We start from the raw sequence: 56749 nt of genomic DNA, 5'->3' as shown, positions 1-56749 counted from the left end.
GGGCATTGCGCTAACATAGCGCCAGTTTTGCGGCGCGTGACGCACCGGCACGACCGGCGCTCCCGCCGCATGGCAATCCGAAACCATCAACCGCCCCCCGACGGGCCATTGCCCAGACGCATGTCGACCCAGCACGCCTTGTTGATTTCCCTGCTCGAGAAGCCGTCGTCCGGCTATGATCTGGCGCGCCGCTTCGACCGCTCCATCGGCTACTTCTGGCATGCCACCCACCAGCAGATCTACCGCGAGCTGGGGCGCATGGCCGATAGCGGCTGGATCGCCGCCGACGAGAACGAGGCGGCGGAAAGCGAGGGCGGGGCCGCCGATCGCAAGAACCGCAAGAAGGTCTACCGGGTGCTGCCGGCCGGGCGCGACGAACTGGTGCGCTGGGTGCTGGCGCCCGGCGCCGGACTGGACCAGCGCGAGGAAATCCTGGTCAAGCTGCGCGCCGATGCCGCGATCGGGCCGCTTGGCCTGGGCGATGAAATGCGCCGGCTGATCGCGTTGCACCAGGCACGGCTCGAAACCTACCTGGCGATCGAGCGCAAGGATTTCTCCGCGCCCGACATGGACCGTGGGCAGCAACTGCGCTATGCGCTGCTGCGCCGTGGCATCCGCTTCGAGCAGGACTGGGTCGCCTGGGGCGAAGACCTGCTGCCGCTGCTGGAGCGGCCGGCGGCGTAGCGCGCCGCGCTCCAAAGCAAAACGCCGGCCTTGGCGACTGCCAGGCCGGCGTTTTTTGTTGCACTCTGTCAGGCTCAGGCCACGTCAACCGCGCGCGCACTGGCCTGGCTGGCTTCGCCCAGCCCCAGGCGGCGACGCGCCAGCGCATACTCCTCGGCAAAGCGCCGCACCAGCTCGGCCGCCGGCACCACGCGCTTGATCGCGCCCACGCCCTGGCCGGCGCCCCAGATATCTTTCCACGCCTTCACGCTGGTCGAGCCGAAGTTCATCTTGGACGGGTCGGACTGCGGCAGCGCCGCCGGGTCCAGGCCCGCGCGCTCGATGCTGCCGCGCAGGTAGTTGCCGTGCACGCCGGTAAAGAGGTTGGAGTAGACGATATCGCCGGCGCTGCTGTCGACGATCATCTGCTTGTAGCCTTCCTGTGCGTTGGCTTCCTGCGTGGCGATGAAGGCCGAGCCGATGTAGGCCAGGTCGGCGCCAGCGGCCTGCGCGGCCAGGATCGCGTCTCCGCTGGAGATCGCACCCGACAGCAGCAGCGGGCCGTCGAACCATTCACGGATCTCGTGCAGCAGCGCGAACGGCGACAGTGTGCCGGCATGGCCGCCGGCGCCGGCAGCCACCGCCACCAGCCCGTCGGCGCCTTTCTCGATGGCCTTGCGCGCGAACGTGTTGTTGATCACGTCGTGCAGCACGATGCCGCCGTACGAATGCACCGCGTCGTTGACTTCCTTGCGCGCGCCCAGCGAGGTGATCACGACCGGCACCTTGTAGCGCACGCACAGTTCCAGGTCATGGTCGAGGCGGTCGTTGGACTTGTGCACGATCTGGTTGACCGCAAACGGCGCCGCCGGGCGGTCCGGATGCCTGTCGTTGTGCTCGGCCAGCTCGGTGGTGATGCGGTCCAGCCATTCTTCCAGCTTGGGCGCCGGGCGTGCGTTCAGCGCCGGGAACGAGCCCACCACGCCGGCCTTGCACTGGGCAATCACCAGGTCGGGGTTGGAAATGATGAACAGCGGCGAGCAGACCACCGGCAGCGACAGCCGGTTCTGCAGCGAGGCGGGGAGGGCCATGGGTGAAGTCTCCTGGGTAGTACGGTGAGGCAAAGAATCTGGCAGGCGCGGGCGGCGGACTGGCCGCTTACGCGGCGCCGGTCAGCACGTCCTTCTGGCTGGCGAGGCGCGCGCCCATGGCGGCGGCCAGCGCCTCCAGGCCCGAGCGCGGACGCACCATCACTTCGAATTCGGCAATATGGCCGGCGTCATTGAAGCGGATCATGTCGATGCCCTTGAGCGCCTTGCCATCGACCGTGGCACTGAACTCGAGCACCACGCTGTGGCCGTCCTCGCTGACAAAGCTGCGGTGGTAGCGGAAATCGCGGAATACCTGGTTCACCGTGGTCAGTACCAGCGCGATCGCCGCGCGGCCGGGGTAGGCCGTATGCGCGACCGGCGAGCGGAACACGACGTCGTCGGCGACGATGGCGTCGAGCCCGGCCATCGAATTGGTGGCAATCAACTGGTGCCAGGTGTCGAGCGAGGCCTGCGCCGCGGGAATCAGCTGGGTGGTGGTCACTACGGTCTCCTTGGACGGTCGCGGTTGCGCCGGCTATGTCTTGTTCTCGTTTGTGTTCACGTCTTATGCAACCAGTTGCATAGTGAGATGAAAGGTAGCACGCGTTGCGGCGCTGCGCAAGCCGGTATCGGGCTGGCATGAGCGCGTGCCGCGCCGAGGGCACCCTCGTAGTGACGGGTTGACTACAATAGGCGGCATCGCCCGGCGGAATCCCACCCGCGCGCCCGCAAGCCACCGGCAGGAGAAGTCAGTGACCACTAAGTCGACCACCAAGTCGACCGCCAAGTCGACCGCCAAGCCGACCGCCAAGCCGACCGCGCACCAACCCGGCCAGGCCGCGCTGTTCGATGCCGATCTCGCCGCCTGGCGCGCCCATCCCGAGCGCGCCTTCGACGGCTGGCTGGCGCGGCACGGCTTTCGCCACGGCACCAGCGTGGTGTACCGCGCCATGTGGGGCAAGCTGCTGCGCTGGTCGGCGGAGCGCGGCCTGCCGCCGCTGAGCTGGTCGGCGGAGCAGCTCGGCGAATTCCTGGATGCCCAGCAATTGCACAAGTTGCACCGCTACCGCTATGCGCGGCTGATCGAACGGGTGTTCCACCATCTCGCCCAGTTGCGCGAGGGCATGCACAACCCCGGCAGCCAGGCGGTGCGCGCCCATCTCGCCGAGGGCGAAAACGATCCCACTGCCTTCCTGCTGCCGGGCGAGTGCGATCTGCTGGTGGCCCGCATCCTTGGTCCGGCAGGGCTGCCACCGACGGCGGACGAGTGCCGCGCGGCCTCGCCGACCCAATGGAAGCGCGCGCGCGATGCCGCCTTGCTGGCGGTCTTGCTGGGTGGCGGGCTGAAGGTGGGCGAAGCCCGCGCATTGCGCCTGGAGGCCATCGACGATGGCGCGCCGGGCCGAATGGCGCTGCGCATGGTGCGTCCCGACAATGGCCGCGCCTATACCGCGCCGCTGTTCGCGCTGGCCCATGCGCCGCTGCGGGCCTGGCTGGCGCTGCGCGAGGCGTCGGGCACGCTTGGCAGCCTGGTGTTCCCGGCCATGCCGGCGGGCCGGCCGATGCACGCGGCTTCGGTCTACCGGCGCGTGGAAATCCTGCTCGACGAGGCCGGCGTGCTCGCCGGCCGCCATGAGCGGGCCTCGCCGCAGACCTTGCGCAATACCTGCGCCGCCATGCATTTCGAGGCCGGCACGGCGCCGGCCGAGGTGGCGCAATGCCTGGGCATGCGCGACCTGGAATCGGGCTGGCGCCTGCGCGGCGCTTACGAGGCCTGGCAGGCGCGGGCAGGACTGGTCGCCGGGGCCAGCGACAAGCCGTCTTAAGTCCTGCGCCGCCATAGTCCCGGCTGCGCATGCCAGCCGACCGGGGCGGTCTCGCGCATCGTGGATAATAGGCGACACTACCGCCAGCGCGGCTCGGATGTGGTGCCTGAGGCGTTTGCCGGGCCCGCCAGGCAAGCGCTTGCGGCCTCACGGCCCTGAATCGAAATCCGACGCTTATTTCCCATGCCCGAAACTCTGCTTCTTACCGGTGCCACCGGCTATATCGCCTCGCATACCTGGGTCGCGCTGCTCAATGCCGGCTACCACGTGATTGGACTGGATAATCTGTGCAACAGCAGCCCGGTGGTGATCGAGCGGCTGGCCACCATTACCGGCAAGACCCCGCATTTTGTCGAGGGCGACGTGCGCGACCGTGCCTTGCTGGACCGGCTTTTTGCCGAACACCGCATCAGCGGGGTGATTCATTTTGCCGCGCTCAAGGCGGTGGGAGAATCGGTGAGCCAGCCGCTGGAGTATTACAGCAACAACCTCGACGGCCTGCTGACGGTCTGCGCCGCCATGGGGGCGGCCGGGGTGAAACAACTGGTGTTCAGCTCCTCGGCGACGGTTTATGGCAATCCCCATGCGGTGCCGATCCTGGAGGATTTCCCGCTGTCCTCGACCAATCCCTACGGCCAGACCAAGCTCATGGGCGAGCAAATCCTGCGCGATCTTGAAAAATCGGATCCGGCATGGCGCATTGCCTACCTGCGTTATTTCAATCCGGTCGGCGCGCATGAAAGCGGCCTGATCGGCGAGGATCCGCGCGGGATCCCGAATAACCTGATGCCATATGTGGCACAGGTGGCCGGCGGGCGCCGCGAGAAACTGATGGTATTCGGCGGCGACTACCCCACGCCGGACGGAACTGGCGTGCGCGACTATATCCACGTGTGCGACCTTGCCGACGGCCATTTGGCGGCGCTGGTCTACCTGCGCGACCAGGGACGTGGCCTGACCGTGAACCTGGGCACCGGCCGCGGCTACAGCGTGCTGGAGGTGGTCGATGCCTACCAGCGGGCCAGCGGCCAGCCGGTGCCATATGAGATCGTGGCGCGCCGCCCGGGCGATATTGCTTCTTGCTATGCCGATCCCGCGCTGGCCAACCAGCTGCTGGGCTGGCGCGCGCAATATGGTATCGAGCGCATGTGCCAGGACTCGTGGCGCTGGCAGTCAATGAACCCGCGCGGGTTCGACGCCTGAGCCTGAAAACAAAAACGCCACGGCATGCAACCGTGGCGTTTTGCCATAGACCGGGTCGCGCTTCAGCGGATCAGGAAGTCCTCGACCGTCTTGCCCTGGGCCAGGGCCTGGGTCAGCCAGCCCGGGCGCTTGCCGCGGCCGGTCCAGGTATTGCCGGCACTGTCGCGATAGCGCACCGGCACCTTGCGGTTGACTACCTTCTTGCCTGCCTGCGCTTTCGTGCCAAAACCCAGGTCTTCAGCGGTCAGGCCATATTGCTCGATTTTCTCGCGAATATCCGAGATCACCGAAGCTTGTTCACGCGCCTTGATTTCCTCAGCTTGCTTCTGCAGTTCACTGATTTTCTGAACGATTTCCTGATAAGTCGCCATTGCGTCCTCGGTTTCCGGTGGGGTGATATGCGTGGGTGTCGATACTGCGGGGGTGTCGCGCAGTTGCGCTGTAGGTGTGCTGAAATGCTGAAAAGAATTATAACGGCGTAACGGGCGGCTGCAAATGCCGGGCTGCTATTCAGGCATGGTTTTTACGAAAATTCTTGCTGCCGATATTGCAGTGAACTTTCGTGAACCATTCCGGTCGCCCCTCCGATTTGCGCCGATGCCCACGGCGTAACGCCGCTACACTCCGCCGCCTGCACATAGCATCTGCACATAGCACCTGCACACAGCGCTTGCACATAAATGGTGTCGCCGACCTCGACGCGCGCCAACCGGGGCCGGCCGGCATGCGCCGACGCGCGTGGAAATCAAATGGCCATAATCGCCGGCGCTTCGGTGAATAAAGCGTTTGCTTACATGCCATGGCACGCGGCGTGCCGTATATCCGACATTCCGGTTAATTGCCGCCCATTTGCCGGCGCGGCCGCGCGTGGCTGCTCAAGGTCCGGATGGGCCACGCCGTTATCCGGGCAGGGCGGATCAAGGGGGTGACAGATCCTGCCGTAACGAGGCCAGGGGTGTGCCTCGCGGATTGCTTACGTTTTCCTTTCAACAATGTCTTTGCACAACAATATCCAGATCAAGACCCTGTTACGGGGCGCCATGGGAATGCTGTCGGTGTTGCTGTTGCTGGTCGGCGGTGCCGGGCTGCACGGTATTTCCTCCAGCAATGACTCGCTCAAGGATACGTATGCCAACCAGCTGGCTTCGACCATCGCGCTGAGCGACGCCATGCTGGCCACCACCCGCATGCGCCTGGCGCTGGACCGCAGCGTGATGCTGGGCGAGCCGGACGATCCCAAGGTCAACGTGGACCGCTCCAAGGTGTTCGTCGATGCTTCCGAAGCGGCCTGGAAACGCTACAACAGCCTGCCGCAGAACGACCAGGAAAAGGCGCTGGCCGCCGAACTCGGCCGCCTGCGCCAGGCGTTCTTCGAGCAGGGCGTCTTGCCGCTGCAGCAGGCGACGCTGGCCGGCAACCAGGACGAGGCGGTGCGCCTGGCCAGGAAGGTACTGCCCGACCTGCAACGCAGCATGTCCACCGCGCATGAAGCGCTGCAGAAATTCCAGATGAGCGCCGGCCAGGCCAATTTCGACGCCGCGCAGGCCAGCTTCGACAACACTCGCACGCTGTCGGTTGCGCTGATCGTGCTGGGCCTGGTGGTGGCGGTGCTATGCACGGTGACGTTGAACCGCGCCATCGTCACGCCGGTGCAGGAAGCGCTGGCCGTGTTCGAGCGCATCGCGCGCGGCGACCTGACCTCGCGCATCACCAGCATCTCGAAGAACGAGATCGGCCGCATGATGCAGGCGCTGGCCGCGATGCAGGCCAGCCTGTCGGGCATCGTGGCCGAAGTGCGTACCGGCGCCGACTCGATGGCGTCGGCCACGCAGCAGATTTCCACCGGCAACCAGGACCTGTCGCAGCGGACCGAGGAGCAGGCCTCCTCGCTCGAGCAGACCGCCGCCAGCATGGAAGAGCTGACCACGGTGGTGCGCCAGAACGCGGACAATGCCCGCCAGGCCGGCGTGCTGGCCAGCGAAGCCTCGCAGATTGCGCTCAAGGGCGGCGACGTGGTCGGCCGCGTGGTCGACACCATGAACGAGATCAACGGCGCGTCGCGCAAGGTGGTCGAGATCATCAGCGTGATCGAGGGCATTGCCTTCCAGACCAATATCCTGGCGCTGAACGCCGCGGTGGAAGCCGCGCGTGCCGGCGAGCAGGGCCGCGGCTTTGCCGTGGTGGCGGGCGAGGTGCGCAGCCTGGCGCAGCGCTCGGCCTCGGCGGCCAAGGAGATCGAGGCGCTGATCGGCGAGTCTGGCGAGCGCGTGGAGAGCGGCACCCGGCTGGTGGCGGAAGCCGGCCAGACCATGGGCGAGATCGTGCAGGCGGTGCGCCGCGTGACGGACATCATGAACGAGATCGGCGCGGCTTCGCTGGAGCAGACCACCGGCATCGAGCAGGTCAACCAGGCCGTCACGCAGATGGACGAGGTCACGCAGCAGAACGCCGCGCTGGTGGAAGAGGCCGCGGCCGCGGCCGGGGCGCTGGAAGAGCAGGCGCAGAAGTTGAAAAACGTGGTTTCGGTCTTTACCCTCGCCGGCGGTGCCGTGGCTTCGGCACAGCGTCCCGCACCGGTGCGCTCCGCGCCGGCCGCCGCGCCGGCCGCTGCACCGGCCACGCCGCGCGTTGCCGTGGCCCGTGCGGCCGACGCCTCCCGTCCGGTGGCGCGCCCCGCGGCGGTCGCTGCCGGCAGCGAGGATGACTGGAGTGCGTTCTAAACAGGTGTCCCCGGCAGGGGACCCCCGTATTGTGTTGTTCACACGGCGACCGCAAGATGCCATGATGCGAGGTTTGTCCCGCGTCGGGTCCGTCTTCGCGCATTTTCTTTATCACCGCGCAGCCCAATGATTGCCCTGAGTACCGTCCTGTTGCTGCTCGCCGCCCTGCTGGGCGTGGCCGCCGCCCTTGGCGTCCGCGCCGGGCGTGCGGACGAGGGCGCCGGAAGCCGGTCGCTGCGCACGCTGACCTGGTCGGCGGCGCTGTTATCGCAGTTGGCCGTGAGCCTGCCCGTGGTCGTGGTGGTGCTGTCGGGCAGCGTGCCGGCGGCCAATGACTCCGCCCAGATGGCAGCCAGCTTCGCCGCCGCCGCGGCCGCCACCACCGCCGCCAAGCTGCTGCTGCAGTGGCTGCGCCAGGGCGCGCGCCTGTGGCGCGGCGCGGCGTTGCTGGCGGTGGTCGCCGGCGCCGGCATGGTGGCCGCGGCCGGCACCCACCTGGGCCGGGCCTGCGGCGCCGGCGCGCCCTCGGCACGCGCCTGCATCGACGCGGCCGGGCTGCCGCACCCGGCCTGGCTCGCAGGCGGGCTGACCGCGCTGTGCGCGCTGATGTTCGTGCTGCACCGGGCGCAGTCGCGCGGCTGGCTGCCGGTGTCGCGCACCGAGGCCAGCCTTGCCGAAGACCTGGCCGACGACGGCACCACGAGCCTGCCGCGCGGTGCCGAACCGCGCCTGGTGCGGCGCGGCGCGCGCATTCCCGGCCGGCTCACGGTGCGCGCCACCGCGCGCGGGCAGGGCACGGTGGGCGAGTACAGCGTTGCCACCGTGATGCCCGACCGCGTCGCGTTCGGCCGCTGGCTGGACCAGGCCATCGCCCAGGCGCGGCTCGCCGATACCGCCTGCGCCGTGCTGCTGATCCATATTGCCGACTACCGCGAGGTCGACGAAGTCTTCGAGATCCGCGCCGACGATATCCTGGCGCAGGACGCCGGCGCGCTCGCGCAGGCCGTGCTGGAGCCGCACGATTTCCTTGCCCGGCTGGCGCGCGACGAGTTCGCCGTCGGCGTGCCCGAGCTGGTGCACCACGGCCGCGCGCAGGAGCTGGGCTCGCGCATGCTGGGCTCGCTGGCCGAGTTCATCGCCGCGCGCGGGCTGCAGATGCAGATCGGCGTCAATATCGGCATTGCCATCTACCCGCGTGACGCGCAGACCTCCGAGGCGCTGATGCAGGCCGCGCGCGTGAGCCTGGCCGAGGCGCGCGAAAGTGGCTCGAACCAGGTGCGCCTGTTCAACAGCGCCGCCGGCGAGCGCGCCCGCCGCACCCGCGTGATCCGCCGCGACCTGTGGCTGGCGATCGAGGACGATGCGCTGTCGCTGCAGTTCCAGCCCAAGTACGACGCCCGCCGCGGCACGCTGGTGGGCGCCGAGGCGCTGTGCCGCTGGCGCCATCCCGCGCTGGGCCAGGTCAGCCCGGCCGAGTTCATCGCCGTGGCCGAGCAGTCCGGCCAGATCGACAAGCTCGACGACTGGGTGCTGACCAGCGTCTGCCGCCAGCTGCGCCAGTGGCAGGACGCCGGCCTGCCGACCGTGCCGGTGGCGATCAACGTGTCAGGGCTGCGCTTTGCCAGCCGCAATTTCCCGCAGTACCTGCTCGAGCAGATCCACCAGCACGACATCCCGCCGTCGGCGATCACGCTGGAGATTACCGAGACCGCGGCCATGAAGGACATCGGCAAGTCGCTGGAGACGCTGGCCGAGCTGCAGTCGCTCGGGATCCAGGTGGCGCTGGACGACTTCGGCAGCGGCTATTCGAGCCTGGGCTACCTCAAGCGCCTGCGCGTGGGCACGCTCAAGATCGACCGCACGCTGATCGGCGGCCTCGACACCGATGCGCAAGGGCGCGCCATCGTCGGCTCCATGGTCGCGCTGGCGCACGAGCTGCGCATGAAGGTGGTGGCTGAAGGCGTCGAGTCGGCCTCGCAGCTGGAAATCCTCAACGAGATGGGCTGCGACGAGGTGCAGGGCTTCCTGCTGTCGCTGCCGCTCGATGCGGCGGGGTTTGCCGACGCGTTGCGCGGCCAGCAGCAGGCCTGAGCGCCGCGCCGCACGCAGGAACACCAAGCCGAAAAAACGCCAGAAACGCTAAAGCGTCGCGCCTGCCATGCCGATATCCACGCTGGCAGGGCGCACGCGCTTGCAGCGCGGCCCTGCACCGGCCCGTCCGTCGCCGGCCGCGCCACCCGGCGCCAAGCACCTGCTTCAGCATTCGGCGGATCAACCGAGCCTTGCCAACGGAGGCGCCAATGTCATTGCCCAGCATCCTCGTCGTCGATGATTCTCCCTCGCTACGCCGCATGATCGGCGCATGCCTGCGCGCCGGCGGGTTCGACGTCACCGAGGCCGCCGACGGCGAGCAGGCGCACGCGCTGGCCGATGCCGCTGCGGCGGACGATGCCGCCTTCGGCATGCTGGTCACCGACCAGGTCATGCCCGGCATGGACGGCCTGACCCTGATCCGCCGACTGCGCGCCAGCGCGCGCTACGCCGCCATCCCGATCCTGATGCTGACCACCGAGCATGACAGCAGCATCCGCGAGCAGGCCCGCGCCGCCGGCGCCTCGGGCTTCCTGCCCAAGCCCTTCGATCCCGATGCGCTGATGCAGGCCGTGGCGGCGCTGCTCGCGCCCACCCACCCCTCGTCGGAAGGGTAAGGAAGGCGCCGCGTCGCCCTTCAGTCACCCCGTTTGCTGCCGTAAACACTGGTGGGCGAAATCACGCCCCGGCGCCATGCGCCAGGAAACCGGCATGACCAGATTGGGGGGCTGACGATGAAGCATATCGGCAAGGCAAGCGGCGCGGCAGGCGTGAACGAAGGCGCGGGCGAGGAATTCCTGGCCTTCACGCTGGGCCGCGAAGAGTACGGCATCGATATCCTGAAGGTCCAGGAAATCCGCGGCTATGAGTCGGTCACCCAGCTTGCCAATGCGCCCGACTACATCAAGGGCGTGATCAACCTGCGCGGCATCATCGTGCCGATCGTCGACCTGCGCATCAAGTTCCGCCAGCCGGACGTGACCTATGACCAGTACACCGTGGTCATCATCGTCGACCTCAACGAGCGCACCACCGGCATCGTCGTCGACGGCGTTTCCGACGTGCTGACGCTGACACCCGCACAGATCAAGCCCACGCCGCATTTTTCCGGCGAGCTGGCCACCGACTACATCCGCGGCCTCGGCTCGGTCGAGCAGCGCATGCTGATCCTGGTCGATATCGAGAAGCTGCTCAATATCGAAGAACTGGCCGCGCTCGACGCCGTGGCCTGATTCCTGCCACACCTGCCTGTTTGCCCCCGCCGTCCGGCCGGCGTACCGCGCCTGCCGGATCGTATTGCCCGGAATTGCGCCATGCCTGGCAGCCATGGTTTCTTCGGGTCAAGCAGTATCGATGTCATCCATGCGAAACAACCAACCCGTTACGCAGCGCGAATACCAGCTCTCAGCCTCGGACTACCTGATCTCGCGCACGGACCTCAAGGGCCGTATTACCTTCGCCAACCGCACCTTTATCGAGGCCAGCGGCTATGCGCCGGAAGAACTGATGGGCGCGCCGCACAACCTGGTGCGCCACCCCGACATGCCGCCCGAGGCATTCGCCGACCTGTGGCAGAACCTGGAAGCCGGCCGCACCTGGATGGGCGTGGTCAAGAACCGCCGCAAGAACGGCGACTTCTACTGGGTCAATGCCACCGTCACGCCGACGCGCGTCGACGGGCGCGTGGTCGGCTATACCTCGGTGCGTTCGATGGCCTCGCGCGAGCAGATCGAAGGCGCCGGCGCGCTGTATGCGCGCTTTCGCGCAGGGCGCGCCGCGGGGCTGGCGATCCGTAACGGCGCCGTGGTGCGCACCGGGCTGGCTGGCCTGGCGCAGCGCGCGCTGCGCATGAACCTGAAACGCCGCATCCTGTGGGCGCAGGCGGGCGGGCTGGTGTGGTTCCTGGCCGCGCTGGCGGCGGTCGAGATCCTGGACCCGGCGGGCGCCGCGACGCTGCGCCCGTGGCTGTGGGGCGGCTTCGCGCTGGCGCTGGCGACCTCGTTCGCGGCCGGCACCATGCTGCTGGCGCGCGTGCACCGGCCGGTGGGCGACATGCTGGACTTTGCGCTGCGCCTGGGTGCGGGCGACCTGACCACGCGCTACGAACATCGCAGCGACGACGAGATCGGCGCGCTGGCGCAGGCGATGCAGACCATGCAGCGCAGCCTGCTGTCGGTGGTGCATGAAATCCAGGAAGGCATGGCCAGCATTTCCACTGCGACGCACCAGGTGGCGGCTGGCAACAACGACCTGTCGCAACGCACCGAGCAGCAGGCCGCGTCGCTGGAGCAGACCGCGTCCAGCATGGAGGAACTGACCAGCACCGTGCGCCAGAACGCCGACAACGCGCGCCAGGCCAGCGGGCTGGCAGCCAATGCGTCGGAGACCGCGCTGCGTGGCGGCGAAGTGGTGGGCCGCGTGGTGATGACCATGGACGAGATCAACGATGCGTCAAAGAAGATCGTCGACATCATCGGCGTGATCGAAGGCATTGCCTTCCAGACCAACATCCTGGCGCTGAACGCGGCGGTGGAAGCCGCGCGTGCCGGCGAGCAGGGCCGCGGCTTTGCCGTGGTGGCGGGCGAGGTGCGCAGCCTGGCGCAGCGCAGCGCCAACGCGGCCAAGGAGATCAAGGGCCTGATCGGCGATACCGTCGAGCGCGTCGACAACGGCTCGGCACTGGTGGGCCAGGCTGGCAAGACCATGGACGAGATCGTGCAGGCGGTGAAGTCCGTCACCGACATCATGGGCGAGATCACAGCGGCGTCGGCCGAGCAGAGCGCCGGCATCGAGCAGGTCAACCGGGCGGTGGCGCAGATGGACGAAGGCACGCAGCAGAACGCAGCGCTGGTGGAACAGGCGGCAGCGGCGGCAGGCTCGCTGGAAGAGCAGGCACTGCGGCTGCGCGATGCCGTCGCCACCTTCCGCGTCAGCATGCAGGCCGAAGTGCGCCCGCAACGCCTGCCGGCCGCGCAGCGCGAAGCGGCGGCCCGCTCCAGGGCACAGGCTTAGTACGAAGCTATCAGTAACAAGGGGGAGTTGCTATGCAGTGGTTCAATCAATTGCGCGTCACGACCAGGCTGGTTGCCGGATTCCTGGTCGTCGCGGTGATCGGCGCCGTCATGGGGCTGTTGGGCGTCATCAACATGGGGCGCATGGCGGAGTGGACCGGCAAGATCTATCACGGCGACCTGCAGGCGCTCAAGGCCGTGCAGGACGCCAACATCAACCTGGTCTACGCCAGCCGTGCGCAGATCGGCCTGCTGTCGGCGTCGACCATGGGCGAGCGCGCCACCGAGAAGGAGCAGATCGCCAGGTCGCTGGGCGTGATGGACGAACGCATCCGGCAGGTCGCCAAGGCCTTCGAGCAGCCTGAAGGCAAGGCGCTGGTCAAGCAATACCACGAGCTGTCGCCCGCGTTCCGCGCACGCATGGAAAAGTACGTCGAGCTGGTCAGCAAGCAGCCGCTGGATACCTCGCAGTTCGAGAGCCAGGTGTTCTCCGAGAGCGCCGACCTGCTCAAGGACAGCCATGCGCTGGAAGAAGTGATGGCGAAGATGGTGAAGCGCCGCGATGACCGTGCCCGCAGCAACAATGAAGAGGCGCGCAGCGTCTATGACGCCACGCGGGTGTGGATGCTGGCGCTGGTGCTGGGCGGGGTTGCGTTGTCGGTGCTGCTGGGCGTGTTCCTGGCGCGCGGGCTGTCGCGCCAGCTCGGCGGCGAACCGGGCTATGCGGCCGAGATCGCGAAGCGCATCGCCGATGGCGACTTCTCCGCCCCGGTGGCCACGCGCGCCGGCGACAAGAGCAGCCTGGTCTATGCCATGCAGCAGATGCAGCAGCAGCTGTCGCACATGGTCCGCGACTTCAAGGAGTCGGCGGAATCGATCGGCACGGCCTCGCGTGAAATTGCCGCGGGCAACAACGACCTGTCGCAGCGCACCGAGCAGCAGGCCGCGTCGCTGGAAGAGACCGCGTCCAGCATGGAGGAACTGACCAGCACCGTGCGCCAGAACGCCGACAATGCGCGCCAGGCCAGCGGGCTGGCGGCCAATGCGTCGGAGACCGCGCTGCGCGGCGGCGAAGTGGTGGGCCGCGTGGTGCAGACCATGGACGAGATCAACGATGCGTCCAAGAAGATCGTCGACATCATCGGCGTGATCGAGGGCATTGCCTTCCAGACCAACATCCTGGCGCTGAACGCCGCGGTGGAAGCCGCGCGCGCCGGCGAGCAGGGCCGCGGCTTTGCGGTGGTGGCGGGCGAGGTGCGCAGCCTGGCGCAGCGCAGCGCCAACGCGGCCAAGGAGATCAAGGGCCTGATCGGCGATACCGTCGAGCGCGTCGACAACGGCTCGGCGCTGGTGGGCCAGGCTGGCAAGACCATGGACGAGATCGTGCAGGCGGTGAAGCGCGTGACTGACATCATGGGCGAGATCAGCGCGGCCTCGGCCGAGCAGAGCTCGGGTATCGAGCAAGTCAACCTGGCCGTGGCGCAGATGGACGAGGTGACGCAGCAGAACGCGGCACTGGTCGAGCAGGCCGCGGCCGCCGCTGGTGCGCTGGAAGAGCAGGCCGGCCGACTGCAGGGCGCGGTGGCAATGTTCAGGCTGGCGGCGGAGGACGCGCACGCATCGTTCTCGCTGCCGGCGACCGCTTCGGCTTCCGCCGCAGTTTCGGGCAAGGCAGCGGGCAAGGCGGCGGGCAAGGCGCGCACGCTGGCTCCCCGCAAGCGCGCGGCCCCGGCCGTTCCGGGTGTAGCAATGGCAGCGGCAGCGGCATCCGCCGAAGCCGGCGCGCCGCAAGCCGCCGAGGCCGCCCAGGCAGCGCCATCGGTCACCGCCGCACGCACGCCGCGCCCCGCGCTGGCAGGTGCCGACAACGGCGACTGGAGCGCGTTCTGATCCACCGGCGCTTTCTACCGGAACCACGGGCCGCGGCGCGGCCCGTGATGGCAATGCTATGACGAACGAGATCACCCTGGCCCTGCCGCCTGACGATGCGTACAGGCTGCGCAAGGAATTCGACCAGTTCATCGGTGTCTCGACCGGGCTGGACCGCGAGTTCCTGCCACCCGAGTTCAACGACTTCCTGCGTGCCAGGCTGCTGCAACATGATGGCCCGCTGACCGAGCGCGCCGTGAACCGGTTGTTGTCCGGCGGCGAGTACGGCTGGGCCCGGCGCGTGTTCGACAAGCAGCTGCCCAACGCGCTGGCGGCGCTGATGCGCGATGCGCGGCGCTTCGGCTTCGGCCTGGCGGTGCAGCCGGACTGGACGGGCGAGCAGCGGCTTGCGCATGCGCGCGAATGGGCCGCGAAGGTACTGACCGAATGCGGGGCCGACGCCGCCTTCACTGAAGCGCTGGCGACCCAGGTCGCGGCCTCGGCCGAAGACGTGCGCTTGCTGGAGGAGCGCATGCGCACGCCGGCATGGCGGCTGGCGGAAAGCCTGCGCCAGCGCGCGTATGACCTGATGTACGCGCTGCAGACTGAAGACAACGAGACCGCGGGCCGCGCGCGCGTGGGCGAGTTGCGCGGCATGCTGGGCCTGGCGCTCGAGTATGGCTCGGTGCAGCCGGAAGAAGCCGCGCGCGTGCTGGAGCAGGTGGAACGCTCGCGTCCCTCGCTCTTCCGCGACGAGCCCGACGATGTCTTTGCGCGGCTGGCGGCGTGGCTGCGGCGAATGTTCAGCGGATGAGCGGCGGATGAGCGGCGGATGAGTGGCAGGTGATCGCCAGGTAGAGGCGCGCGTCCTCAAGCGCGCGCAATTCGGACATGCCGTTTTCGGACAGGGCAGGGGAATGCCATGCGCGCGCACCACTACGCGCGCACTTCGTCAATAGAGGAATCCATCAGGCACCCAAGCGACGGTCTCGCGCGTTTGGCTGCTATGACGATTGCGTTACAGCGTTGATCGAAATCAAAGCTACACGCCTGTGAAATGTTACAAAATGCGCCAAGCCATGTATGTTTCGTACGACATTTGCATCCCCCCCGCGTAAGTAGGGATTGGCATTGCGGGCGGATTGCCGATATAAACGTACCAGTCTCACTTACACTCTGTAACACTTGTAACGGGGCTGATAACAGTGTGACACGGGCGCAGTTCCTTTAAGTCGTACGTTGTACCCGCCCAGCCGCAAACAAACGATCTGGTCGCCGGAGCCCTCGGGCCTGGTAAGCGCCGGACAAGCGGCAACGGTGGGTTTTTGGTAGCGGGGAAAAATTGGAAAGCAGTGAAGTTCTCCAGGAGATCAGGGAGGTTAACCTCGCCTATCTGCTGCTCGCGCAACGACTCGTGCGCGAAAACCAGGTCGAAGCCATGTTCCGGCTCGGGGTCAGCAAGGAAATCGCGGATATCCTTGGCAAGCTGACTTCGGCGCAACTCGTCAAGCTCGCGGCATCCAACATGGTGCTGTGCAGGTTCCGCTTCGACGATCATGCGCTTCTGTCCACACTCACCCACACGGCCAAGAGCCATGACATGCAGCAGATCCACGCCGCGATCCTGCTTGCTCGTCAGCCTGTGGAGTCAATCAATTGACCGCGCTGCTGAAGGCCGAGCCGAACCGGAGTTTCACGGCCACCTCCGCAGCCGTCCCACGCAAGAGCGTTCTCCAGGATGCCAACCAGACCCAGCTCGCCATCGAGCTGATCGGCCTGGGTGCGCGCCTGCAGGTGCTTGAAGCCGAGACCACGCTGTCGCGCGACCGGCTCATCCGCCTGTACAAGGAACTGCGCGGGGTCTCGCCTCCCAAGGGCATGCTGCCCTTCTCGACGGACTGGTTCACCACCTGGCTGCCGAATATCCACTCGTCGCTGTTCTTCTCTGCCCATCAGTTCATGGTGCAGGAAGGCGAGACCGTGGGCATCCGCGCCGTGGTGGCTGCCTATCGCCTGTACCTCGAACACGTTTCGCTTCTCGGCGGTGAAATTGTCTTAAGTTTCACGCGTGCCTGGACGTTAGTACGGTTCTTCGAGAGCAATATGCTGCAGCTGTCCAGCTGCACGTGTTGCGGCGGACAGTTCGTCACGCACGCCTATGAGCCGCACGCGAACTTCGTGTGCAGCCTGTGCCGTCCGCCCTCGCGCGCAGGGAAAGTGAAGAAGCTCTCGAAAGACGCCGCCGCCGTGCAGACCAACGCCTGATCCTGGTTTAGGTCCGCCGGCCGGCAAGCTTGCAGCGCTGGCGGACGGACCACTCCCCGTTCGCCCGTGCGCGGGCCATTGTGCGTGATTGACGCGCGTTTTTTGACGGGGATCCCATCGTGCTAGTAGTTCTTGGCTATGTCGTCGTGGTTGTCGCGGTGCTTGGCGGTTACGCCATGACCGGCGGCCACATGGGCGCGCTATATCAACCGGCGGAATTCGTGATCATCGGGGGCGCTGCCTTCGGTGCCTTCATCGCCACCAACACCACCAAGGCCATCAAGGCCACCGCCCGCGCCCTGCCAGGGCTGTTCAAGGGCTCCAAGTACAAGAAGGAACTGTACCTGGACGTCATGTCGCTGCTGTACGTGCTGCTGTCCAAGGCACGGCGCGAGGGCATCCTGTTCCTGGAAAAGGAAATCGCGGATCCCGCCTCCAGCAGCGTCTTCAGCCAGTACCCGCGCATCCTGTCGGATCCGGTGGTGATGGAATTCCTCACCGACTACCTGCGCATGATGGTCAACGGCAACATGAACGCCTTCGAGATCGAGGCCCTGATGGACCACGAGATCGAGACCTTCCGCCATGAGGCCGAGATTCCCGCCCATGCGCTGTCGCGCGTCGGCGATGCGCTGCCCGCGTTTGGCATCGTCGCCGCGGTGATGGGCGTGGTGCATGCGCTGGCTTCGGCCGACCTGCCGCCGGCCGAGCTCGGCGCGCTGATCGCGCACGCCATGGTCGGCACCTTCCTCGGCATCCTGCTGGCCTACGGCTTTATCTCGCCGCTGGCCGCGCGCATCGAGCTGCAGGTGTCCGAGAACGTCAAGGTCTACGAGTGCATCAAGGTGGTGCTGCTCGCCTCCCTGAACGGCTATGCGCCGCTGGTCGCGGTGGAATTCGGCCGCAAGGTGCTGTACTCCACGGTGCGGCCGTCGTTCCTCGAGCTCGACGACCACGTGCGCGAAGTCAAGAGCCTGAACTGAGCGCGGCAAGGCAGGAGGCACCCTCATGAGCAGCGCACACGACATGCGTCCGATCATCGTCCGCCGGGCGAAATCGCACGCCAGGCCGCACGGCAACCACAGCTGGAAGATCGCCTACGCCGACTTCATGACGGCGATGATGGCGCTGTTCCTGGTGCTGTGGCTGCTGTCCAGCGCCAACAAGAAGACGCTGGAAGGCATTGCCGAATACTTCCGCATGCCGCTCAAGGTGGCGGTCGTCGGCGGCGAGAAAAGCAGCCAGTCGCCCAGCGTGATCCCGGGCGGCGGCATGGACGTCATGCGCAAGGACGGCGAGGTCATGCGCGCGCGCGACAACGATCCGAGCGAGGAACAGCGCCGCAACGAACTGCAGGAAGGGCAGCGCCTGCGCGCGCTCAAGCAGCGCCTCGAACAGCTCATCGAGAGCAACCCGATGCTGCGCCAGTTCCGCCCGCAGCTGCTGCTCGACATCACCAGCGAAGGCCTGCGCATCCAGATCCTCGATACGCAGAACCGGCCGATGTTCCGCACCGGCAGCGCCAACGTCGAGACCTATATGCGCACCATCCTGCGCGAGATCGGCCCAGTGCTGAACGAGCTGCCGAACAAGGTCAGCCTGTCTGGCCATACCGACGCGGCCAACTATTCCAACGGCGAGCGCACCTACAGCAACTGGGAGCTGTCCAGCGACCGCGCCAATGCCTCGCGCCGCGAACTGATCGCGGGTGGCATGCAGGAAGGCAAGGTGCTGCGCGTGCTGGGCCTGGCGGCGACCATGCCCCTGGACAAGGACGATCTGCTGGCGCCGGTCAACCGGCGCATCAGCATCGTCGTGCTCAACCACAAGGCCCAGGCGCGCTTCGAGGCCGAGAACGCCAGCGCGGCCGAGGTCTCGGTGGCGGCGCAGGCCGGCAAGGCCGCGCAGGAAATCCAGGCTGGGCTGGCCGCGGCCTCCGCGCCGGCGGCAGCGCCGGCCTCGGCACCGCAGGGCCGCAAGCCATGACGCAGCAAACCACCAAGCGCGGCCGCACCGGCGGCGCCCGCGCCTAGCGCAGTAACTTAGTGAGTCAGGACGCCATGTCTGTCGATATCGATATCACACAGTTTTACCAGACCTTCTTTGAAGAAGCGGAAGAACTGCTCGTGGAAATGGAGCAGCTGCTGCTCGGCCTGGACATCGAGTCTCCCGATCCCGAGCATCTGAACGCGATCTTCCGGGCGGCCCATTCGATCAAGGGCGGAGCCGCTACCTTCGGGTTCGCGGCGCTGACCGAGACCACCCACATCTTCGAGAACCTGCTGGACCGCACGCGCCGGCAGGAACTGGCGTTGACCAGGACCATCATCGACACCTTTCTGGAAACCAAGGACGTGTTGCAAGATCAGCTCAACGCCTACCGCAACGGCACCGAACCCGATCCGGAAACGCTGGTGCGCATCTGCGCCGTGCTACAGCAGCTCGCGCAGGAAGCCGCTGGCCAGGCGGGCGCATCGGCGGCCGCTCCGGCCCCGGCACCCGTCGCCGCCCCGGTTGCGGCTCCCGTTGCCGCACCGGCAGCCGCGGCAGGCGGTGCGCTAAAGATCCGGCTGATCAAGGTCTCCGCCAACGACCAGGCGCTGCTGCGCGAAGAACTCGCCAACCTCGGCGAGATCACCGGGCAGCAGGAGGTCAACGGCGAACTGGTGGTGTGGCTCAACACCCAGTGCAGCGCCGACGACATCATTGCGGTGTGCTGCTTCGTGATCGACATGGACCAGATCGCGATCGAAGCCGCCAGCGATGCAGCGGCAGCGGCACCGGCCGAAGTACCCGCGCCGGCTCCGGCGCCGGCCGCGGCAGCACCGGCCGCTCCTGCTCCCGCCGCGCGCGAGAAGGAGAAGGAGAAAGAAAAGGCCAAGCCGGCCCCGGCCGCCGCGCACGGCGAAGGCTCGATCCGCGTGCCCACCGAAAAGGTCGACCAGATCATCAACCTGGTGGGCGAACTGGTGATTACCCAGTCGATGCTGGCGCAGACCGCGTCGTCGCTCGACCCGGTGCTGTTCGACCGCCTGTTCTCCGGCATGGGCCAGCTCGAGCGCAATGCGCGCGACCTGCAGGAAGCGGTGATGTCGATCCGCATGATGCCGATGGACTACGTGTTCTCGCGCTTCCCGCGCCTGGTGCGCGACCTGGCCAGCAAGCTCGGCAAGCAGATCGACCTGGTCACCTTCGGCAAGGCCACCGAGCTCGACAAGAGCCTGATCGAACGCATCATCGACCCGCTCACTCACCTGGTCCGCAACAGCCTGGACCATGGCATCGAGACCCCCGACAAGCGCGTCGCCGCCGGCAAGGAGCCGACCGGCCAGCTGGTGCTGTCCGCGCAGCACCACGGCGGCAACATCGTCATTGAAGTCAGCGATGACGGCGGCGGGCTGAACCGCGAGCGCATCCTGGCCAAGGCCATCCAGAACGGCCTGCCGGTGTCCGAGAACATCAGCGACGAGGAAGTCTGGCAGCTGATCTTTGCGCCGGGCTTCTCCACCGCGGAGGTTGTCACCGACGTGTCCGGCCGTGGCGTGGGCATGGACGTGGTCAAGCGCAACATCCAGGAGATGGGCGGCCATGTGCAGATCAGCTCGCGCCCGGGCCTGGGCACCACCATCCGCATCGTGCTGCCGCTGACGCTGGCGATCCTGGACGGCATGTCGGTCAAGGTCGGTGAAGAGACTTTCATCCTGCCGCTGAACTGCGTGATGGAATCGCTGCAGCCCAAGGCCGAGGACGTGCACACCGCCGCCAACTCCGACCGCGTCATGCACGTGCGCGGCGAGTACCTGCCGCTGCTGGAAATGCACCGCGTCTTCAACATCGCCGGCGCGCTGCAGGAACCCACGCAGGGCATCGCCGTGATCCTGCAGGCCGAAGGCAAACGCTTCGCGCTGCTGGTGGACCAGCTGATCGGCCAGCACCAGGTGGTGCTGAAGAACCTGGAAACCAACTACCGCAAGGTGCCGTGCATCTCGGCGGCGACCATCCTCGGCGACGGCAGCGTGGCGCTGATCGTCGATGTCGGTGCGCTGCAGCGCACCGGCGTGCGCCGGCAGGAGCCGGCGCTGGCTTCGTCGTTGGCCTCGTCGTTGGCCTAACCAACCGACCCACTACAGGAAGAGAAAACACATCATGGCCGGCATCGGACACATCGATACCCCCGGAAGCGACGCTTCGGGCCAGGAGTTCCTGGTCTTCACGCTGGGGTCGGAGGAATACGGCATCGACATCCTCAAGGTGCAGGAGATCCGCAGCTACGAGACCGTTACGCGCATTTCCAGCGCGCCTGATTTCATCAAGGGCGTGACCAACCTGCGCGGCGTGATCGTGCCGATCGTCGACCTGCGCCTGAAGTTCCGCCTGGGCAACGTGCGCTACGACCACCAGACCGTGGTCATCATCCTCAACGTGGCCGGCCGCGTGGTCGGCATCGTGGTCGATGGCGTGTCGGACGTGCTGACGCTGACCGGCGAGGCGATCAAGCCGGCGCCGGAGTTCGGCGTGTCGATCTCGACCGAGCACCTGACCGGCCTGGGCACCGTCGACGGCCGCATGCTGGTGCTGATCGATATCGAGAAGCTGATGACCAGCGCCGAGATGGCACTGGTCGAGGCCGAGCTGGCCTGACGCCGCGCAGCAACCCGAAACGCCACGCAAGCCATGACGCCGTTCCGCACTGCCGCCAGCGCTCCCGCCAGCCTCCAGGGCCTGGCGGGCACCGTCTCCGCGCCGGCCGCCACGCCGCGGCGTGACGAGATGCGCGACTTCCTGCTGACCGAGCGCGACTTCGAGAAAATCCGCGCGCTGATCCACAAGCGCGCGGGCATTTCGCTGGGCAGCCACAAGCGCGAAATGGTCTACAGCCGCCTGGCACGCCGCCTGCGCACGCTGCAGCTGGCCGACTTTGCCTCGTACCTGGCGATCCTGGAGACGGATGACCGCTCGCCCGAGTGGGAGTTCTTCACCAATTCGCTGACCACCAACCTGACTTCGTTCTTCCGCGAGTCGCACCATTTCCCGCTGCTGGCCGAACATGCGAAGAAGATCGGCCGCCCGTACAGCGTGTGGTGCTCCGCGGCGTCTACCGGCGAGGAACCGTACTCGATCGCCATCACGCTGGCCGAGGCGCTGGGCGACCGCGCCGCCACCGTGCTGGCCACCGATATCGACACGCAGGTGCTGGCCAAGGCCCGCAGCGGCGTGTACTCGGCCGACCAGGTCGCACGGCTGTCGCCCGAACGCCTCAAGCGCTTCTTCCTGAAAGGCACCGGCCAGCGCGCGGGCTCGGTCAAGGTCAAGCCCGAGCTGGCCTCCACCATCACGTTCGAGCCGCTCAACCTGCTCGCGCCCGACTGGGGCATCCGCGAGCAGTTCGACGCGATCTTTTGCCGGAACGTGATGATCTATTTCGACAAGCCAACGCAGGGCCGCATCCTGGAGCGTTTCGTGCCGCTGCTCAAGCCGCACGGGCTGCTCTTCGCCGGGCACTCGGAGAACTTCTCCTACGTCACGCGCGCATTCCAGCTGCGCGGGCAGACTGTCTACGAACTGGCGCCCGATGCTGGCAGGGCGGGAAGGGCCTGATGCGCACGCCCTATCTCCCCGAGGCGCTGGCCACCCGCACCTACTTCGACCGCGAGTTCGGCAAGCAGGCAGTCAAGCTGCTGCCCAACGAGTACTACGTGACACGCGAAGACGTGGTGCTGACCACCGTGCTGGGTTCGTGCGTGGCCGCGTGCATCCGCGACGAGGCCGCCGGCGTCGGCGGCATGAACCACTTCATGCTGCCCGATGATGAAGGCGGCAGCGCCGGCGCCGACCGCATGCTGTCGCCGTCGATGCGCTACGGCAGCTACGCGCTCGAAGTGCTGATCAACGAGCTGCTCAAGATGGGCGCCCGGCGCGAGCGGCTGGAGGCCAAGGTCTTCGGCGGCGGCGCGGTGCTGGCCAACATGACCACGCTGAACATCGGCGACCGCAACGCGGATTTCGTGCTGCGCTACCTCAAGGCCGAAGAGATCCGTGTCGCGGCGCAGGACCTGCGCGGGCCCCATGCGCGCCGCGTCAGCTATTTCCCGGTCGGCGGGCTGGCACTGGTGCGCCGCCTGACGCGGCAGGACGACGAGGTCTCGGTGGCGCGCGACGAACGCGCGCTGGCCCGCGCCATCGCCACCTCGGCCAGGACCCCGGCGCGCGCGCCGGAGCGCACCCCCGAACTGTTTGCGCGGCAGTCTTCCGCGCGCCAGCTTCCCTGACCCAATCGAGCACGAATTCCTATGACTGCCGCCAAGATCAAGGTGCTCTGCGTGGACGATTCCGCGCTGATCCGCAGCCTGATGACGGAGATCATCAACAGCCAGCCCGACATGGAGGTGGTTGGCACCGCGCCCGACCCGCTGGTGGCGCGCGACCTGATCAAGCGCCTGAACCCCGACGTGCTGACGCTGGACGTCGAAATGCCGCGCATGGACGGCCTGGATTTCCTTGAGCGCCTGATGCGGCTGCGGCCGATGCCGGTGCTGATGGTGTCGTCGCTGACCGAGCGCGGCTCGGAAATCACCATGCGCGCGCTGGAACTGGGCGCGGTCGACTTTGTCACCAAGCCCAAGCTGGGCATCCGTGACGGGCTGATCGAATACACCGACACCATCGCCGACAAGCTGCGTGCCGCGTCGCGCGCGCGCGTGCGCGCCGCGGCGCACCCGGCAGCCGGCGTCAGCGCACCCGCGCCGATGCTGCGCAGCCCGCTGCTGTCGACCGAGAAGCTGATCATCCTGGGCGCTTCCACCGGCGGCACCGAGGCGATCAAGGAATTCCTGATGCCGCTGCCGCCCGACAGCCCCGCGGTGATGATCGTGCAGCATATGCCGGCCGGCTTCACGCGCTCGTTCGCGCAGCGCCTGGACGGGCTGTGCCGCATCACCGTGAAGGAAGCCGAGCACGGTGAACGCGTGCTGCCGGGCCATGCGTACATCGCACCGGGCGATTCGCACCTGCGCCTGGCGCGCAGCGGGGCCAACTACGTCGCGCACCTGTCGCAGGAAGCGCCGGTCAACCGGCACCGTCCCTCGGTCGACGTGCTGTTCGATTCGGCCGCCGAGCATGGCGGCAAGAACGTGATCGGCGTGATCCTGACCGGCATGGGCAAGGACGGCGCGCGCGGCATGCTGCGCATGCGCGAGGCCGGTGCCTACAACCTGGCGCAGGACGAGCAAACCTGCATCGTGTTTGGCATGCCGAAGGAGGCGATCGCCACCGGCGGCGTGCATGAAATCGTGCCCTTGCCGGCGATGACCCAGCGCGTGATGGCGCGCCTGGCCACGTACGGCACGCGCGCGCAACGGGTCTGAACGGGCCCGGAAACCTGAACAAGCCCAGACAACAAGCTGAAACAACAAGCTGGACCCACTAGCCAATACTGCATTTACCTGGAGCCCTCAAAGTGGACAAGAGCATCAAGATCCTGGTCGTGGATGATTTCCCGACCATGCGCCGGATCATCCGCAACCTGCTCAAGGAGCTGGGATTCGTCAACGTCGAGGAAGCCGAGGACGGCGCCGCCGGCCTGGAGAAGGCCAGGGACGGCAGCTTCCAGTTCGTGATCTCGGACTGGAACATGCCCAACATGGACGGCCTGTCGATGCTGCAGGCGATCCGCGCCGACGCGAATATCGGCAAGATCCCGGTGCTGATGGTGACGGCCGAGGCCAAGAAGGAAAACATCATCGCCGCGGCCCAGGCCGGCGCCAACGGCTACGTGGTCAAGCCGTTCACGGCAGCCACGCTGGACGAGAAGATCACCAAGATCTTCGAGAAACTCGGCGGCTGATCCAGAGGAGCCCTTTGCCATGACTCCGACGCTGAGCAACGATTCGGCCGAGCAACTGATCCTGCGCATCGGCAACCTGACGCGGATGCTGCGCGACAATATGCGCGAGCTGGGCCTGGACAAGGAGATCGAGCGCGCCGCGCAGGCCATTCCCGATGCGCGCGACCGGCTCAACTACATCGCGGCGATGACCGAGCAGGCCGCCGAGCGCACGCTGAACGCGGTCGAACTGGCGCAGCCGATCCAGTCCGGCATCGAGCAGCAGGCCGAGACCCTGGACAAGCGCTGGGAGGCCTGGTTCGAGAAGCCGGTGGAGCTGGCCGACGCCCGCTCGCTGGTGCTCGACACGCGCGCCTTCCTGACCGATGTGCCGGCGCAGGCCCGCGCTACCAACAGCCACCTGCTCGACATCATGATGGCGCAGGACTTCCAGGACCTGACCGGGCAGGTGATCAAGAAGATGATGGACATGATCCGCACGCTGGAGCAGGAGCTGCTGCAGGTGCTGATCGACAATGTTCCGTCCGAGCGGCGCGTGGAAGTGCAGGCGCCGTCAACGCTGATGAACGGGCCACAGGTGAATCCGGAGGGCAAGGCCGACGTGGTGTCGGACCAGGCGCAGGTGGATGATTTGTTGGCGAGTTTGGGGTTCTGACGTTTCGGTTGGGCGTGCATTTTTAAGAGTTTGCCCATACTCGCGCTTGCTGCCTCTGTTCATACTGGGTTCGTCGCTGCGCTTGTGGCGACCGGGTTTAGCAGCCCGCGGGATAGGGCGAACGACTGCCGTCTGGCGGTATCCTTACGTTCGCCGTGCTTGCGCACGCCCCTTCCATGGGCGGGCCCTGGCAGGGGAGCCTCCGGGCTCGCCGGCTCCTATTCCCCGGTCTGCTAACCCTGCTTTGCGCCCGCCCACCCCGATTAACACCCGGGGAGCGGCACTGAACCTGTATGAGAAAGGGGGTATTTCCATGCTTCAGTCCTTACTTGCCCATATCGGGCGATTGGCAATCTCCAGTATCTGCACAATGCAGCAGCGCGCCCGAGCCGCCCATGCGGAGGTGCGCCATGTATAGCCATAGCCATCACGGCATCACAGCGGAACACAACGGTGTCGACATGCTCGTGACCGCCCACAGCCCGGGCGAGAATCCGTTGAGCCTTGCCGTGCAACGTGCGGCACAGCTTCATGGCCTCTTGCTCATGGCCAGCGATCATGGTGCCCCGAATCTGGATCCGGTGGATCTGGACCAGGGGACCTGGGAGAGCTTGCTTTCCCTCGCGGTCAGCCTGGCGCACGAGACGCAGGTGTTGAGTGAACTGGCCGTGCTACATGGCCAGGCATTGCAGGCTGACTGACGTTGGGCGGGGTGCGCAGCCGTGCAATCGGCTGCCGCCCCATCCTGGTTACGCTTCAAACACCAGCTCCGGCACCACGATCTCCCACTCCTTGCACCGGATATGCTTCCTGAAACCGTCCTCCTCATCGTCCACCCGCCGTACCACAATGGCGTGTACCTGCGCCCTGACTCGCCCAACGTGTGATGGCGACCGATAACGGCGAGACAGGCGCCCTACCATGATGCCGGAGGGACTCAACAATTCCCATTTGTCATTGTTGCGACGCACCTGAAGCGCATCGCCGGGGCGTAGCGCCGCGATGGCGGTATGTATCGGATCGCTTGGCTCGCGCCGCCCGGGGAGCCCCAGATCCACGTCGCCAAGCGTAAGGCGTTGATAGCGGGTCGACAGCGCTGCGACAGGGCTCGGCAGCCGCACCGGTGCGCGTTTCATCGTGCTGGCTGAATCCACGAGCGCTTCAACGAACTTGTTGTCTCCGGAAAGACGGCACAGCAGGAGCAGGCGTTTTGCCCGCGTCATGGCAACGTAGTACAGCCGCCTCGGCGCTTCGGCGTCCTCATTCTTCCCAACCTTGTCCCAGCCGCCATCAAGCACCACCACATACTCAAACTCAAGACCTTTTGCGCGATGCGCGGTCAGCAGAAGCAGGCCGGTCTGGCGTCGCTTGACTTCGCGGCCCCATTCGGCAAGCCACTCGGTGAAGTGATCCTTTGGCAGGTCCGCGCCCGAAATCTCCAGCTCGTAGCTTTTCACCGCTTCCCGAAGCATAGCCCACCAGGGGCCGTCCTCTTGCTGCTCAAGCCAGCCCAATATTGCTTCCACATCGACCAGCTTGCCCTGGGTGCTACGCAGCCACGCCAGCATTGCCTGTGTTTCCCGCAAGCGCCAGAAATTTGTGGATTCCTCGTTCGCCATCTGTACCGGGATACCCAGGAACTCGCAGTAGGCGCGGACTGGGTCCAGGTAACTCCATTCCCGGGCTATGACAGCGCATTTGGACCAGCTCCACCCTCTGTCGAGGGAGGCAAGGCGCTTGAATTCCGAGATTGCCGCGAGAGCCTGCGAGGTCAATGAGTCTTCGGCAGGCAATATCTGAACCCGCCCCTGCCCGACGGGGTCGCGAGATTGCCACTCACCGCCGGGCGGATCCCGCCGCCTGGCACGGTCGATGGTGATGGGCTGTACCTTCTTCATACGCTCGGAAGCCAGCTCAATGACGGTATTGGCAGCGTCGATGATGTGAGCTGTCGACCGGTAGTTCTCAATCAAGAAATCCGGCTTGGCCTGATAGTCATCGGCAAAACGGCGGATGAACTCTACCGAGGCGCCGTCGAACGCATAGATGTTCTGGTCGTCGTCGCCTACGGCGAAGATGCTGAGTTTGCTCTCCTCATCCTGGAGCGTGCGGCCCGCGAGAGCCGAGATGAGTGCATATTGTTCGGGGCCGATGTCCTGGTACTCATCGACAAGGATCCAGCGGAAGCCGGCCAGCAGCCGATGGCGTTGCTCATCGGCCTCGTCGGGGGGAAGATCACTTCCGTCGAGTAGCTTGATGGCTTGCTGAAGCACTTCCCTGAAGCGGTCGCTGTCGGCTTTCTCGGCCTGTCCTGCGAAGCTGGCGCCGACGAGCCGCATCGCTAACGCGTGGCAGGTCAATACCGTGACGCTTCGGGCATCGTCTCCGATCAGTTCGAAAAGGCGTTTTCGGATCTCCACCGCCGCGTGCCGGTTGTACGCAAGCGCCAGGATGCCCTGGGGATTCTCGCGTCTGGCCCGCACCAGATAGGCTATGCGGTGTACCAGCACGCGAGTCTTGCCGGAGCCTGGGCCGGCGAGTATCAAGACATTGGTTTGCTCACGTTCATCTGTGACGATGCGTTGCTGGGTCGGGTTGTTGAGTGCTTCGACGACTCGGCGCCAGGAGTCGGGTGTGGTTTGCCGGGACAATTCCTTGTCGCGCCCTGGGAGCCAGCGCAGCAGAAATTCGCTCTGCGACAGGCCGAAATATTCCATTGCCAGTTTCGACGCATCTGCAATGGCTAGCAGCCCGCGCTGGGCGTACTCGGACATTACATGAATCTGCGTGACCTGCTCGTCGTAGTGGATCTGCAGTGGCTCGAAATCCGCCTTCATGAAAGCGCGCTTTTCCTTGTCGAGCAAAATCCTCATGGCTGGCCTGAAGACCGCCAAGCCCTTGTTGAGGCGGATGATCTCCTGCTCGTGCAACCACAACAACGCGCGGTCGAGCAGTTTGGTCGGCTCCTTAACCTGTGCCCGGAGCACCAGATCAGACTCAATGGCCGATAGCAGCTTGCCGAGTGTTGTCTCGGCAAGCACGTCCGTGCCGCGCGCTGAGGCCGGAGTACAGGACAGAAGATGGGTCAGCAGGCGTTCGGCCGCGGTACGGCGCAGCTCAGCCGTCTTATCCAGGCTGTCCCAATTGCGCTGAAGCTGAATCCCGATACTCTCCGCATCCAAACGCCGCACGAGCAAGCTACCAATCCCACCTTCGTCCGTGCGGCCATCATTGGCGATGCTCCGGATAAGGCGCCATACCTTCTCTGGCAACGCGGTGGGGTGGCCCTCGTCCTTCAAGCGCTGGGCGGAACGTCGCAGTTGTAGCACGGACCAATCGCCCTTGCTGAGGTCCGGGGCCGCTTCGCGCAGCAACAGGATCAGGGCCCGTTCGATGGAACGTGCTTCTTCCAACCGCTTCATGGATGACCGTTCCACCGCGACGTGAACGAATGCCGTCAAGGCGGTGTCATTGTTGGCGATACCAAGGCGTTCCAGATCGAAGAGCGCTGCGCGCACCTTTTCGGCACTGAGGCCCGATATCCCCATCAACTCGTCTGTCGAGATGCCTTCGTCCGCGTTCGCACCTAGCAATGCTTCGACCAGGGTCATCAGATTTTGGCGGTACGGGCCGGAAATCTGCGCTGCGGCGAGCTTCTCCCTGGCTTCCTCGCTCGAGTTCACACGTAGTGACGAGGGGAAGATCTGTACTTGGTTTTCCTCTCGCGTCAGCAGCACGGCCTCTTCGAGCCAGGAGATCGCGGTGCGCACGCGGGTGTCGTCGGTTGCAGAATCTCGCTCGAATTTACCTTCCTGGTCTTCTGCGAGAATCTCGCCTGGCGTGGCGATTACCTCGCCGCCCAGGCGCTTCTTGCGATTCAAGCTCCGCAGCGATCGGAGAACTGTCTGTATCTCCGCGCGAGTCAGCCGGGAACGGGCAGACATACTGAATTGGCGCTCAACGTCGTCGGTCGCGTAGAGGAGCACGCACCGGGCCGCGTTGCGGTCGCGCCCTGCCCGACCGGCTTCCTGCAGGTAGTTCTCCAGCGACCCCGGGATATCGGCATGGACTACCAGCCGGACGTCGGGTTTGTCTATGCCCATGCCAAAGGCATTGGTGGCCGTGATTACGCGCAGATCGCCACGGATGAATCGCTGCTGAACGCTCTTCTTCGTCTCCGGCGCTAGTCCCGCGTGGAAGTATTCGGCATGGATATCCTTTTCGCGCAGGAAACGCGCGACCTCCTCAGTTGCTTTTCGGGTTGCACAGTAGACGATCGCACCATCCTTGCTATTCGGGGAGAGCTCGGACGCGAGTACCTGGGAAATATGGTCGAGCTTGGCCTCGGGCGTCGTGGGTATGACCGAGAACTCAAGATTGTCGCGATTGGCCCCGCCGTTGAATAGCCTGAGGCCGACACCCACCTTCTCGCGAAAGTGCTCGAGGATGTCATCTATGACATCGGGCTTCGCTGTCGCAGTCAGGCATAGCACCGCGGGCACGGCGCCATGGCCGGACCACTCCTTGATGAAGCGGCCCACATAGCGATAATCCGGGCGGAAATCATGACCCCACTTGGACAGGCAATGCGCCTCGTCCAGGACCCAGGCGCCAACTTCACGCTGCGCCAGCGCTTTGCGAAGAGCACGATGGCGCAATTGCTCGGGCGAGACAATTAGGATGCCGATATCACCAAGTCGAACCCGGTCCAGGACGTCAGCCCTTTCCGGCATGGAAAGCATGCCGTTTAGCGCAGCGCAGCAGGTGATGCCTTTTGCTTCAAGGCCGGAAACTTGGTCTGCCATCAATGCAACCAACGGAGAAATGACTACCGTCAGTGCGCCTGTCTTATCAAAGCGCGAGAGGGCGGGGATTTGGTAGCAGATCGACTTGCCAGTGCCCGTAGGCAAAATTCCGAGGACATGCTCGCCGCGCATCGCAGCCTCGACGATGCTCTGCTGCAAGGGCCTGCCATTCTCGTCCATCGGCTCCGGGCGGAAACTGGTAAGCGCCGGAAACCAGCGAACCAACTCCTTTACCGCATTGTGGCGCTCCTGACACCACGAGCACGCCGGATTCTCACACGGCGTGTCCCGCAGCAGCTTGACCAATCGCGCCGCATCAGGAAACTGGTGGCGTACCCAGGGCGGCATAACGGAATTTCCGCCCGCGACGGAGAGCCAGGCAATCGCATAGGCGAGCGCCCAGCCTTCCCGCTTTGCGTGCGCAAGGATATGGCCACGATGTGTACTGCAGGTATCACGACCCAGCAGGCTCTCGATTGCCGCAGCGGCCTCCTCTGTTGTTGGCCTGAGCTTGCGGCGCACGGTGATGAAGAAGGCGTTCAGTCCGGAATCTGGTCCGTCGATCGTTGTGAGCCAGTGCCAGGCGGCTAGATATTCCGGATTGGTGGCATTGAGCGCCTGCAGGGCCCGGTGCTGATCATGAAACACCTCCAGCGTCAGACGCGCATCCAATTCCGGATCATTAATCCGGCCCCGCTTCAGTTGTCCATCCTGGTAGTGCTTGACCAGATGGTGATATGGATTGCGAGGGAATGCCAGCGGGTTGATTCGCAGCGTGTCAACCGCAGGCATTTGGAGTAGATGCAAATCGGGTTGCGCAGCCGCCAAATGGGGTAGATCAAAGGCGATCAGGTTATGGCCAAGTATAAAGGCACTGTTTCGGCAGAATGAATCGAGTTTCTCCAGTGCCGCAAACAGGTCGCCGCGCCGATGAACCAGAGATTCCTGCGTGTCGCCGCGCAGGGCTGCAAACTGGTGAATGCGCTGGCCGTCGATCCCGACTTCGAGATCGATCGAGACGCATCGGGGTGAGAAACTGGCTTCCCCTTCGACTTTTGTTTCCTGGCCCTGCATCAACTTCCACCCCTCGGTAAGTTATTATTATGAGCGCGAGTGGCGCATCCCGTTATCTCGGCGCATCAGACTTGGGGCAGGTGATAACCGGGCAGACGCGCCACATAATGTGTGCAATATTGCACAAAAATAGGCCCGCGTGGGATTACTTCAGGGCGAATGAGTAGTGCGGGTACCATGCCAAGTGCTTATACCCACTTTTTCCGCAGAGGACGCTCGTCCAATCGCGCGCGAGCTCCCCCCGCAGCGGCCAAGTAGCCCGCGAGGGTGTGGGGGCTGCATTCTGAGTGAAGCGGCCGATCTCCGCCGGCTGGCCACCGCGAGTCCCCAACAACAGTCCCTAAAGTTCCCCAATTCCCCCGCCGTAACCCCCAGGTCCCCCCATTTCCCAAACAACACCCAAATCCCCCGCCTTTTCCCATGAATGGGAACCCCCCCACGCTTCGATAATCCCCACTGACGAATAGCGGCCCGCCGCTTCGCACGGAGCGTGGATGTCCGAAGAAAGCGATCTCGAGAAAACCGAACCCGCCTCACCCCGGCGCCTGGAAAAGGCGCGCGAGGAGGGGCAGGTGGTGCGTTCGCGCGAGCTGGCCACGTTCATCATGCTGACCGCCGGCGTGGTCGGGCTGTGGACGCTGGGCGGCCATATGGGCCGCGGCCTCAACCAGGTCATGCAGGGCGCGCTGCGCTTCGAGCGGGAAACCGCCTTCGATACCTCGCGCATGCTGTCGCGGTTTGGCCTGATGGTGTGGGACAGCCTGCTCGCCTTCCTGCCGCTGCTGCTGCTGTTCGGCGTTGCCGCGCTGGCCGCGCCGCTGATGCTGGGCGGCTGGGTGTTCTCGGCCAAGTCGTTCGCGCCGCAGTTCTCGCGCATGTCGCCGATCGCCGGTCTGGGCCGGATGTTCTCCGCTCATTCGCTGGTCGAGCTCCTCAAGGCGGTGGCCAAGTCGCTGCTGGTGGGTGCGGTCGGCGCCTGGGTGGTGTGGCACCGCCTGCCGGAAGCCATCGCGCTGATGAATGCGCCGGTGCAGGAAGCGCTGCTGCACATGGTCGACCTGGTGCTGTACTGCTGCCTGGTCGTCTCGCTGTCGCTGCTGGTGGTGGCGGCCATCGACGTGCCCTGGCAGTACTGGGAGTTCTTCAAGAAGCTGCGCATGACCAAGGAAGAGGTCAAGCAGGAATTCAAGGAGAGCGAGGGCGACCCGCATATCAAGAACCGCATCCGCCAGCAGCAGCGCGCCATGGCGCGCCGCCGCATGATGACCGAGGTGCCCAGGGCCGACGTGGTGGTGACCAACCCCACGCACTTCGCCGTGGCGCTGCGCTATGAAGAAGGCCGCATGGGCGCGCCGCGCGTGGTGGCCAAGGGCACTGGCGAAGTCGCCGCGCGCATCCGCGCGGTGGCGTCCGAGCACCGCGTGCCGCTGATGTCGGCGCCGCCGCTGGCGCGCGCGCTGCACCGCCACGTGGAACTGGGCCACGAGATCCCCGCAGGACTCTATACCGCCGTGGCCGAAGTGCTGGCCTGGGTCTACCAACTGAAGCACTGGCACTACTCGCAGGGCCCGCAGCCGCAGGCGCCGTCGGAGCTGCTGGTGCCTGATGAACTCGCCGTACCGGAAAGCCGCGAATGAATGCTCTGAACTCGCTGATGAACCTGCCTGGCCTGCGCTCGGCGGGCCAGATGAAGGCCTTCACCGGGCCGCTGCTGATCATCATGATCCTGGGGATGATGATCCTGCCGCTGCCGGCCTTCGTGCTGGACCTGCTGTTTACCTTCAATATCGCGCTGGCGATCATGGTGCTGCTGGTCAGCATGTACACGCAGAAGCCGCTGGACTTCGCCGCGTTCCCCGCGGTGCTGCTGTTTACCACGCTGCTGCGCCTGTCGCTGAACGTCGCTTCCACCCGCGTGGTGCTGCTCGAAGGCCATACCGGCCCGGACGCCGCCGGCAAGGTGGTGGAGGCGTTCGGCCACTTCCTGGTGGGCGGAAACTTCGCGGTCGGTATCGTGGTGTTCGCCATCCTGGTGGTGATCAACTTCATGGTCATCACCAAGGGCGCAGGGCGGATCGCCGAGGTGGGCGCGCGCTTCATGCTGGACTCGATGCCCGGCAAGCAGATGTCGATCGATGCCGACCTCAACGCCGGCCTGATCGACGAGGCCGCCGCCAAGAAGCGCCGCGCCGAAGTGGCGCAGGAATCCGACTTCTACGGCGCCATGGACGGTGCCAGCAAGTTCGTGCGCGGCGACGCCGTGGCGGGCCTGATCATCATGTTCATCAATGTCGCCGCCGGCATGGTGGTGGGCATGGTGCAGCATGACCTGGACTTCGGCACCGCCGTGCACAACTACACGCTGCTGACCATCGGCGATGGCCTGGTGGCGCAGATCCCGGCGCTGGTGATCTCCACCGCGGCCGGCGTGATCGTGTCGCGCGTGGCCAACGAGCAGGACGTCGGCGAGCAGCTGACCGGGCAGCTGTTCTCCAACCCGCGCGTGCTGTACCTGACCGCCGGCATCATGGGCCTGATGGGCATTATCCCGGGCATGCCGCATTTCGCCTTCCTGCTGCTGTCCGGCGCGCTGGTCTGGATGGGCCGCTACCTGTCGCGCAAGGCAGCCACGCAGCAGCAGGTCAGGCAGCGCGAAGAGCGCGCACCGGCGGTGGCGCAGGAATCGACCGAAGCCAGCTGGGACGACGTGGCACTGGTCGACCCGCTCGGCATGGAAGTGGGCTATCGCCTGATCACGCTGGTCGACCGGGCGCAGGACGGCGAATTGCTCGGCCGCATCAAGAGCATCCGCAAGAAGGTGGCGCAGGAGATCGGCTTCCTGGTGCCGGTCGTGCATATCCGCGACAACCTGGAGCTCAAGCCCAATGCGTACCGCATCACGCTCAAGGGCGTCGAGATCGGCCGCGGCGAAGCCATGCCGGGGCAGTGGATGGCGATCAACCCGGGCCAGGTCAGCGGCACGCTGCCGGGCGCGGCCACGCGCGATCCCGCCTTCGGCCTGCCGGCGGTGTGGATCGACGCGGGCATCAAGGAGCAGGCGCAGGCGTACGGCTACACCGTGGTCGACGCCAGCACCGTGGTCGCCACGCACCTGAACCACCTGATCCACATGCACGCGGCCGAGCTGCTCGGCCGCCAGGAAGTGCAGTCGCTGCTGGACCGCATTGCCAAGGATGCGCCCAAGCTGACCGAAGACCTGGTGCCCAAGACCATCTCGCTGACGGCGCTGCAGAAGATCCTGCAGAACCTGCTCGACGAAGGCGTGGCGATCCGCGACATGCGCACCATCCTCGACGTGGTGGCCGAGCATGCGCCCAAGATCAGCGATCCCAACGAACTGACCGCGATGGTGCGCGTGGCCATGGGCCGCGCCATCACGCAGCAGCTGTTCCCGAACAACGCCGACCTGCAGGTGATCGGCCTTGACGCCGGCCTGGAGCGCGTGCTGTCGCAGGCGCTGACCAACGGCGGCGGCATCGAGCCGGGTCTGGCCGATGCGCTGCTGCAGCAGACCCAGGGCGCGGTCACGCGCCAGGAGCAGATGGGGCTGGACCCGGTGCTGCTGGTGCCGTCGCAGCTACGCCCGCTGATGGCGCGCTTCCTGCGCCGCACGCTGCCGCAGCTCAGGGTGCTGTCACACGCCGAAGTGCCTGACAACCGCAATATCCGCATCACCGCCATGATCGGCGCGTGAGAGATCATCCGACAGAGCCAACGATGAGCGTAGCCAAATTTGTCGCCGCCAACGGCCGTGAAGCCATGCGCCAGGTGCGCGAAGCCATGGGCCCTGATGCCGTGGTGCTGTCCAACCGCACCGTCGAAGGCGGCGTAGAAATCGTCGCCATGCGCGATGCCGATCTGGGCAGCGTGTCGGCCAGTGCACAGACCTACGTCCCGCCCGCGCCGGCGATGGTGGTGGCGGAGACGCCTGCCATTGGCGACCTGCGCGGCGAACTTCAATCGATGCGCGCGATGCTGGAGCGCCAGCTCGCCGGCATCGGCAATGCGCCCGCCGGCGCCGGCCACGGTGTTGCCGCCAGCGACCCGCTGCGCGAATCGCTGTTCGAATGGATGGTGGGCGCCGGCTTCTCCGGCCAGTTGGCGCGCACGCTGCTGGCGCGCCTGCCGCTGGGCTATGACCGTCCCGCCGCGATGACCTGGATCCGCAAGGAGCTGGCCAGCAAGGTGCCGGTGCTGGGCGACGAAGACCACCTGTTCGCGCAGGGCGGCGTGCTGGCGCTGATCGGGCCCACCGGCGTGGGCAAGACCACCACCACTGCCAAGCTGGCGGCTCGCTTCGTGCTGCGCCACGGCGCCGACAAGCTGGCGCTGCTGACTACCGACAGCTTCCGTATCGGCGCGCATGAACAGCTGCGCATCTACGGCGACATCCTTGGCGTGCCGGTGCATGCGGTGAAAGACGCCGCCGACCTGCGCTTCGCGCTGGCGGCGATGAAGGACAAGCACCTGGTCATCATCGACACCGTCGGCATGAGCCAGCGCGACCGCAGCCTGTCGGAGCAGATCGCCATGCTGGCCGGTGTGCCCGCGCCGGTGCAGCGCGTACTGCTGCTCAACGGGGCCAGCCACGGCGACACGCTCAATGAGGTCGTGCATGCCTACCGCCACGATGCCGCGCCCGATGACGGCGGCATCGATGGCTGCATCATCAGCAAGCTGGATGAGGCCACACACCTGGGCTCCGTGCTCGACGTGGTGATCCGCCACCGCCTGCCGGTGTTCTACGCCTCCACCGGCCAGCGCGTGCCCGAGCACCTGGAGCTGGCCAGCAGCACGGCGCTGGTCGAACGCGCTTTCCTGACGCCGCGCCGCGGTTCGGTCTTCGCCGATGCCGACGCCGCGCGCCGCCGCCAGGCGGCAGCGGACGAGCAGGCCGGGAATGGAGGGAAGGGCGGGAACGGCGGCGCCGACGACGTGCTGCGCTCGCTCACCGACAGCGCCGATGCGCTGGGCCAGTGCGTCGCGGAACTCAACGGCGCGGGCCTCGGCTTCGACCTGGCGCGCTCGCTGTGGCAGCAGCGCACCGCGGGCGATACCGCGCTGCGCGCGATGGCGCAGCAGGTGCGCGAAGCGGTCTGCCGCGACGTCAACCGCGCCTGCGACCAGTACGTGCTGGCGCTGGCAGCCACGCTGCCGGTCAGCGTGCCCGGCCGCCGCACGCCGCAGCCGCTGCAGCACACGCTGTGGCTGGGCGACCGCGACGGCACGCCGCTGGCCGCCACCGTCACCGCCGCCGGCCAGCCGCTGGGCGAGGCCGATGCCGAGGCCGCCAACCTGCGCGCGGCCATGAGCGCTGCGCGCAAGGTGGTCAACCTGGTCGACGCGATGCCGTCCGCCGCCACGCTGGCGCGCTGGCAGCAGGCCAGCGAACGCTGGATCGCGGGCGCGCGCAAGACCGTGCGCGTGGTCAGCGCAGGCGCCGCCTGGAAGCTCGATGCGCTCGCCGATACGCTGACCTTCCACGCCGTCGGCGACGCCGTCGTGCGTGAGCGCGACGCCGTGCGCTGGCTCGCCAGCGCCGACGTGCGCGTGCCCGACAGCCCCGCGCGTGGCAAGGGCGCCCCCGAAGGCGGCATCGATGCCTGCCTGGTAGTGGTGCGCCTGGTCGATCGCGCCAGCGGCGAGCTGCTCGATACCCGCTATTTGCTGTGCGACCCGGCACTGGCGCCGGACGCGGCGCAGGTGGCGCACTGGACGCCGTGGTCGGACACGGCCGAAACGCGCCTGCGCACGCTGCGCCATGCCGCCGACCACTTCGCGCAGGATGCCGAAGCCGGCCACGCCGCCAGTGCCGCACTCGCGGCGCTGCAGCTTGGCCTGTCCGTGCTGCGCCTGGAACACGCGCCGACCGCGACCGCGCCGGCTTTCTTGGCACGGCTGGCCGGCCGCACCGTGCGGGCCGGCGCGGCGGTGCCGGGCACCGTGCTCAATGAAGGCATGGGCCGCATGCTGGCGCTGCTCGACGTATTGGAGAACTACCCCGGCCGCGCGGCGGCGGCACCTGCCGCCGCCGTGGAAGCGGCCGATGTCATGGGAGCCCTGCAGTGAGCACCCTCGCCATGGACCAGGCAGAAAGCCTGCGGCGCATGCTGGCGCCGCGCACCACGCGCCGCATCGCCGTGGTCGCCAGCGAGCGCGGCGCCGGCGCCACCACCGTGGCGCTGGGCCTGTCGCAAGCCCTGGCGATGCAGGGCGAGCGCGTACTGCTGCTCGACGAAGACCCGGCCACGGCGCGCGCGACCAGACTCGCCGGCGCGACCCCGGCCGGCACGCTCGCCGACGTGCAGGAGGGGCGCCTGCCCCTGGAAGCCGCGGCGGGAGTCGGCACCGGCGGCGCGGTATCGGTGCTTCCGGCTGGCCGCCAACGCGCGGGGCTTGAGGTGCCCGCCACGGCGCTGTCGGCCTTCCGCAGCGTGCTGGTGGATGCCACCGCCGATGCCGACGGCGCGCTGTCGCCCTTTGCCGGCGGCGCGCACAACGTAGTGATCGTGATGCGCCCGGAACTGGCGTCGATCACCGCCGCGTATGCCTGCATCAAGCGCCTGCACCACCTGTACGCCTGGCGCCGCTTCCACCTCGTGGTCAACATGGCCGCCACCGAACTCGCGGTGCAGGCGATCCTGCGCAACCTGGCGCGCACCGCCAGCCAGTACCTGGGCGTGGAAGTGCAGTGCGCCGGCTGGCTGCCGGCCGATCCGCTGGTGGCGCGCGGCGTGCAGCTCGGCCGCTGCGTAGTCGAAGCCTTCCCGGCCGCACCCGCGACCAGCGCGCTGCGCCGCGCCGCCGGCAGCATCGGCGGCTGGCCGTTGCGGGCCGAGGCGCCAGCCCCCGCCGCAACGCCCGTGCCGGCATGAGCGCCGCCCGAACCATGCCTTACCAACGAACCAGACCCTGAGCCAGCCGGCGCGCCACGTGGCGCGCCGGTCCAGCAATCCAGCATTCACGAGAATTGCACCATGTACACGATCCAGGGAAAGCTCGACCAGGCCGATGTGGTCAAGGCGCACGCACAGCTGGTGCGTCGCATCGCCCTGCAGCTGGCCGCCAGGCTGCCTGCCAGCGTGCAGATCGACGACCTGATCCAGGCCGGCATGATCGGCCTGCTCGATGCCGCCAAGCGCTATGAAGACACCCACGGCGCGCGCTTCGAGACCTACGCCAGCCAGCGCATCCGCGGCGCCATGCTCGACGAGGTGCGCGCCAACGACTGGCAATCGCGCAGCCTGCGCCAGTTCACGCGCCGCATCGAACGCACCCAGCGCTCGCTTGAGCAGAAGCTCGGACGCACGCCGCTCGACTCCGAAGTGGCTGAAGCGATGGAAATGGCGCTGGACGAATACCAGGTCCTGCTCAACGAGGTCTATGGCTGCCAGTTGCTGCATTACGAAGATTTCGAGCGCTCCGGCGAAGAAGATTTCCTTGACCGCCACCTCGGCGCCAGCGATGACGGCAACCCGCTGAAAGTGCTGATGGAAAGCGGCATGCGCGAGGCGCTGATCCGCGCCATCGACCGGCTGCCCGAGCGCGAGAAGCTGGTGCTGTCGCTGTGCTACGACCAGGAGCTGAACCTGCGTGAGATCGGGGCCGTGCTGGATGTGACCGAGTCACGGGTGTGCCAGATCCGGGGGCAGGCGATTACGCGGTTGCGGAACCAGTTGCGTGGGTTGCTGTGATGTCCAGCCTGGCGCGCGTTGCCTGCCTCGGGCTCGTGGCGGGGTCTGCCTGTGCCTGGGCGGCGATCGAAGGCGGCACGCGGCATGCGTGGACCGGGTCGGTCAATGGGCCGGCGTTGCATGGGCGCGGGCAGCGGGCCGTGTCGGCGCCGATCCAGCCGGTGGGGGTGCTGCCTCAGGCTGAAGGGGTGATTACCACGGTGCGCTGGCGCTACAGCTTTGCGCAGACGCCGCCGGTTGAGTTGCAGGCATATCTCTGCAATGCGCAGCGGTGTGTGATGCTGCCTCAGGCCGAGGGGCAGACCTCCGCGTTCGCCGGGGACGATGCTACCAAGGGGTTTGTGTTTGCGTTCCGGGTGCCGGGGCAGGGGAGCCTGGTGCCGGTTTTGCAGGGGCGGAGCAATGAGGTGGTTGTTGGGTTTCGGTAGACAAATGTTGTGCCTTGCGGCTGGGCATCTTGTGGCTATTTGATCTGCCCGGTTCCACCCTTTAGGGCGGAACCGGGCGCATCAAATAGCTACCTGATGCCCAGTCGCAAGGCTAAGCTCAAATCAGCCAGCCGCCAGGCTCACACCCCCAACCCCGGCCGCCGCCCTCCCATCCTTCCCATACAACCCGGCATCCCCGCCACTATGCTGGCGCAGCGCCTGAATCGCTTCCTGCGTGAATTCGAGGTGGGCCTTGATGACGGCGCCATTCAGCGCATTGCCATCCCGCGTCACCCGGGCAGCAAAGATCAGCTTGCGCCAGGCTTCTGCGACACCGGCATCAATCTGCTGGCCAAGCAATTGCCCATCGGCACCGGTGCGCAAGCCGAGCGCCTGCATCTGCGCCTCGCGCGCCCGAACCTGGCGCGACAGCGCCTGACCCACCTCCACCTTGCGCGTCAGCAATTCGCTGAGCGCAGTGAAATCCCCGCGCTTTATGGCATCGCGCTCTTGCGCAAGAAGCTGCCCGAAGGTCTCAAGGCCTTCGGTTTCACGCTGCAGGGACTGGATCAGGCTTTGGCTCATGATTTGGCTAGTGCGGGTCGGCCTGGCCGAACTCGCGCAAAGTGGCGAGCAGGCCATCGGCAATCTTGCCCGGGTCGATCTTGATCCGGCCCTCGGCAATAGCCTGGCGGATCTCTTCGACCTTGGCGGTATCGATATCGTCGTCGGTTTCCTGCGTCAGGCGGCTGCTGATCTCGCGTACCTGCGCGGCCAGCGGGCTGACGCTCAGCCCGGAGGACGGCGTGGCGGCGCTGGCCGGTGCGGCCTGGGGCCGGGCGGCGGCGTCGCCTGCGGGCGCGTCGGCGGGCCGGGACGAGGTGGAATGGTTGATCTTCACGGGCGTTCCTTGCTGGTTTCCTATGGCATTACGGCCGCGGCGGCGAAATCTTTAGGGAACGTGCCCCGTATTGCCCGCACGGCAGGACCGGCGGCATTTTCTCATGCCGCGGCGCCATCTGAATCCGGCTGTCAGCCACGATTCGAAAGACTGGAAGTGCTTATTGCAGCACGACCGTGTCGCCGCTGCGCACCAGGCCGTTGACCACCTGGCCGTTGCGCAGGCGTACCTGCACGGTATTGCCGGCGGCGGCGTCGGCCAGCACCTTGCCTTCGCTGGAGATCTGGAAGGCATCGCCTTCGACGGACACGGTGACGGTCTGCCCCTGGCGTACGACGATGGCCTTGCGCAGCAGGTCGCTGCGCATGGGCGAGCCGGCAGCGATGCGGTTGGCGGCGACGGCGCCGGCGAGCTGTGCCGGGTCGGTGATGACCGCGCGCGGCAAGGTGGCCAAGTCGCCCTGGCGCACTTCGATATCAGCCTGGCTGACCGGTTCGCCCGGACCCAGCGCGCGCGAGGCGACGTAATAGTCAGTCAGCACCGACACGCGCGCCTGCATATAGCGCACCCACGGCCGCTCGCCGCCGCAGCGCACGCCGACCGAGACCCGGCCCCACGGCGAGGCGCCGGCGGGCAGGAACGGATCGGGCGAGACGCAGTCCGGCGCGCGGCCGCCCGACGGCGGCGCTACCTGCACGCTGACCTTGCCCGGCAGGCCGGCGGTCTGCTGCAGCAGGAAGCGCTCCACGGCAACGCGTGCGGGATCCTCGGTGAAGGGGCTCGCAGTGGCTGCGGGCTGGCCACCCGGCGCCTGCATGGCGACCGGCGTGACCTGCGCCGGCGCGGCGCCAGTGGCCCCGGCAAGGCACAGCAGGCACGCCGCCAGCAGGGCCTGTGCCTTGCGCGGGCCGTGGCGGCGGGAATAGCGGCGGAAGGTGCGGCGGTTGGGGTTCATCTGGTCTTCCCGGCAAGGACGGCAGGGCGTGCGCTGGCATGCCTGGCGCGCTGCCCCGTGACCTGCGGCGCGCCCCGTCTACATCAGTCATCGGGTTCCGATTGTAGGCAGCGCCTCGCGCGAGGGCGTGCCGAAATGCAAGGATTTCCCGTCCTTATTCATCCGATTGGCGTGACAGGCCCCCGCCTAAGATGGCAACCCTGAAGAAGGTCGTCCCTTCGCTATTCGTTGAATTCATTGAATTCGTTGTCCGGTGGTTCGGCCACGCAGTGGGACAGGGAGATGCCAGCATGATTGACAGACTCGACGCGTCGCTACGCTTCCAGCAGGAAGCGCTGAGCTTGCGCAACCAGCGGCAATCGGTGATTGCCTCCAATATCGCGCACGCCGATACCCCGGGCTACAAGGCCCGCGACTTCGATTTCGCCAGCACGCTGGCGCAGTCCGTGGAACGCGGCCAGCGCAACGAAGGCATGTCGCTGTCGACCACCCAGGTGCGCCACCTGCCCGCGCAGGCGCCCACCCGCGAGGCGTTCGACCTGGCCTACCGCATCCCGCTGCAGTCCAGCGTCGACGGCAACACCGTGGAAATGGATGCCGAGCGCGTGGCCTTCGCCGACAACGCGGTGCATTTCGAGTCGGGCCTGACGGTGATGAACTCGAAGATCAAGACCATGCTGGCGGCGATCCAGCAATAAGCGAGCAACAGATCCAGCAGCAAGGAGAGAGCGCATGCCGGCAATGAACATCTTCGACGTCGCGGGCTCGGCCATGGCGGCGCAGTCGCAGCGCATGAACGTGACCGCGTCCAACCTGGCCAACGCCGACAGCGTGGTCAGCCCCGACGGGCAGGCCTACCGTGCCAAGCAGGTCGTGTTCGGCATGGCGCCCACGCCCGGCCAGAGCGACGTCGGCGGCGTGCAGGTGGCCGGCATCAGCGAAGACCCGTCGCCGCCGCGCATGGTCCACAACCCCACGCATCCGATGGCGAACGCGCAGGGCTACGTGGTCATGCCCAACGTCAACCCGGTGGAAGAGATGGTCAACATGATCTCTGCGTCGCGTTCGTACCAGGCCAATGTCGAGGTGCTCAACTCCGCCAAGAACATGATGCTAAAGACACTGACGATCGGCCAGTAAGGTCCGGCCGACAAGCACCGCCACCTGATACCGCCACCCGATCGCAACCCTGAACGCAACGCCGGAAGCCGACATGACAACCACCTCCTCGGTCAACAGCAACACCCAGGGCATCAACGATGCCCTCAAGAGCGGCAGCGCCAGCGCTTCCGAACTCCAGAGCAACTTCCTGACCATGCTCGTCACGCAGATGAACAACCAGGATCCGCTCAACCCGATGGACAACTCGCAACTGACCTCGCAACTGGCGCAGATCAGCACGGTCAGCAGCATGCAGACCATGAACGCGACGCTGTCGCAGCTGCTGGCGCAGGTCAGCGCCAGCCGCGCGATGGATTCGGCCGCGCTGATCGGCCACACCGTGATGGTGCCGGGCACGCAGGTGTCGGTGACGGACGGCGTGGCAGGCAAGTTCGGCGTGGACCTGCCGTCCACGGCTGACGCGGTGACGATCGACGTGCTCGACAAGGACGGCAACGTGGTGCGCACCATCGACATGAAGGGGCAGACCGCCGGCGTGCACGACGTCACGTGGGACGGCAAGAACAATGCCGGCAACCTCGTGCCGAACGGCGACTACACCTTCAAGGTCACGGCCACTGCAAACGGCACCTCGGTGCAGCCGGTGGCGCTGACCTACGGCAAGGTACAGAGCATCAGCGGCGACTCGACCGGCGTGCTGGTCGACCTGGGCAACGGGCAGACCGCCAACGTCGACGACGTGCGGCGCATTCTCTAATCGCAGGCGCCCGCCCAGCGCGCGCAATGCGCCGGCGGGCTTCAACGACAGCTAAAGCAAAGGAAGATAACCATGGGTTTCGGTCAAGGGGTAAGCGGCCTGAATGCCGCCGCGTCCAATCTCGATGTGATCGGCAACAACATCGCCAACGCCAACACGGTTGGCTACAAGCAGTCCGCGGCGCAGTTCGCCGACATCTATGCCGGTACCAAGATCGGCCTGGGCGTGCGCGTGAACTCGGTGGTGCAGTCGTTCAACCAGGGCAATATCGAGGCTTCGGGGCGCTCGCTTGACGTTGCCATCACCAATGGCAACGGCTTCTTCCGCATGACCAGCCCGGATGGCGCGATCTACTACTCGCGCAACGGCCAGTTCCAGCGCCAGGACGACGGGCGCCTCACCAATATGCAGGGCCTGCAGGTGACGGGCTATCCGGCGGGCGTGACCGGCGGCGCGGGCGTGCAGCCGCAGCCGCTGACGATCAGCAATGCGCAGATGGAGCCGCAGGCAACCAGTCGCATTACCGCCAAGTTCCAGCTGGACTCGCGCGCCACCGTGCCGGGCACCGCCTTCGCCAGCTCGGCCGGCAACCCGCCGACCAGCAACATGTTCAACTACAGCACGGCGATCAACGTCTATGACTCGCTGGGCAACAAGCAGCAGATGATGGCGTACTTCGCCAAGGTGCCGGATGCCACCCCGCCGGCCACTACGCCGCCGACCGTCCCGGGCGGCACCGACTGGAAGATGTACGTGACCGACGTCAACGGCAACATGGTCGGCGGCGCGCCGGTCACGCTGGCCTTCGACAACGCGGGTGCCATGCAGTCGCCGGCAGCCGGCGCGATCTCGCTGACGCAGCCTGCCGCCAACGGCGCACAGGCACTGAACATGGCGCTGGACCTGACCGGCACCACCCAGTTCGGCGCCGACAACGACGTCAAGCAGCTGAGCCAGAACGGCTACACCTCGGGCAGCCTGCTGGGCTACACGGTGAACTCGGACGGCACCATCACCGGCAGCTACTCCAACGAACAGAGCAAGCCGCTGGGCCAGATCGTGATGGCCGGGTTCGGCAACGTCGAGGGCCTGAAGCCGGAAGGCGACAACGTGTGGTCGGCCACCGGCGCGTCCGGCGAGGCGCTGCTGGGCGTGGCCGGCGGCAGCATGGGCACGCTGCGCTCGAACGCGGTGGAAGCGTCCAACGTCGACCTGTCGGGCCAGCTGGTCAACCTGATCGTCGCGCAGCGCAACTACCAGGCCAACGCGCAGACCATCAAGGCGCAGGACACGGTCATGCAGACCCTGGTCAACCTGTGATTGCCAAGCTGAGCTGAGCCGCCGCCATGGACCGCATGATCTACACCGCCCTGTCGGGCGCCAAGCAGATACTCGACCAGCAAGCGGCGGTATCGAACAACCTGGCCAACGTGTCGACGCCGGGCTTCCGCGCGCAGGTCAACCTGTATCGCGCGGTGCCGGTGGTCGGCGCCGAGGCCGGCACGCGTGCCTTCACGCTGGCGTCAACGCCGGGCGCGGACATGCGCGCCGGCCCGCTCACCTACACCGGCCGCGCGCTCGACGTGGCGCTGCAGGGCAACGGCTGGCTGGTGGTGCAGGCGCCTGATGGCACCGAGGCCTATACCCGAGCCGGCGCGCTGCAGGTGGCGCAGGACGGCCAGGTGCAGACCCAGTCCGGCCTTCCGGTGATGGGCGACGGCGGCCCGCTGGCGGTGCCGCCGGGCTCGCAGGTCACCATCGGCACGGATGGCACGATCACTGCGCGCGGACCGGGCGAAGCATCGGCTGGCCTTGCCCAGGTAGGCAAGCTGCGCGTGGTCAACCCGCCCAACGATGCCATCGCACGCGGTGATGACGGCCTGTTCCGCCTGCGCCCGGGCGCGCAGCCGCTGGAGGCCGACCCCACCGTGCGCGTGGTCTCGGGCGCGCTCGAAGGCAGCAACGTCAACCCGACCGAAGCCATGGTCGAGATGATCGCCAACGCGCGCCGCTTCGAGATGCAGATGAAGATGATCCAGGGCGTGGACGGCAACGAGCAGCGCGCCAACCAGCTGCTGTCGACCAACTGACGCCGCGGCAACACTGAACCCGGAGCGCGGCGCGCCGATTGCGGGCGCGCCCTCGCTCCAGCTCCCAGCTAAAGATTCCCAGCAAGGACCACCATGATCCGCTCTCTCTGGATTGCCAAGACCGGCCTCGATGCGCAGCAGACGCAGATGGACGTGATCTCGAACAACCTGGCCAACGTGTCGACCAACGGCTTCAAGCGTGGCCGCGCGGTGTTCGAGGAACTGATGTACCAGACCATCCGCCAGCCCGGCGCGCTGTCGTCGGACCAGACCACGCTGCCCTCGGGCATGCAGCTGGGCACCGGCGTGCGCCCGGTCGCGACCGAACGCATCCACACCCAGGGCAATCCGCAGCAGACCGGCAACAACAAGGACGTGGCCATCATCGGCCAGGGCTTCTTCCAGGTGGCGCTGCCTGACGGCACCACCGCCTATACGCGCGACGGCTCGTTCCAGGTGGACCAGAACGGCCAGCTGGTGACCTCCAGCGGTTTTGTGATCCAGCCCGCCATCACCATCCCGGCCAACACGCTGTCGCTGACGGTCGCGCGCGACGGCACGGTGTCGGTGACGCAGCCGGGTTCGAGCGCCAACGTGCAGGTCGGCCAGCTGCAGCTCGCCACCTTCATGAACCCGGCCGGCCTGGAAAGCATGGGCGAGAACCTCTATGTGCAGACCGATGCGTCGGGCGCGCCCAATACCACCGTGCCGGGCCTGAACGGCGCCGGCGTGCTGCAGCAGAACTATGTGGAAGCGTCCAACGTCAACGTGGTGGAAGAGCTGGTCAGCATGATCCAGACCCAGCGCGCGTACGAGATCAACAGCAAGGCAGTGCAGACGTCCGACCAGATGCTGCAGCGCCTGGCCCAGATGGGTTGAGGGTAATGGACATGGCCACCTTGCTTTCCCGCCTGGGCGCGCGTGCGCTGGTTTGCCTGGCCGGCGTGGCAATGCTGGCCACGAGCGGCTGCGCGCTGGTGCCGCGCGAGCCGCTGGTGCAACTGCCCACCACCGCGCGTGCCGAGCCGCGCCCGGTCGGGCCGGCCTCCGGCTCCATCTACCAGTCGTCGTATGCCGGCAACCCGCTGTTCGAGGACCGCCGCCCGCGCAACGTGGGCGACATCCTGACCATCGTCATTACCGAGAACGTCAACGCCAGCAAGAACTCGGGCACCAATACCAGCCGCAGCGGCAACACCACGCTGGCGTTCGACGCCGTGCCGCGCGCGCTGGGCGGCCTGTTCGGCACCAGCCAGAACGCCGACATCAACGGCGCCAACAGCATGAAGGCCAGCGGCGGCGCCAGCGCGGCCAATACCTTCAACGGCACCATCACCGTCACCGTGCTGGAGGTACTGCAGAACGGCAACCTGGTGGTCTCCGGCGAAAAGCAGATGGCCATCAACCAGGGCGCCGAATTCATCCGCTTCTCGGGCGTGGTCAATCCGCGCACCGTGACCGGCGACAACGCCGTGCTGTCCACGCAGGTGGCCGACGCGCGCATCGAATACACCGCCAAGGGCGTGATCGACGAAGCGCAGAACATGGGCTGGCTGCAGCGCTTCTTCCTCAATGTCTCACCGTTCTGACCGCGCCATGTCCGCTTCCATGCTCGCCTACTTCCTGTCACGCCTGCTGCGCGTGAGCGTGATCAGCCTGGCGCTGGGGGTGGCCTTCGGCGCCTTCGCCACCGTCGCCAAGGCCGAGCGCCTGAAGAACCTGGCAACCTTCCAGGGCGTGCGCGACAACCCGCTGGTGGGCTACGGCCTGGTGGTCGGCCTGGACAACACCGGCGACCAGACCATGCAGACCCCGTTCACCACGCAGAGCCTGACCAACATGCTCTCGCAGCTGGGGATCACGCTGCCGGCCGGCAAGAACATGCAGCTCAAGAACGTGGCCGCGGTGATGGTCACGGCCACGCTGCCGCCGTTCGCGCAGCCGGGCAGCCAGCTTGACGTAGTGGTGTCGTCGATGGGCAATGCCAAGAGCCTGCGCGGCGGCACGCTGCTGATGACGCCGCTCAAGGGCGCCGACGGGCAGGTCTATGCCATCGCGCAGGGCAACATGCTGGTGGGCGGCGCGGGCGCGTCGGCCAACGGCAGCAAGGTGCAGATCAACCAGCTGGCGGTGGGCCGTATCGCCAACGGCGCCATCGTCGAGCGCGCGGTCGCGCCGTTCCAGCCGGACGGCGGCGTGCTAAACCTGGAGCTGAAGGAAACCGATTTCGGCACCGCCGAGCGCGTGGTCGAAGCCATCAACCGTTCCATGGGCGGCGGCGTTGCCGCCGCGCTGGACGGCCGCACGGTGCAGGTACGCGCGCCGGCCGCGTCGAGCGCGCGCGTTGCCTTCCTGGCCCGCATCGAGAATATCGACGTGACGCCGGCCAAGGCCGCGGCCAAGGTGATCCTGAACGCCCGCACCGGGTCGATCGTGATGAACCAGGCGGTAACGGTGGAAGACTGCGCGGTCGCGCACGGCAACCTGTCGGTGGTGATCAATACGCAACCGGTGATCAGCCAGCCCGCGCCCTTCAGCGAGGGCCGCACCGTGGTCGCGCCCGTTTCGCAGATCGACATGAAGCAGCAGGGCGGATCGCTGCAGGTGGTCAAGGCGGGCGCCTCGCTGGCCGCAGTGGTGAAGGGCCTGAACGCGCTGGGCGCGACCCCCGCCGACCTGCAGACCATCCTGGAAGCCATGCGCGCCGCCGGTGCGCTGCGCGCCGAGCTGGAAGTGATCTGACCATGAGCGCGTCCATGCCACCGCAGGCCGCGGACCTGACGCAGCGCTTCGCGCTCGACACGCAGGGCTTCGAGGCGCTCAAGCACAGCGCGCGCAACGGTGCCGACGCGGCAACCTTGCAGGCGGCCGCAAAGCAGTTCGAGGCGGTGTTCACGCAGATGGTGCTCAAGAGCATGCGCAATGCCACGCCGCAGGACGGCCTCTTCGACAACGAGCAGAGCAAGCTCTATATGTCGATGATGGACCAGCAGCTCGCGCAGCAGATGTCGTCGCGCGGCATCGGGCTGGCCGAAGTGATGGTGCGCCAGCTGGCGCGTGCCGCGGGCACGCCGATGCCGGCGGGCATGAATGCGATGACGCCGGCCGAGTCCGGCCGCGCCGCCGATGCCGAGATGGCGCGGCTGCTCGACAGCCGCGGCGCCGCGTCTGCCGAAGGCAATGAACCTGCGGACCTGCCTGCGGTCGGCACGGTGGTGCCGGGACAGAACTGGAATCCCACCGCGGGCTTGCGCCAGTACCAGTCGCAGTTCTACGGCGACCGTGGCCAGGGCGGCGAGGCGCTCGGCCCGCTGCCGGCCGACGCGCCCGCCCACGTCAGCGCCTTCGTCGCGCGCATGGCGGCGCCGGCCGAAGCCGCTTCCCGTGCTTCAGGCGTACCGGCGCGGCTGATCGTCGGCCAGGCGGCGCTTGAATCGGGCTGGGGCCAGCGCGAGATCCTGCATGCCGATGGCTCGACCACGTTCAACGTGTTCGGCATCAAGGCCGGATCGAACTGGAAGGGCCGCGTGGCGGAGATCACCACCACCGAGTACGTCGATGGCCAGCCGCAGAAGGTGAAGGCGAAGTTCCGTGCCTATGGATCGTATGACGAAGCCTGCGCGGACTACGCGCGGCTGCTGACCAACAATCCGCGCTATGCGGGCGTGGTGAGCGCGGGATCGGCCGAGGAGGCCGCGCACGGGCTGCAGCGGGCGGGGTATGCGACGGATCCGTCGTACGGGCACAAGCTGGTGAAGATCATGAAGAAGGTGGCGGTCTGAGGCGTTCAGCGTGGCATCCGCCGTAGCTGACAGCGCGAGAACCAGGCTCCCCTCTCCCGCGAAGTGGGAGAGGGGGGCAAACCGCCGCAAGTTGTGCGGCATATGGACTCCAAGGCCGTGCGCCATCCACCGCACTTCAGCCTAAAGTCCCACCCCCAAACAGCCGATAACTCCCACATCTACCACCGCCGCCCCAAGCTCGCGGCAGTCCAACGAATCCGGGGTCAGAGCACAATGTCTCTCTTCAGTATTGGTCTTTCCGGCCTGAACACCGCGCAGAACGCGCTGACGACGACCAGCCACAACTTCGCCAACTCGGCGACCGAAGGCTATTCGCGCCAGAACACCATCGTGGCATCGGCCGGCGGCCAGTACACCAGCCAGGGCTTCTACGGTTTCGGCTCCAACGCCACCACCGTGATCCGCGTCTATGACGAGTTCCTGACCGGCCAGCTGCGCGGCGCCACCTCGGCCAGCGCCTCGCTGGCGGCCTACTCCGACCAGATCGCCCAGATCGACAACCTGCTCGCCGACCAGAAGGGCGGCCTGGCGCCGCTGATGCAGAAGTTCTTTGCCGCGGTGCAGGCAGTAGCCGACACCCCGGCCGACCCCGCGGCGCGCCAGGGCATGCTGTCCGCCGGCCAGGCCCTGGTCGGCCAGGTCCGCTCCGCCAGCAACTACTTCAAGCAACTGCAGTCCGGCGTCAACGAACAGGTCGGCACGGCAGTCACGCAAGTCAACGCCTACACCAGGCAGATCGCCGACCTGAACGAGGAAATCACGCGCATGAAGGCCGCTTCCGGCGGCCAGCCGCCCAACGACCTGCTCGACCAGCGCGACCAGGCCGTGGCCGAGCTGACCAAGCTGGTCGGCGCCAAGGTGGTGGTGCAGGACAGCGGCACCTACAACGTCTTCGCCGGCAACGGCCAGCCGCTGGTGATGGGCAACGATTCCTACGACCTGAAGGCAGTCGCCTCCGCCGCCGATCCCAACCGCACCGTAGTTGCCTACACCCTGCCCAACGGCAGCGTGTACGAGAGCGAGCCCGGCGCGATTACCGGCGGCTCGCTGGGCGGCCTGCTGCAGTTCCGCACCGAGACCCTCGACGCCGCGCAAAGCGCGATCGGCCGCCTGTCGCTGGCGATCGGCCAGAGCTTCAATGCGCAGCACAAGCTGGGCATGGACCTGAACGGCGACATCGGGACCGACATGTTCAAGCTCGGCTCCGCCACCGTGCTGCCCAACGCCAACAACGCCGTCAAGACCACGGTTGCCACCGCCACCATCGACGATGCCTCGGCGCTGACTGCCAGCGACTACAAGCTGCAGTTCGATGGCACCAACTACACGCTGACGCGCCTGTCGGACAACAAGCAGGTGAGCGCGCCAGTGCCGGGCACTCCCGCGCCTACCTATCCGCTGACCTTCAGCGCCGACGGCTTCAGCGTCTCGATCAACGCTGCCATGGGCGCCAACGACTCGTTCACGATCCAGCCGACGCGCAATGCCGCCACCGGCTTCGATATGGCGATCACCGACCCCGCCAAGATCGCCGCTGCATCGCCGGCGCGCGCCGAGGCGGCCGCCACCAACAAGGGCAGCGCCACCGCCAGCCTGGGCAACGTCGCGCCGGGCTTCACGCCGATGACCGGCAAGATCACCGCCGTCTATACCGCGACCGGCTACGTGTTCAAGGATGCAGGGGGCACGGACCTGTCGCCGCAGCCCACGGGCGTGCCCAATGGCGGCAATACTGACTACAACATCGGCGGCCTGACCTTCAGCTTCGGCGGCACGCCCACGGTAGGCGATTCCTTCACGCTCGGCGGCAACGCTGGCAGCGTCAAGGACAACGGCAACATGCTGAACCTGGCCAAGCTGCAGAACGCCAAGACCATCGGCGGGGTGTCCAGCTTCAGCGATGCCTACGCGCAGCTGGTCAACGACGTCGGGACGCGTGCCAAGTCGGTCAAGATCGCGTCGGCGTCGCAGGACAGCATCACCACGCAGATCAAGACCGCCCAGCAGTCGGTGTCGGGCGTCAACATGGACGAGGAAACCGTGTCGATGCTGCGCTTCCAGCAGCTCTACCAGGCCAACGCCCGCGTGATCCAGACAGCCACTTCGCTGTTCGACACGATCATCGGTATCGGCATGTAAGCACCGCCGGCACGTCAACGAATCCGAATAGGCTATCCATCATGCGCGTTGCAAGCTCCACCCTGTACCAGCAAGGCCTGGCGTCGATGAACCTCCAGCAGGGCTCGCTGCTGCATATCCAGCAACAGCTCGGCACGGGCCGCCGTGTTCTCACGCCGTCCGACGACCCGGTCGCCGCCACGCGCGCGCTCGGCGTCAGCCAGGCGCAAGCGGTCAACGGCCAGTACGCCACCTCGCGCAATCAGGCCAATATCTCGCTGGCGGCGGAAGAAAACGCGCTGAACTCCGTGACCACCGTCACGCAGAACATCCAGACCCTGCTGGTGCAGTCAGGCAACGGCACCATGAGCGACGCCGACCGCGGCTCGCTCGCCACGGCGCTGGAAGGGCTGTACAACCAGCTGGTCGGCCTGGCCAATTCCGACGACGGCAACGGCCAGTTCCTGTTCGGCGGCACCCGCTCCGGCTCGGCGCCGTTCACGCAGGCCACCGGCGCCGGCAACTACGTCGGCGACACCAGCCAGCAACTGCTGCAGGTCGACGTCGCGCGCCAGATGTCCGCGGGCGACAACGGCCGCGACGTGTTCATGAGCGTCACCGGCGGCGCCGGCTACGTGGTCAAGGACAACAGCGCAAACACGGGCAGCGCCACGTTTGGCTCGGTCTCGATCACCGACCCCAGCGACCCGCTGTACGGCAAATCGCTGCAGGTCAAGTTCCAGGCCAACGCCAGCGGCCAGATGGAATACAGCATCACCGACATGGACGCCCCGGCGCCCGCGCCGGTCCTGTCGGGCCCGACCGCCTACAATTCGCCGGCGCGGATCGAGGTCGGCGGCGTCACCTTCAACGTCACCGGCGAGCCCAAGGACGGCGACACGCTGACCATGGAGCCCGCCAAGGAAGCCGGCACCGACATGTTCGCCAACCTGCAGAACGTGATCGACACCCTTCGCCAGCCTACTTCCACCCCCGGCGACCAGGCCAAGCTGAGCAACGTGCTGTCCACGGCGACGCGCCAGTTCTCCAATTCACTGGATAACGTGCTGACGGTGCGTGCCTCGGTGGGTTCGCGGATGCAGGAACTGGATGCGCTGGACGACGTCGGCACCAACCGCGACCTGACGTATTCGCAGACGCTGTCTGGGCTGCAGGACCTGGATTATGCGGCGGCGATTACCGAGTACTACCAGCGCCAGACGGCGCTGCAGGGCGCGCAGCAATCGTTTATGCAAATTCAGGGGATGAATCTGTTCAAGTATCTGTGAGCGCAGGCCGGCGGTCGGCCGGCCGTGCTTTGTGCGACGGAAACAAAGCCTGAAACCCTCGCACCCTGGGAGTGAGAAGCGGCAGCGCCAGCTGCCCCCACCCGGCAATCTGCAGGGGCTTCCCCAATCCTCAGCTCCATTGCCGCAGAAGGTCGGGGCACACCTTCCTCCTCGTTCCACCCGGAATGGCTGCGCCGGCCATGCTGCCAGTCGCGGCACGGGCGGCACCGCGCCATAATATCGGCCGCGTCCCCACTGCAAACCAGGAGAAATCAGTGAAACAAACCAAGACTTGCTGCCTGCTCGCCATCGTTGCGGCGCTTGGCATGGCCGGTTGCGCCACCGAATCCTCGACCGCGTTGCCGGTCCAGAAGGTGGAAAGCGCCAGCCGCCCGTACAACGGCGTGCGCACGCCCATCGCGGTGGGCAAATTCGACAACCGCTCGAACTACATGCGTGGCGTTTTCTCGGACGGCATCGATCGCCTGAGCGGCCAGGCCAAGACCAGCCTGGTCACCCACCTGCAGCAGACCAACCGCTTCAATGTGCTGGAGCGTGAAAACCTGGACGAGATCAGGCGCGAGGCAACGATCAAGAACCAGGCCCAGCGCCTGAAGGGGGCGGACTTTGTCGTCACCGGTGACATCACCGAGTTTGGCCGCAAGGAAGTCGGCGACGTGCAGCTCTTCGGCATCCTTGGCCGCGGCAAGTCCCAGGTGGCCTATGCCAAGGTCAACCTGAACATCATCAATATCTCGACGTCGGAAGTGGTTTATTCAACCCAGGGAGCGGGGGAATACACGCTGTCGAATCGCGAAGTGATCGGCTTTGGCGGCACCGCCAGCTATGACTCGACGCTGAACGGCAAGGTCATGGACCTGGCCATGCGCGAGGCCATCAACCACCTGGTGGCGGCCATCGAGAGCGGGGCGTGGAACCCGGGTCAGAAGTAACCCATTCCTTTCACCAAAAAGAGAACAATGATGATGCAAACGGTCACGCTGCGCAGCGCAGCGTTATTGTCGGCCGCCGGCAGTATTCTGCTTGCCGGCTGTGCGGGTCCGCAGCCCATGTATCAGTGGGAGGGGTATCAGGCCCAGGTCTATGAGTACTTCAAGGGCGAGTCCAGGGAGGCGCAGGTCACCGCGCTGGAAGCGGGTTTGCAGAAGATCCAGGCCAAGGGCGGCTCCGTGCCGCCGGGCTACCATGCCCAGCTTGGCATGCTGTACCTGAACCTGGGCAAGCCGGACCAGATGGTCAGCGAATTCCAGACCGAGAAGACCCTCTTCCCCGAGGCCACGCCGTACATGGATTTCCTGCTGCGTAACGTCAAGAGCGACAGCCGCACTGAAATCAAGGCGGATGCCGCCAACGCCGCGCCCGTGGCAGGGAGCGCCAAATGATGCGCCGGCTCCTGACCTATATCGCCAGCCTGGGTGTCGTGCTGCTGTTCGCCGGGTGCGCGGTGCAGAACAAGCAGGTGGACTACTCCGCGTTCAAGGCCAGCCGTCCCCGCTCGATCGTGGTGCTGCCGCCGCTGAACGAGTCGCCGGACGTCAAGGCCACCTATGCCATGCTGTCGCAAGCGACGGTCCCGCTGGCGGAATCGGGCTACTACGTGTTGCCGGTCGCACTGGTTGAAGAGACGTTCCGGCAGAACGGCCTGACCGTGCCGGGCGATATCCATACCGTGCCGGTGGCCAAGCTGCGCGAAATCTTCGGGGCCGATTCCGCGCTGTACGTGACCGTGACCGACTATGGTTCGAAATACCAGGTCATCAGCAGCGTGACCCGCGTGGCGGCCAATGCCAAGCTGGTCGATCTCAAGACGGGCGATGTCCTGTGGAGTGGTACGGCGGTGTCGGCCACCGACAGTTCCAGCGGTGGCGGCGGGCTGATCGGCATGCTCATCAACGCGGCGGTGACGCAGGTCATGAACCACACGTTCGATGCGAGCTACAGCGTGGCGGGCACAGCCAGCTACCGGCTGCTGTCGGCCGGCCAGCCTGCCGGCATTCTCTACGGGCCCCGTTCGCCCAAGTACCAGTCCGACTGACCCCAGGCAAACCGGGCCGGTGCCATGTGCCGGTCCGGAGATGCCCGGTACCCTGTCAGTTCCCCGGCGCTGCCGGGTCGTCGACCACCCCCAGCAGGTGACGCAGCGCGCGCGTCGCCGCACTGCATTCCTTTGCATCCAGCGTCGCCGTCAACGCATTCAGCCGCGCGATCCGCTCGTCCAGGGCGCGGTCGATAAGGTCCTTGCCGGCATCGCTCAACTCCACCTCGATGCGCCGCCGGTCGTTGGGATCGCGCAGGCGCCGCACCAGTCCCTTGTCTTCCAGCCGGTCCAGCAGCACGGTCATGGTGCCGGTGGTCAGGATCGCGATCCGGCTCAGGTCTGAAGGCGAAGCGGTTTGCGGATAGCGCCGTCGCAGCGCAGCCAGCACCTGGAACTGCCCTGACGAGATCCCATAAGCCTGGGACAGCTTGCCCAGTTCACGCTCCAGCACGCCGCCCAGGCGAATCACCCGGATCAGCAGGTCTGCATGCTGCAACTCAAGGTCCGGCCTTGCCGAACGCCATTCCGCCAGGAACTGGTCCACGTAGTCATAAGTAGTCATATACGCATTCTACTTGAAGCCAAAAAATTTGCTCACATGTATCTTGATTTCAAGTAACTTGAGATATAGCATTCGAACCATGATGGATCGGGCGGCATGCCCGGCGGTGCTCAGACGACAACGAAAGCGATGCAATGACCATGTCTATTGGCTTCTCCACGGATTTGCCGGCGGTTCCCCCGGCGCGCCTTCCCGCAGACGGCTTCTACTCGGTGCGCGAGGCATTCGACGCGGCATGCCTGCGCTATGGGGATCGCCCGTTCTTGCATATTCCGGCGCAGGCGACCGCCGGCTACGGCGGCCAGGCGGTGGACTGGACCTATGGCAGCGCGGGCGCGCGCATCCGGGAACTGGAGGCAGACTTTCGCGGCGCCGGCCTGGCCCGCGGGCACCGGGTCGCGCTGATGCTGGACAACCGCGCCGAGTTCTTCCTGTACTGGCTGGCCCTCAATGGCCTCGGCGTATCCGTGGTGCCGCTGAATGCGGAAAGCAGCGCCGCGGAGCTTGCGCATGTGCTGCGCGACAGCGCAGCAGTGATGGTGGTGGCGCTGGATGGCCGCTGGCAGCCGCTCGAGCCAGCGCTCGGCCAGGCGCTGGGAGCCATGGGCGCCGCGCTGCCGCCGGTGTGCCGGCTCGGCACCGGCAGCGCAGCGGTGCCGATGCCGCAGGGCCAGCCCATGGCCGCCGAGGACGAATGCGCGCTGGTCTACACCTCCGGCAGCACCGGCCTGCCCAAGGGTTGCATGCTGTCGAATGAATACATGCTCGCGTTCGGCCGCTGGTACAACGCCCTGGGCGGCCTGTGCCGGATCGAGCCCGGCGCGGAACGGCTGATCACGCCGCTGCCGCTGGTCCACATGAACGCGCTGGCGTGCTCGTCGATGGCGATGATCCTCAGCGGCGGCTGCATCGTGCAGCTGGACCGCTTCCACCCGGGCACCTGGTGGGAGACGGTCGCGCAGAGCGGGGCCACCATCGTGCACTACCTGGGCGTCATGCCGGCCATCCTGCTGCAGCTTCCGCAGCAGGCCAGCGACCGCGCGCACGCGGTCCGCTTCGGCTTCGGCGCCGGCGTGCATCCCAGGCACCATGCCGCGTTCGAGGAGCGCTTCGGCTTTGCGCTGGTCGAGTCGTGGTCGATGACCGAAGTCGGCGCGGGCGGCGCCGTCGCCGCGCAGCTCGATCCGCGTCATCCCGGCACCCGCTGCTTCGGCCGGCCCACGCCCCAGATGGAATACCGCATCGTCGACGAAGAAGGCGAAGAGGTGCCGCCTGGCGCTGCGGGTGAACTACGCGTACGCGCCGCCGGCAACGACCCGCGCGCCGGCTTCTTCTCCGGCTACGCCAACCAGCCGGCGCTAACCGAGGCGGCGTGGGCCGGCGGCTATTTCCATACCGGCGACATCGTGCGCCAGGCCGAAGACGGCTCGCTGCATTTCGTCGACCGCAAGAAAAGCATCATCCGGCGCAGCGGCGAGAACATCGCCTCGCTTGAAGTCGAGGCCGTACTCAATCAGTTGCCGATGGTGCGACAGGTCGGCGTCGGCCCGGTGGAAGACGAAACCCGCGGCGAAGAAGTCATGGCGTGCGTCGAGCTGATGCCGGGGCATGCGCCCACGCGCGACCTCGCGCTTGGCATCTTTGCGGCCGCCGCGCAGCGGCTCGCCTACTTCAAGCTGCCCGGCTATATCGCCTTCGTGCCGGCGTTGCCGCTGACTGCGTCGCAGAAGCTGCAGCGCGGCGTGCTCAAGCAGGCCATGCACGCGTTGCTCGACGAGCACGCCGCGTTCGACCTGCGCGCACTGAAGAAGCGCCCTGACCGCCACGACTCGTC

At 66.5% G+C, this 56749-nt stretch carries 51 protein-coding genes (1 of these 51 cut by a window edge); 43 read left to right on the top strand and 8 right to left on the bottom strand.

Features of this window, described 5'->3' with window-relative positions:
* The first annotated feature begins 120 nt into the window (after window positions 1-120).
* Complete coding sequence (locus LPA45_RS25220; RefSeq protein WP_116318885.1) at window positions 121-684, top strand: PadR family transcriptional regulator; 564 nt, start codon at window positions 121-123, stop codon at window positions 682-684.
* A gap of 74 nt (window positions 685-758) precedes the next feature.
* On the opposite strand, the gene LPA45_RS25215 is transcribed toward LPA45_RS25220, so the two are convergent.
* On the bottom strand, window positions 759-1754 hold the full coding sequence (locus LPA45_RS25215; RefSeq protein WP_116318884.1) for a nitronate monooxygenase family protein: 996 nt from the start codon (window positions 1752-1754) through the stop codon (window positions 759-761).
* A 67-nt stretch (window positions 1755-1821) separates the two neighbouring features.
* Window positions 1822-2256: a nuclear transport factor 2 family protein gene (locus LPA45_RS25210; RefSeq protein WP_116318883.1), complete on the bottom strand. Its 435-nt coding sequence runs from the start codon at window positions 2254-2256 to the stop codon at window positions 1822-1824.
* Window positions 2257-2596: 340 nt separating this feature from the next.
* On the opposite strand from LPA45_RS25210, the gene LPA45_RS25205 reads away from it, so the two are divergent.
* Window positions 2597-3580, top strand: a complete 984-nt coding sequence (locus LPA45_RS25205; RefSeq protein WP_116318961.1) for a tyrosine-type recombinase/integrase — start codon at window positions 2597-2599, stop codon at window positions 3578-3580.
* Window positions 3581-3763: 183 nt separating this feature from the next.
* Window positions 3764-4783, top strand: a complete 1020-nt coding sequence (gene galE / locus LPA45_RS25200) for a UDP-glucose 4-epimerase GalE (protein WP_317921793.1) — start codon at window positions 3764-3766, stop codon at window positions 4781-4783.
* 62 nt (window positions 4784-4845) lie between these two features.
* On the opposite strand, the gene LPA45_RS25195 is transcribed toward galE, so the two are convergent.
* Window positions 4846-5154, bottom strand: coding sequence for an H-NS family nucleoid-associated regulatory protein (locus tag LPA45_RS25195; RefSeq protein ID WP_116318881.1), 309 nt, complete (start codon window positions 5152-5154; stop codon window positions 4846-4848).
* Window positions 5155-5775: 621 nt separating this feature from the next.
* Here LPA45_RS25195 and LPA45_RS25190 point away from each other — a divergent pair.
* From LPA45_RS25190 to LPA45_RS25100, 19 genes are all read left to right on the top strand, one after another.
* On the top strand, window positions 5776-7503 hold the full coding sequence (locus tag LPA45_RS25190; RefSeq protein ID WP_317921790.1) for a methyl-accepting chemotaxis protein: 1728 nt from the start codon (window positions 5776-5778) through the stop codon (window positions 7501-7503).
* Between the two features lie 126 nt (window positions 7504-7629).
* On the top strand, window positions 7630-9594 hold the full coding sequence (locus tag LPA45_RS25185) for a bifunctional diguanylate cyclase/phosphodiesterase (RefSeq protein WP_116318879.1): 1965 nt from the start codon (window positions 7630-7632) through the stop codon (window positions 9592-9594).
* A gap of 209 nt (window positions 9595-9803) precedes the next feature.
* Window positions 9804-10211, top strand: coding sequence for a response regulator (locus LPA45_RS25180; RefSeq protein WP_116318878.1), 408 nt, complete (start codon window positions 9804-9806; stop codon window positions 10209-10211).
* A gap of 117 nt (window positions 10212-10328) precedes the next feature.
* Complete coding sequence (locus LPA45_RS25175) at window positions 10329-10826, top strand: chemotaxis protein CheW (protein WP_116318877.1); 498 nt, start codon at window positions 10329-10331, stop codon at window positions 10824-10826.
* A gap of 130 nt (window positions 10827-10956) precedes the next feature.
* Entirely contained in the window at window positions 10957-12606 is a 1650-nt protein-coding gene (locus LPA45_RS25170) for a methyl-accepting chemotaxis protein (protein WP_317921836.1), read from the top strand.
* 32 nt (window positions 12607-12638) lie between these two features.
* The gene (locus tag LPA45_RS25165) at window positions 12639-14495 is read left to right on the top strand and encodes a methyl-accepting chemotaxis protein (RefSeq protein WP_116318876.1); all 1857 of its coding nucleotides are present in this window, start codon (window positions 12639-12641) and stop codon (window positions 14493-14495) included.
* Window positions 14496-14553: 58 nt separating this feature from the next.
* Complete coding sequence (locus LPA45_RS25160; protein ID WP_317921786.1) at window positions 14554-15288, top strand: DUF4088 domain-containing protein; 735 nt, start codon at window positions 14554-14556, stop codon at window positions 15286-15288.
* Window positions 15289-15816: 528 nt separating this feature from the next.
* Entirely contained in the window at window positions 15817-16134 is a 318-nt protein-coding gene (gene flhD, locus LPA45_RS25155; protein ID WP_317921784.1) for a flagellar transcriptional regulator FlhD, read from the top strand.
* Window positions 16131-16739 carry a flagellar transcriptional regulator FlhC gene (flhC, locus tag LPA45_RS25150; RefSeq protein ID WP_116318874.1) on the top strand — a complete coding sequence of 203 codons (609 nt, stop codon included), beginning with the start codon at window positions 16131-16133 and terminating at the stop codon, window positions 16737-16739. Before flhD ends, flhC begins: the two co-directional genes overlap by 4 nt.
* Window positions 16740-16858: 119 nt before the next feature.
* Window positions 16859-17722: a flagellar motor stator protein MotA gene (motA, locus tag LPA45_RS25145; protein ID WP_029049989.1), complete on the top strand. Its 864-nt coding sequence runs from the start codon at window positions 16859-16861 to the stop codon at window positions 17720-17722.
* 25 nt (window positions 17723-17747) lie between these two features.
* On the top strand, window positions 17748-18725 hold the full coding sequence (motB, locus tag LPA45_RS25140; protein WP_116318873.1) for a flagellar motor protein MotB: 978 nt from the start codon (window positions 17748-17750) through the stop codon (window positions 18723-18725).
* Between the two features lie 74 nt (window positions 18726-18799).
* Window positions 18800-20851, top strand: coding sequence for a chemotaxis protein CheA (cheA, locus tag LPA45_RS25135; protein ID WP_317925034.1), 2052 nt, complete (start codon window positions 18800-18802; stop codon window positions 20849-20851).
* A 34-nt stretch (window positions 20852-20885) separates the two neighbouring features.
* Window positions 20886-21380 (top strand): chemotaxis protein CheW, encoded by a 495-nt coding sequence (locus tag LPA45_RS25130; protein WP_317925032.1) that lies wholly within the window; start codon window positions 20886-20888, stop codon window positions 21378-21380.
* Between the two features lie 33 nt (window positions 21381-21413).
* Window positions 21414-22337: a CheR family methyltransferase gene (locus LPA45_RS25125; RefSeq protein ID WP_317925030.1), complete on the top strand. Its 924-nt coding sequence runs from the start codon at window positions 21414-21416 to the stop codon at window positions 22335-22337.
* Window positions 22337-23008 (top strand): chemoreceptor glutamine deamidase CheD, encoded by a 672-nt coding sequence (gene cheD / locus LPA45_RS25120; protein ID WP_317925028.1) that lies wholly within the window; start codon window positions 22337-22339, stop codon window positions 23006-23008. Before LPA45_RS25125 ends, cheD begins: the two co-directional genes overlap by 1 nt.
* A 21-nt stretch (window positions 23009-23029) precedes the next feature.
* Window positions 23030-24103: a chemotaxis response regulator protein-glutamate methylesterase gene (locus LPA45_RS25115; RefSeq protein ID WP_317925026.1), complete on the top strand. Its 1074-nt coding sequence runs from the start codon at window positions 23030-23032 to the stop codon at window positions 24101-24103.
* 137 nt (window positions 24104-24240) lie between these two features.
* Window positions 24241-24582, top strand: coding sequence for a chemotaxis response regulator CheY (cheY, locus tag LPA45_RS25110; protein WP_216621516.1), 342 nt, complete (start codon window positions 24241-24243; stop codon window positions 24580-24582).
* Window positions 24583-24601: 19 nt separating this feature from the next.
* Window positions 24602-25237 carry a protein phosphatase CheZ gene (cheZ, locus tag LPA45_RS25105; protein ID WP_116318866.1) on the top strand — a complete coding sequence of 212 codons (636 nt, stop codon included), beginning with the start codon at window positions 24602-24604 and terminating at the stop codon, window positions 25235-25237.
* A 410-nt stretch (window positions 25238-25647) separates the two neighbouring features.
* On the top strand, window positions 25648-25938 hold the full coding sequence (locus LPA45_RS25100) for a hypothetical protein (protein WP_199414559.1): 291 nt from the start codon (window positions 25648-25650) through the stop codon (window positions 25936-25938).
* Window positions 25939-25986: 48 nt separating this feature from the next.
* Here the strand turns inward: LPA45_RS25100 and LPA45_RS25095 are convergent, their stop codons facing one another.
* Window positions 25987-31116 carry a RecQ family ATP-dependent DNA helicase gene (locus tag LPA45_RS25095; RefSeq protein ID WP_116318864.1) on the bottom strand — a complete coding sequence of 1710 codons (5130 nt, stop codon included), beginning with the start codon at window positions 31114-31116 and terminating at the stop codon, window positions 25987-25989.
* Window positions 31117-31610: 494 nt separating this feature from the next.
* On the opposite strand from LPA45_RS25095, the gene flhB reads away from it, so the two are divergent.
* The 6 genes from flhB (at window position 31611) to LPA45_RS25065 (ending at window position 39259) form a co-directional block, all read left to right on the top strand.
* Window positions 31611-32753 carry a flagellar biosynthesis protein FlhB gene (flhB, locus tag LPA45_RS25090; RefSeq protein WP_367395047.1) on the top strand — a complete coding sequence of 381 codons (1143 nt, stop codon included), beginning with the start codon at window positions 31611-31613 and terminating at the stop codon, window positions 32751-32753.
* Complete coding sequence (gene flhA, locus LPA45_RS25085) at window positions 32750-34831, top strand: flagellar biosynthesis protein FlhA (RefSeq protein ID WP_317924415.1); 2082 nt, start codon at window positions 32750-32752, stop codon at window positions 34829-34831. The genes flhB and flhA overlap by 4 nt, the downstream gene beginning before the upstream one ends.
* A 23-nt stretch (window positions 34832-34854) precedes the next feature.
* Window positions 34855-37206: a flagellar biosynthesis protein FlhF gene (gene flhF / locus LPA45_RS25080; RefSeq protein ID WP_317924416.1), complete on the top strand. Its 2352-nt coding sequence runs from the start codon at window positions 34855-34857 to the stop codon at window positions 37204-37206.
* A gap of 11 nt (window positions 37207-37217) precedes the next feature.
* Entirely contained in the window at window positions 37218-38012 is a 795-nt protein-coding gene (locus LPA45_RS25075) for a flagellar synthesis regulator MotR (protein WP_116318959.1), read from the top strand.
* A gap of 102 nt (window positions 38013-38114) precedes the next feature.
* On the top strand, window positions 38115-38831 hold the full coding sequence (locus LPA45_RS25070) for an RNA polymerase sigma factor FliA (protein ID WP_116318860.1): 717 nt from the start codon (window positions 38115-38117) through the stop codon (window positions 38829-38831).
* Complete coding sequence (locus tag LPA45_RS25065; protein ID WP_116318859.1) at window positions 38831-39259, top strand: flagellar protein FlhE; 429 nt, start codon at window positions 38831-38833, stop codon at window positions 39257-39259. Before LPA45_RS25070 ends, LPA45_RS25065 begins: the two co-directional genes overlap by 1 nt.
* Window positions 39260-39382: 123 nt before the next feature.
* Here LPA45_RS25065 and LPA45_RS25060 read toward each other — a convergent pair whose 3' ends face one another.
* From LPA45_RS25060 to flgA, 3 genes are all read right to left on the bottom strand, one after another.
* Complete coding sequence (locus LPA45_RS25060) at window positions 39383-39844, bottom strand: flagella synthesis protein FlgN (protein ID WP_317919987.1); 462 nt, start codon at window positions 39842-39844, stop codon at window positions 39383-39385.
* Window positions 39845-39851: 7 nt separating this feature from the next.
* Window positions 39852-40160, bottom strand: a complete 309-nt coding sequence (flgM, locus tag LPA45_RS25055; protein ID WP_116318857.1) for a flagellar biosynthesis anti-sigma factor FlgM — start codon at window positions 40158-40160, stop codon at window positions 39852-39854.
* 160 nt (window positions 40161-40320) lie between these two features.
* Window positions 40321-41115 (bottom strand): flagellar basal body P-ring formation chaperone FlgA, encoded by a 795-nt coding sequence (gene flgA / locus LPA45_RS25050; protein ID WP_317919986.1) that lies wholly within the window; start codon window positions 41113-41115, stop codon window positions 40321-40323.
* Window positions 41116-41405: 290 nt separating this feature from the next.
* On the opposite strand from flgA, the gene flgB reads away from it, so the two are divergent.
* From flgB to LPA45_RS24980, 14 genes are all read left to right on the top strand, one after another.
* Entirely contained in the window at window positions 41406-41813 is a 408-nt protein-coding gene (gene flgB, locus LPA45_RS25045; protein WP_116318958.1) for a flagellar basal body rod protein FlgB, read from the top strand.
* Window positions 41814-41847: 34 nt separating this feature from the next.
* Window positions 41848-42255 (top strand): flagellar basal body rod protein FlgC, encoded by a 408-nt coding sequence (gene flgC, locus LPA45_RS25040; RefSeq protein WP_029048751.1) that lies wholly within the window; start codon window positions 41848-41850, stop codon window positions 42253-42255.
* Between the two features lie 73 nt (window positions 42256-42328).
* Complete coding sequence (flgD, locus tag LPA45_RS25035) at window positions 42329-42994, top strand: flagellar hook assembly protein FlgD (protein ID WP_116318854.1); 666 nt, start codon at window positions 42329-42331, stop codon at window positions 42992-42994.
* Window positions 42995-43066: 72 nt separating this feature from the next.
* Entirely contained in the window at window positions 43067-44314 is a 1248-nt protein-coding gene (flgE, locus tag LPA45_RS25030) for a flagellar hook protein FlgE (protein WP_116318853.1), read from the top strand.
* A 26-nt stretch (window positions 44315-44340) separates the two neighbouring features.
* Window positions 44341-45084 carry a flagellar basal-body rod protein FlgF gene (flgF, locus tag LPA45_RS25025; protein ID WP_116318852.1) on the top strand — a complete coding sequence of 248 codons (744 nt, stop codon included), beginning with the start codon at window positions 44341-44343 and terminating at the stop codon, window positions 45082-45084.
* Window positions 45085-45177: 93 nt separating this feature from the next.
* Window positions 45178-45963, top strand: coding sequence for a flagellar basal-body rod protein FlgG (gene flgG / locus LPA45_RS25020; protein WP_063240993.1), 786 nt, complete (start codon window positions 45178-45180; stop codon window positions 45961-45963).
* 11 nt (window positions 45964-45974) lie between these two features.
* The gene (flgH, locus tag LPA45_RS25015; RefSeq protein ID WP_376790653.1) at window positions 45975-46673 is read left to right on the top strand and encodes a flagellar basal body L-ring protein FlgH; all 699 of its coding nucleotides are present in this window, start codon (window positions 45975-45977) and stop codon (window positions 46671-46673) included.
* Window positions 46657-47826 (top strand): flagellar basal body P-ring protein FlgI, encoded by a 1170-nt coding sequence (locus LPA45_RS25010; protein WP_317919985.1) that lies wholly within the window; start codon window positions 46657-46659, stop codon window positions 47824-47826. Before flgH ends, LPA45_RS25010 begins: the two co-directional genes overlap by 17 nt.
* Before the next feature lie 2 nt (window positions 47827-47828).
* On the top strand, window positions 47829-48866 hold the full coding sequence (flgJ, locus tag LPA45_RS25005) for a flagellar assembly peptidoglycan hydrolase FlgJ (RefSeq protein WP_317919984.1): 1038 nt from the start codon (window positions 47829-47831) through the stop codon (window positions 48864-48866).
* Between the two features lie 234 nt (window positions 48867-49100).
* Window positions 49101-51026 carry a flagellar hook-associated protein FlgK gene (flgK, locus tag LPA45_RS25000; RefSeq protein WP_317919983.1) on the top strand — a complete coding sequence of 642 codons (1926 nt, stop codon included), beginning with the start codon at window positions 49101-49103 and terminating at the stop codon, window positions 51024-51026.
* 41 nt (window positions 51027-51067) lie between these two features.
* Window positions 51068-52294, top strand: coding sequence for a flagellar hook-associated protein FlgL (flgL, locus tag LPA45_RS24995; RefSeq protein WP_116318846.1), 1227 nt, complete (start codon window positions 51068-51070; stop codon window positions 52292-52294).
* A 326-nt stretch (window positions 52295-52620) separates the two neighbouring features.
* Complete coding sequence (locus LPA45_RS24990; protein WP_116318957.1) at window positions 52621-53247, top strand: CsgG/HfaB family protein; 627 nt, start codon at window positions 52621-52623, stop codon at window positions 53245-53247.
* Between the two features lie 30 nt (window positions 53248-53277).
* The gene (locus LPA45_RS24985; protein WP_317919988.1) at window positions 53278-53697 is read left to right on the top strand and encodes a DUF4810 domain-containing protein; all 420 of its coding nucleotides are present in this window, start codon (window positions 53278-53280) and stop codon (window positions 53695-53697) included.
* Window positions 53694-54350 carry a DUF799 domain-containing protein gene (locus tag LPA45_RS24980; RefSeq protein WP_317919982.1) on the top strand — a complete coding sequence of 219 codons (657 nt, stop codon included), beginning with the start codon at window positions 53694-53696 and terminating at the stop codon, window positions 54348-54350. Before LPA45_RS24985 ends, LPA45_RS24980 begins: the two co-directional genes overlap by 4 nt.
* Window positions 54351-54405: 55 nt before the next feature.
* Here the strand turns inward: LPA45_RS24980 and LPA45_RS24975 are convergent, their stop codons facing one another.
* Window positions 54406-54915: a MarR family winged helix-turn-helix transcriptional regulator gene (locus LPA45_RS24975; protein ID WP_116318843.1), complete on the bottom strand. Its 510-nt coding sequence runs from the start codon at window positions 54913-54915 to the stop codon at window positions 54406-54408.
* Between the two features lie 134 nt (window positions 54916-55049).
* Between LPA45_RS24975 and LPA45_RS24970 the strand changes: the two genes are divergently transcribed.
* Window positions 55050-56749, top strand: the 5' portion of a protein-coding gene (locus LPA45_RS24970) for an AMP-binding protein (RefSeq protein WP_317919981.1). It continues 25 nt past the right edge of the window; only the first 1700 of its 1725 coding nucleotides appear in the window; its start codon is at window positions 55050-55052; its stop codon lies beyond the right edge, outside the window.

The sequence above is a fragment of the Cupriavidus sp. Agwp_2 genome, from assembly GCF_040784895.1.
GTDB lineage: Bacteria > Pseudomonadota > Gammaproteobacteria > Burkholderiales > Burkholderiaceae > Cupriavidus.
This window is presented reverse-complemented; position numbering and strand designations above follow the sequence as displayed.

What these genes read in the sequence shown, in the direction of transcription:
- LPA45_RS25220 (WP_116318885.1), top strand. Translation starts at nt 121, where the DNA reads ATGTCGACCCAGCACGCCTTGTTGATTTCCCTGCTCGAGAAGCCGTCG.
- LPA45_RS25215 (WP_116318884.1), bottom strand. Translation starts at nt 1,754, where the DNA reads ATGGCCCTCCCCGCCTCGCTGCAGAACCGGCTGTCGCTGCCGGTGGTC.
- galE (WP_317921793.1), top strand. Translation starts at nt 3,764, where the DNA reads ATGCCCGAAACTCTGCTTCTTACCGGTGCCACCGGCTATATCGCCTCG.
- LPA45_RS25195 (WP_116318881.1), bottom strand. Translation starts at nt 5,154, where the DNA reads ATGGCGACTTATCAGGAAATCGTTCAGAAAATCAGTGAACTGCAGAAG.
- LPA45_RS25190 (WP_317921790.1), top strand. Translation starts at nt 5,776, where the DNA reads ATGTCTTTGCACAACAATATCCAGATCAAGACCCTGTTACGGGGCGCC.
- LPA45_RS25185 (WP_116318879.1), top strand. Translation starts at nt 7,630, where the DNA reads ATGATTGCCCTGAGTACCGTCCTGTTGCTGCTCGCCGCCCTGCTGGGC.
- LPA45_RS25180 (WP_116318878.1), top strand. Translation starts at nt 9,804, where the DNA reads ATGTCATTGCCCAGCATCCTCGTCGTCGATGATTCTCCCTCGCTACGC.
- LPA45_RS25175 (WP_116318877.1), top strand. Translation starts at nt 10,329, where the DNA reads ATGAAGCATATCGGCAAGGCAAGCGGCGCGGCAGGCGTGAACGAAGGC.
- LPA45_RS25170 (WP_317921836.1), top strand. Translation starts at nt 10,957, where the DNA reads ATGCGAAACAACCAACCCGTTACGCAGCGCGAATACCAGCTCTCAGCC.
- LPA45_RS25165 (WP_116318876.1), top strand. Translation starts at nt 12,639, where the DNA reads ATGCAGTGGTTCAATCAATTGCGCGTCACGACCAGGCTGGTTGCCGGA.
- LPA45_RS25160 (WP_317921786.1), top strand. Translation starts at nt 14,554, where the DNA reads ATGACGAACGAGATCACCCTGGCCCTGCCGCCTGACGATGCGTACAGG.
- motB (WP_116318873.1), top strand. Translation starts at nt 17,748, where the DNA reads ATGAGCAGCGCACACGACATGCGTCCGATCATCGTCCGCCGGGCGAAA.
- cheA (WP_317925034.1), top strand. Translation starts at nt 18,800, where the DNA reads ATGTCTGTCGATATCGATATCACACAGTTTTACCAGACCTTCTTTGAA.
- LPA45_RS25130 (WP_317925032.1), top strand. Translation starts at nt 20,886, where the DNA reads ATGGCCGGCATCGGACACATCGATACCCCCGGAAGCGACGCTTCGGGC.
- LPA45_RS25125 (WP_317925030.1), top strand. Translation starts at nt 21,414, where the DNA reads ATGACGCCGTTCCGCACTGCCGCCAGCGCTCCCGCCAGCCTCCAGGGC.
- cheD (WP_317925028.1), top strand. Translation starts at nt 22,337, where the DNA reads ATGCGCACGCCCTATCTCCCCGAGGCGCTGGCCACCCGCACCTACTTC.
- LPA45_RS25115 (WP_317925026.1), top strand. Translation starts at nt 23,030, where the DNA reads ATGACTGCCGCCAAGATCAAGGTGCTCTGCGTGGACGATTCCGCGCTG.
- cheY (WP_216621516.1), top strand. Translation starts at nt 24,241, where the DNA reads ATGCGCCGGATCATCCGCAACCTGCTCAAGGAGCTGGGATTCGTCAAC.
- cheZ (WP_116318866.1), top strand. Translation starts at nt 24,602, where the DNA reads ATGACTCCGACGCTGAGCAACGATTCGGCCGAGCAACTGATCCTGCGC.
- LPA45_RS25100 (WP_199414559.1), top strand. Translation starts at nt 25,648, where the DNA reads ATGTATAGCCATAGCCATCACGGCATCACAGCGGAACACAACGGTGTC.
- LPA45_RS25095 (WP_116318864.1), bottom strand. Translation starts at nt 31,116, where the DNA reads ATGCAGGGCCAGGAAACAAAAGTCGAAGGGGAAGCCAGTTTCTCACCC.
- flhB (WP_367395047.1), top strand. Translation starts at nt 31,611, where the DNA reads ATGTCCGAAGAAAGCGATCTCGAGAAAACCGAACCCGCCTCACCCCGG.
- flhA (WP_317924415.1), top strand. Translation starts at nt 32,750, where the DNA reads ATGAATGCTCTGAACTCGCTGATGAACCTGCCTGGCCTGCGCTCGGCG.
- flhF (WP_317924416.1), top strand. Translation starts at nt 34,855, where the DNA reads ATGAGCGTAGCCAAATTTGTCGCCGCCAACGGCCGTGAAGCCATGCGC.
- LPA45_RS25075 (WP_116318959.1), top strand. Translation starts at nt 37,218, where the DNA reads ATGGACCAGGCAGAAAGCCTGCGGCGCATGCTGGCGCCGCGCACCACG.
- LPA45_RS25070 (WP_116318860.1), top strand. Translation starts at nt 38,115, where the DNA reads ATGTACACGATCCAGGGAAAGCTCGACCAGGCCGATGTGGTCAAGGCG.
- LPA45_RS25065 (WP_116318859.1), top strand. Translation starts at nt 38,831, where the DNA reads ATGTCCAGCCTGGCGCGCGTTGCCTGCCTCGGGCTCGTGGCGGGGTCT.
- LPA45_RS25060 (WP_317919987.1), bottom strand. Translation starts at nt 39,844, where the DNA reads ATGAGCCAAAGCCTGATCCAGTCCCTGCAGCGTGAAACCGAAGGCCTT.
- flgA (WP_317919986.1), bottom strand. Translation starts at nt 41,115, where the DNA reads ATGAACCCCAACCGCCGCACCTTCCGCCGCTATTCCCGCCGCCACGGC.
- flgB (WP_116318958.1), top strand. Translation starts at nt 41,406, where the DNA reads ATGATTGACAGACTCGACGCGTCGCTACGCTTCCAGCAGGAAGCGCTG.
- flgC (WP_029048751.1), top strand. Translation starts at nt 41,848, where the DNA reads ATGCCGGCAATGAACATCTTCGACGTCGCGGGCTCGGCCATGGCGGCG.
- flgD (WP_116318854.1), top strand. Translation starts at nt 42,329, where the DNA reads ATGACAACCACCTCCTCGGTCAACAGCAACACCCAGGGCATCAACGAT.
- flgE (WP_116318853.1), top strand. Translation starts at nt 43,067, where the DNA reads ATGGGTTTCGGTCAAGGGGTAAGCGGCCTGAATGCCGCCGCGTCCAAT.
- flgF (WP_116318852.1), top strand. Translation starts at nt 44,341, where the DNA reads ATGGACCGCATGATCTACACCGCCCTGTCGGGCGCCAAGCAGATACTC.
- flgG (WP_063240993.1), top strand. Translation starts at nt 45,178, where the DNA reads ATGATCCGCTCTCTCTGGATTGCCAAGACCGGCCTCGATGCGCAGCAG.
- flgH (WP_376790653.1), top strand. Translation starts at nt 45,975, where the DNA reads ATGGCCACCTTGCTTTCCCGCCTGGGCGCGCGTGCGCTGGTTTGCCTG.
- LPA45_RS25010 (WP_317919985.1), top strand. Translation starts at nt 46,657, where the DNA reads ATGTCTCACCGTTCTGACCGCGCCATGTCCGCTTCCATGCTCGCCTAC.
- flgJ (WP_317919984.1), top strand. Translation starts at nt 47,829, where the DNA reads ATGAGCGCGTCCATGCCACCGCAGGCCGCGGACCTGACGCAGCGCTTC.
- flgK (WP_317919983.1), top strand. Translation starts at nt 49,101, where the DNA reads ATGTCTCTCTTCAGTATTGGTCTTTCCGGCCTGAACACCGCGCAGAAC.
- flgL (WP_116318846.1), top strand. Translation starts at nt 51,068, where the DNA reads ATGCGCGTTGCAAGCTCCACCCTGTACCAGCAAGGCCTGGCGTCGATG.
- LPA45_RS24990 (WP_116318957.1), top strand. Translation starts at nt 52,621, where the DNA reads ATGGCCGGTTGCGCCACCGAATCCTCGACCGCGTTGCCGGTCCAGAAG.
- LPA45_RS24985 (WP_317919988.1), top strand. Translation starts at nt 53,278, where the DNA reads ATGATGCAAACGGTCACGCTGCGCAGCGCAGCGTTATTGTCGGCCGCC.
- LPA45_RS24980 (WP_317919982.1), top strand. Translation starts at nt 53,694, where the DNA reads ATGATGCGCCGGCTCCTGACCTATATCGCCAGCCTGGGTGTCGTGCTG.
- LPA45_RS24975 (WP_116318843.1), bottom strand. Translation starts at nt 54,915, where the DNA reads ATGACTACTTATGACTACGTGGACCAGTTCCTGGCGGAATGGCGTTCG.